This window comes from Nitrospirota bacterium, from assembly GCA_016235245.1.
In the GTDB taxonomy this organism is placed as follows: domain Bacteria; phylum Nitrospirota; class Thermodesulfovibrionia; order Thermodesulfovibrionales; family UBA6898; genus UBA6898.
The window spans coordinates 1-57,671 of the sequence record JACRLO010000007.1; the positions used below are offsets into that span (position 1 = coordinate 1).

Below are 57,671 nucleotides of genomic sequence, written 5' to 3' on the forward strand. Positions count from 1 at the left end.
CCAATGCCAGTCCATACACCAAGCCCCAGCGCTACGATAAGTACAACGAGAACCACTGCAACCATCGCTACAGTCTTATATTCGCGGGCAAGAAACGCATATGCACCTTCCTTTATTGCATTGGAAATCTCCTGCATCTTGGCATTCCCCGCATCCTGCTTTGAAACCCACATTGCGGTCATGACAGCGTATATAACGCCCAATACGCCGCAACCTAAAGCAAATAAAATAGTCGAACTCATCAAATTCCTCCTTTAAATTAGGGTTTAGTAACTGGCGTTTTGAAAATCGTGTTAGTATTTACAATCCGACCGAATAATGCAAATTATAAATATTTATGGTAAAGCAAGAAATTCTTATTAGTATTATTTATCCGGGGTATTTGTCAGATATATAGTCTTTCAGGTAGTGGTTCTCTGCCCTGAGATCTGATACCTGGGCCTTTACCACATCTCTGATGGATAACATGGCAACGATCTTTGTATTTTCGACAATGGGTAAATGCCTTATCCTGTTTTTGATCATGATTGTTGTGACATAGCAGAGGTCATCGTCGATCTCGGATATAATAAGGTTTGTGGTCATGACCTCGCTCACCTTTATATCCTTGAAGAGGACATTGCCCTTTCTTGTCCAGGACTTCAGCACATCCCTTTCGGTAAACATTCCGACCGGCTTATCGTTGTCAACGACTATCAGCGCGCCGACCTCATTTTCGACCAGCTGGTAAATCGCATCTGCAACTGACTTATCCTTGTCAATCGAGATGATGTTTGAGTTAATCGGCCCTAAGATCTCTTTTACCATCATGGCGCATCACCTGCCCTTTCGTTTCGACGTTAAACCCGTTTCATTTCTCTGCCCGAGTATTTTGCGTAGACAAGGGCAGTTGTCCTGTAAACCATGTGAGCCATCTTCGAAAAAGGCGCATAGGCAAAAAGGAAGAAGACTGAAACAAGGTGGATAAAATAAACCGGATAAGCAGCCATCCTGACATGCGTCAGTCTGAGTACTTCTGACAAGATTCCGGTCACCACAATTGACGTGATAACGCTGATAAAGAGCCAGTCATAATAGCTGCCCTGTCCAGCCTTTTCCGCATTTTTTCTTCTATTGGTTATCACCTGAAGTATGCCGGCAAGGAGAACTACCGCGCTGATATTGCCGAGGATCTTCATCGGGTCATAGAGCGGATAGGGGGATTCGCCAAAGTTCAGCCAGAATGTTCTCTGAATTCCAAAAAACTCATGACCATACAGATAGGCAATCGCCCAGGTCGTTGTTATAGCCAGACCAACAAATCCGAAGAAAACAAACATATGGGTTTTGGATCTGTCATTGGTTACTTCGCATTGCTCAAACCGTTTATGGGTCATAAATTCAAAGACCGTCTCAAGGATCATGGCGATCATGGGGCCCTTTACCTTCTTCTGCCAGGGGTTTGAACTCACCTCGATATTCTTTGTGAGATCCTTCCAGTATTTCGTCACTCCCATAAAAAAGCCGAAAACGGCAAAAAGCGCTGCAGCGCTGAAAATAACATCAATATACGGGACTCTCATGAATTTCTCGGCATACACAATCTCGCCTTCAGGAAAGAAGGAGTTGCCCTGAATCATAAGTGCCGCAAAAAAAATAATAATCGGAACTGCGAGAAGACCGAGCAGCGCCTTGGGGCTCGCAACAGCCTTGCCCATGAAGCCAGGTGTTGCATAATGCTCTATGCTCAGCTTTCTGACCGCACCCAGCACTTCGCCTGGTTTTGCGCCTCTTGGACAGTATGCAGTACAGTCGCTGCACTGGTGGCAGAGCCAGACATCCGGATTGCTGATAAGACGGTCCTTAAGCCCCCACTGCGCTGCGATCATCTCTTTTCTCGGAAAGGGATTGTCTTCCGGCGTAACATTGCATACCACGGAGCAGGTTGCACACTGGAAACACTTCTTTACTGATTCGCCGCCTGCAGCGATGATATCGTTTATGAAATTGACATCAGGTTTTATAATCTGCTCTGCCATATATTTCTTCCTCCTGTAAATGCGTTTTTAGAAACCCTTGAACGGATTGGGGCCCACTTCATCGATTCTCTTCATAAAGTCATCGATCATTGCGGGCAGCTTGTCATACTCGGATATGGCCACCTGCATAAGCTGGCACCGGTCTGCCTCAAGCTGGAGTTTGCTGAGCGTCTCCTGGAGCTTTTCGAAGCGATAATTTGCGAGTTCGCTGCCTTTTACAAAATGGCACTGATAATTCTCGCCATATTTGCAGCCAAGCAGGATCAGACCGTCAATACCTCTTGACAGGGCGTCCGTAACCCAGACCAGGTTGGTAGAGCCGAGACACCTGACCGGTATGATCCTGACCGAAGGATGAAGCTTCATCTTCTTTATGGCTGCGCTGTCGAGTGCGGGGTACGCATCGTTTTCGCATGCCAGGACAATGACGCGGTACCCTTCATCAGGGACGTCAATACCCTTTATCATAGATCCAACGATATCAACACTGAAATCCTTGAACGATACAATCCTTTCAGGGCATGCACCCATGCATGTGCCGCAGCGTCTGCAGCGGTTAAGGTTGTATTTCGGGATACCCTTCTCGTCTTCGTCGATAGCGCCGAAAGGACACTCTTCAGTGCAGCGCTTGCAGGCTGTACACTTGATCAGCATTGGATCAGGGAATGTGGTATCCCATGCCCTTGGATGAACTGCCATGCCTTTTGCCACATGCTCAACGCACTGGATTGCCTTCAGCGCGGCACCCGCTGCATCATCAGCAGCGTCAGACATGGTCATCGGCTGCTTAACGCATCCCGCAGTATAAATACCAGTTCTTCTGGTCTCGTATTGGAAGCAGATAAAATTGGAATCTGCAAATCCGTATGCTCCTTCAAGCGTCGGGATCTCTGGCCCCTGGCGATAGGTAAGGTTCAATATAGAATCGGGTTTCGGCGTTTCCTCAAGAAAGGCCTTCTTCGCGTCGTCGCCTTTCTTGCCGACCGCGGTAAGCGCATCATAGTATTCCTGGGTAGCTCTTGTTGCAGGCACAATGCCGGTCGCCAGCACAACAAGGTCAGCTTCGACCTTTATCTTTTCGCCAAGCAGAGTATTTTCGGCCTCCACAAAGAGGTTGCCGTTTCCGGCATCAGTAATCGCCGTTACATCACCCTTGGTCAGGAGCACCCCGGGGTCGTTCTGCATATTTTTATAAAAGAGCTCGGTCTGACCCGGGGTCCTGATATCTTTATAGAAAATCATCGCAACAGCGTCGCTGCTCTTTTCTCTCACATATTTTGCCTGCTTGAGTGACGTGCCGCAGCAAAAGGAAGAACAGTAAGGAAGATGATCAGCGTCTCTGGACCCTGCGCACTGGATAAAGGCCACATTCTTTGCCTCTTTGCCGTCAGAAGGTCTGGTGATCTTGCCCTTCTTTGCAAGCTCTTCCATCTGTACGTTGGTGATAACATTCGGATGGCCGTAGCCGAGATGTCCAAGCTTTGTGGCATCATAGGGCTTCCAGCCTGCTGCCATGACAAAGGCACCGACCTTGATCGTCTGGCTGGTGCTGTTTGTCTTCAGCGTCACATCGAAGAGTCCTGGCTGGCCGTCAGTCTTTTCCACAATGGTTGACTTATATATCGTAATGTCAGGGTGAGCTTCCAGTTCCTTGATCTTATCGAAAATCCTCGGCTCATCAAGTTTATCATAAGGGTAAACCCGCGGCGTTTCCTTATAGAGCTTTGCTGACCAGCCGCCAAGTTCCGCCTCTTTTTCGACGAGAATAACCTTGTATCCGGCATTAGCAGCCTCAAGCGCTGCGGTGATGCCGGTGATGCCGCCGCCGACCACCATAATGGTATTGCTCAGGTCCTCAAGAATATTCGGCGTCGGCACATCGCCCTTCTGCACCTTGATAACGCCCATCTTCATATAGTCTTCGGCTACAGACTGTGTGTCTTCGGTCTGTGGCTCCATGGTCCATGCAATGAACTCTCTGAGACTTACCCGTTCCGTGATCGTGCCGGGGAAATCGAACTCCTCGAACTTTACACGAGGAGAGCAGGCCCCGACAACAATGCAGTTCGTACCCTCTTTGATGTCATTATTTATCATTTCAAGACCGGCCGGGCCGCAGAGTATGTCGTGTTCCTTGACAGCCTCGGCAGGAACCTTTGCGCCGCCGGCTGTGGCCTTTTTCAGTTCATCCACATTGATGGCTTCCCCGATGCCGCAGCCTTTACATATATATACGCCGATTTTCTTTTCCATTCTGAATCCTACCTCCTTGCGCTCTGAATGCTTTTTATTGCGACTCCTGTTGCATCCTGCACTGACCGGGCAACGTCAACAGGACTCTTGAGCGTTCCGACTGCGTACATACCCTTTTTCAGGGAAGCTGCAGCAACAAAACCATCAGGCGTGTATGAGATGTCTCCCGGTATTTTTGCAGTCTTGGTCGAGGGGACCATGCCTGCAGCTAGCACGACCATATCGAACTTCACCTTGATCTTCTTGCCGGCCATGATGTCTTCAACTTCGACAATCAAATCCTTTGTCTCCGGATCTTCCGTAATGCCCGCGACCTTCCCCTTGGTGAAGGAGACATTCGGATCTTCCTTGACCTTCCAGTAAAACTGCTCGTATCGGCCCGGCGTTCTCAGGTCTATGTAGAAGATCCTGGCCTTGGAATCCTTATACTGCTCCCTGAGGTATGTTGCCTGCTTCATGGATGCCATACAGCAGATATAGGAGCAATACGGCAGGTGGTTCTCGTCGCGTGAACCGGCACACTGCACAAATGCTATGTTCTTAGCCGGCTTGTTGTCTGAAGGCCGGAGGATCTTTCCGCCTGTCGGGCCATTGGGCGATGCAAGCCTCTCCATCTGCATATTGGAAATAACATTGGCAAGTTTGCCGCCACCGAGATTATCGAGCTTTGAAATATCATAGATATCCCAGCCGGTTGCCATTACAATCGATCCCACATTTACGTTAAGAGTCTGAGGTTTCATATCAAGCTCTATAGCACCATACTTGCATGCCTCAGCACATTTACCACAGGATGCACCCTTGCAGTTCTTTTCATCGATCGCATAGAGAAATGGAAATGCCTGGTTATGGGTAATGTAGGCCGCCTTCGTCTTATTCAGGCCAAAGTTGAAGTCGTTGGACATTTCTACCGGGCAGGCCTCTGCGCAGGCATTACATCCGACGCACTTGTCATTAACAAACCGCGGGCTCAACTTGATCGTTACATCATAGTTGCCTTCCTGGCCGGAGATCTTCTCGACCTCTGCAAGTGTATAGAATGTTATGTCGCCACTGTTTTTTACTCTCTTATAGTTCATTTCAAGGCCGCAATTGGGGGGGCAGAGCTTCGGGAAATACTTGTTCAGTTGAGTAACTCTTCCGCCAAAGTACGGCGTTTTCTCTACAATGATAACCTCGAAACCGGCCTCAGCAGTCTCAACTGCCGCTGTCAGGCCGCTAAAGCCTCCGCCGATCACCAGGACTTTTTTATGTTCTGTCATGTGTATCCTCCTTGAGGCAGTAATTCTCTGCATATTTCGAAAAAGACATATTGCAACGCACAAAATATTTTTTTGCGCCCTGCAATATATTTTTGACAGTAGAAAAAAAGGGGGAGGGCATTGCCCTCCCCCTTGTAAAATTAATCTACGATCTGAACATAGGGAACTTTCTTCATTTCCCAGGTATTCTTTTCAGCATCATACTTTGAGTTGACAAAGCATTTCCAGTTAGCGTCATCGATCTTATCGAAGTCGCCCCTGTAGTAGTACCCAGGGTATCTGGACTCTTCCCTGAAGAGGATGTGACGGGCATGTGCCTCAACAGAAAGGATTCTGTGGAAGTTCTCCCAGCATCTCATCAGCTCATGCAGGTTTGAAGCTGCCATTTTATTGGCGTCTTCCTTCAGCATTTCGAGGAGCTTGAGACCCTCATCCAGCATGGTCTTTGAGGTCATATACCATGTGGAGATGCCGCCAAAGTACTCGTCAGCGATCTTCTGAAGCCTGGTCTGAAGCATCTTCGGCCTGATGTAGTGAGGATTGACGAAAGGATCTGTTGAAACAGTCTTGTATTTCTCGTAGGTCTCGAACGGGAGATACAGGTCTGCTGCGATCTGATCAGCGGTCTCTTTGATCGCCGGTTTGTAATCGGCATTATCAAGGAGGAACGCCAATGCTGACTTGGCTGCAATCCTGCCCTCTGCGTGTGAGCCTGAGGAGAATTTGTGGCCTGATGCACCGCAGATATCACCAGCCATGAAGAGGCCGGGGACAGTGGACATCCTGTTGTAACCCCAGTGATAGTGGTCAGGTGAACCAAGATCATCAGGTCCGCTGCACCAGAAACCTGCGCAGCCTGCGTGTGAACCGAGGAGATACGGCTCTGTCGGCATGATTTCTGAAGGCTCCTTGTCCGGCTCTACGTTCTTGCATGCCCAGAGGCCTGCCTGTCCGATAGCCATATCGAGAAAGTCTTCCCATGCCTCAGCTTCGAGGTGCTTGACCTTCTTTGCGCCTTCCTTTTCGCCGAGCTTCTCCTTGAAGGTAGCGTTAATAGCTGCCATTGCATCGTCGGTCCTCATAAGGATCGGGCCCTTGCCTGCCTTCATATCCCTCATCATGAGGTGGTTACGAATAGCGGTGCCGAGAGCGTGTGGATTAACATACTTTTCAGTATATTTTGCCTGTGCGTCGGCAAGGCCTTCAGCGTTTGCGCAATAGTCTTCACCAAGGGCGTTGGTTGCCTTTGCCTTGAAGAAGAGGAACCATGCGCCAACCGGGCCGTACCCGTCCTTGAACCGCGCAGGGACGAACCTGTTTTCCATCATGGTCAGCTCAGCACCAGCCTGGAGGCCGAGTGCATAGCCTGAACCTGAGTTCCATACAGGGTACCAGGCTCTGCCCTGGCCTTCCTGAGTGGATCTCGGCCTGAATACGTTAACTGCGCCGCCTGAAGCATTGACCATAACCCTCGCCTTGAAGATATAGATCTTGTTCTCACGGACGCTGAAGCCTGCAGCTGCTGCAACCCTCTTGGGGTCGTTGGCATCGTGATAGAGCTTTACGATAAAGACTCTTTCAAAATGGTTCTGCGCGCCGCCTGTTGCAACCCTGTTGAACTCGAGGGCTCTTTTTGCAGCCTCTGCAACGATAACCTTGTAGGATTCGCCGTTGATCATGATCTGCCACTTGCCTGAACGGACCGGCTTGCCGCCGTCCTTCAGGAGAGCCTTACCTGCATCTCTTGCCTGGAAGCCGTCGAGGGAGAATCCGTCGTCGCCCATCTTCCAGATCGGAAGACCCCATTCCTCGAAGAGCTGGACTGAGTCGTCAACGTGCCTTCCAAGGTCATACACAAGGTCTTCCCTGATGATGCCCATAAGGTCGTTCCTGACCATCTTTACGTAATCGGCAGGATCATTCTCGCCCATATAGGTATTGATAGCCGACAGACCCATTGCAACAGCGCCGCTTCTGTCTGTTGCTGCCTTGTCGACCATGGTGATCTTTATTCCCTTCGGGGTTGCCCAGCGTGCAGCCTCAAATGCTGCGCCGCAACATGCCATTCCGCCGCCGATGAGAAGGATATCGGTCTCGATCTCAACGACTTCCGGCTTTGCACAAAATGAAAAATTACAGGTTTCCTTTTCCATGTATTATCCCTCCTTATTTCTTGACGGTGGGCATTACTTTGCCCGCGCCCTGATGTGTAAAGAAACCTGGCTGCTTAAGCTTAGCCATGTCAGCCTCCGGCCTCCCTGCATACGGATCAATAGAGCCTTCTGCAGTCAGTCTGATCGGGAACTTGAATCTCTTGAGGGACCCGTTCCTGAACTTGATCGTCCACATAATGGAGTCAGTACCTCTCATCGGGATAACATTTCCTCCCAGGGGTGAAAAGTCCTGATAACCTCTGACTTCGATCGCCTGTTGAGGGCAGATCTTTACACAGTTGTAGCACTCCCAGCACTGTTCCGGCTCCTGGTTGTATGCCTTCATGAGATCCCTGTTAAGGGCCATGAGGTCATTAGGGCAGATGTACTGGCATGCTGTCTTGTCCTGCGCTTTGCAACCGTCGCACTTTTCTGTGATAACAAAACTTGGCATTGCTTGAACCTCCTGAAAAAATTTTTGAGACTTATATTAAGCCTGAAAGACAGGCTTTGCAAACCAAACGGATTTACTTGCCGAGACTCTGATAATACTTGATCAGAATTTCTGCCACTTCAGGACGCGAAAATTCTTTGGGCGGCGCAATACCGTTGCCCAACATTTCACGGACCTTTGTGCCTGAAAGCAGAACGAAGTCTTCTTTTTTATGGTCAGGTGCTTCACACATCATAACGACCTTGTCCAGTTTCTTCGAGTATGCGGTATGGTCAGCCTTGAAGATCTCGATCTTCAGTGCACCTGCAGGGACCTCATTGTCAAAGATGGTCTGCGCATCAAATGCACCGTAGTGATCACCTACACCTGCGTGGTCACGACCGACAATGAAGTGGGTTGCGCCCATGTTCTGACGGAAAACAGCATGCAGTACACCTTCACGCGGGCCGGCATAAAGCATATCGAAACCATAACCGGTAACCATTGCACTGTTTTTGGGGAAGTACAGTTCGACCATTTTACGGATCGCAGCATCGCGAACAGGTGCCGGGATATCTCCCGCCTTCAATTTACCGAGCAACATGTGAATAACCAGACCATCACAACCTAAACGCTTCATTGCCATGTGACAAAGTTCTTCGTGGGCCAGATGCATCGGGTTACGGGTCTGGAAAGCGACAACCTTCTTCCAGCCGCGTTCAGCGATTTCGTTACGAATTTCGACTGCGGTACGGAATGTGTCCGGAAACTCATCCTGGAAGTATGAGAAGTTCAGCACTTTGATTGGGCCGGAAATACAGACTTTGCCCTGGGCGTTAAATGCGTCAACACCCGGATGGGCTTCACCAGCCCTGGGACGGTAGACCTTTTCAGATATCAGCGCCATATCTGCATCGCTGAATTCTTCAACTGCTTCTACGTCCATAACGGCCAACACAGGATTCCCTTCAACGTTTGGATCTTTCAGGGCAATACGGTCACCGGCCTTGATCGCGCCGGCATCCTTAACCAGGTTTAAAACCGGTGTAGGCCAGAACAGACCAGATGTTGTTTTCATATTATTGGCAACAGACAGGGCATCTGCCTTATTCATGTAGCCTGTTAACGGGTTGAAGTAACCACCGCCCATCATAACTGCATTGGCTGCAGTAGCTGAGCTCACAACAATCGAAGCCAGACCCTTTGCTTCTTTTTGCAGGGCTTCATTTTTAGCCGTGTCATATACAAATAGTGGATTTAGTTCATCTGAACCATGTGGCTTAATCAAAGACATTGCACTTCCTCCTGTTTAGGTTGTATAGGGTAATGGAAACGTTATTTCAGGTCAAGGGCATTACAGACCTTGACGAAGATCTCATCGATCGTACCTGTGCCGCCGTCAACTGATTTCAGGATATTCTTCTTGCCGTAATAATCGATCAGCGGGGCTGTCTGGGCAGTGTATACATCGAGCCTCTTTTTGATCGTCTCTTCTTTATCGTCGTCCCGCTGGAAGAGTTCGCCGCCGCACTTGTCGCAGACACCCTCTTTTTTCGGCGCGCCGAAAAATACATTGAACATCTGACCGCAGGCCTTGCAGGTCCTCCTGCCGGTAAGCCTCTTCATGAGATTCTCAAGAGGCACATCAACGCTGAGAGCTGCCGTAAGGGACATGCCGAGCTTTGCCAGCATCGCATCAAGGGCTTCAGCCTGCGTTGTATTTCTGGGGAATCCATCAAGGATGTACCCGGCCTTGCAGTCATCCTGCTTAAGCCTCTCCTCAACCATGCCCAGCACAACACTGTCAGGCACAAGCTCTCCCTTATCCATAACAGCCTTGGCCGCATTGCCAAGTTCAGTGCCTGCAGCAACAGCCGCCCTCAACAGATCGCCCGTTGATATCTGCGGTATGGCGTTCTTCTCTATGATCTTCTTTGCCTGCGTCCCCTTACCGGCGCCAGGCGCTCCAAGCAGTACTAACCTCATGCAGCCTCCTCATTAATTGACTGTTATTTGCTTCCAGAAAAACCACAACCGCGTGTAGACATACTACAGACAGCAGGTTGAACCTTTTGAAACCATATAACTATATAGCCCGGCATTTTTTTTAGTCAAATTCATATTTTTGATACGCAGATAAGAATTATTTATTTTCGGGCTTATTTAACAAACAAATGACATTAAAAACAGCACCTGGAGCCGATTAGAGGATTGATTTCAAATACGTATGGAGTTTCTCCATTGCCCTGCCCCTATGGCTCAACTCATCCTTCTCTGAATCAGCCATTTCGGCAAAAGTCCTGTCATGCCCCGTGGGGTAAAAAATAGGGTCATAACCAAACCCATTATAACCTTTCGGTTTCTCCGCGATCCTGCCTCTCACATATCCGGTAAAAGTCCTGCACGTCCCATCAGGAAGGGCAAATACCATACAGCAGACAAACCTGGCCTGCCGCTCCTCATTATTTGTAACCGCTCTCATCTGCCTGAGCATTTTTTTTACATTCTTCGCGTCATCAGCACCTTCCCCGGCATACCGGGCAGAGAAGACCCCGGGGGCATTATTGAGGAATTTCACTTCAAGCCCCGAATCATCCGCAAGGGACGGACAGCCGGTATAGCGCGCTACGGCAAGGGCTTTTTTTTTGGCGTTCGCCCGAAACGTCAGTCCATCTTCCTCGACTTCGGGACATCCGGGAAAGGCATCGAGGGTCTTGAACGTGATTTTATGACCGGGAAACATCCTTTTCATCTCCTCGACCTTTTTTCTGTTCCTTGTTGCCAGCACGATATTCATAAGAAGTCGTCCCCTTTCTTTATTGAGAGAGCATGCTATTGTATGTTAATTATTGAAAAATATTAAAGGGTTTTGTTAGTATTGCAAATGTCCGAGGAACCGAGAAGGGCTGGGCTCCTTCTGAGAACAGCCGCAAAAATCCTTGATCTCATTCTTATTGCAGCAGTAATCGAAGTTATACCGAGGGCCGGTTTTCTTGCCGGTTTGGCCTATCTGCTCCTGGGCGATGGCCTGTTCGACGGCAGAAGCCTTGGGAAAAAGCTGATCCGACTGAAGGCAGTTTCCATAAATGCTCTTCAGCCCTGTACCTTCCGGGAAGCTCTGCTGAGAAACAGCACCCTCGGCCTGGGATATATTCTATGGCTCGTACCATGGATCGGCTGGATCGCCCTCCCGGTGATAGCAGCAGTTGAGTTTATTCTGATCCTCGGAAATAAAGAGGGCAGACGCCTGGGCGATGAGATCGCCGGGACAACCGTAATCGAACGTTAAACCTACTTTGAGGAGTTGACATGTTTTTTCATAACATACTTGGAATGTTTTCAAATGACCTTGCTATCGATTTGGGGACGGCAAACACCCTGGTATACGTAAAAGGAAGGGGCATCGTCTGTGACGAGCCCTCTGTTGTCGTCATCAGAAAAGACAACCGCAAGACCATTGCGGTGGGAGCAGAGGCAAAAAAGATGCTCGGTAAGACGCCGGCGAATATCATGGCGATCAGGCCGATGAAAGACGGTGTCATTGCTGACTTCGACGCCACCGGCGAAATGCTGAAATACTTCATCAAGAAGGTCCATAACAGGCGGAGTTTTGTCTCGCCGAGGGTTATCATCGGTGTTCCGTCAGGCATTACTCAGGTTGAGCAGAGGGCGGTCAAGGACGCGGCAGAGGCCTCAGGGGCCCGTGAAGTTTACCTGATCGAAGAACCGATGGCAGCGGCAATCGGCGTCGGCCTTCCTGTGGGGGAGCCCTCAGGCAACATGATCGTTGATATCGGCGGCGGCACGACTGATGTGGCTGTCATCTCTTTGGACGGCGTCGTCTATAGCAAGGCCGTTCGCGTAGGCGGGGACAAGATGGACGAGGCGATCATGGCCTATATAAAAAGAAGATACAACCTTATGATAGGCGAGACCACAACCGAGCAGATCAAGATAAATATCGGCTCCGCCTTCAGCGCGGGTGGTCCTGATAAGCGCGTCATGGATATCAAGGGCAGGGACCTGATCTCGGGCATCCCAAAGACGATCACCATAAATGAGGATGAGATCCGCGAGGCACTGTCTGAACCGACCAACATTATCCTCGACACGATCAAGGCAGCGCTTGAAAATACACCGCCTGAGCTCGCAGCCGACATTGTTGACCGGGGCATTGTACTTGCCGGAGGCGGAGCACTTCTGCGCGGCCTTGATATGCTTATCAAGCAGGAGACGAATCTGCCGGTCATTGTGGCCGAAAATGCGCTCACCGCTGTTGTACAGGGGGTCGGCAAGATGCTCGACGAGTTGGAGCTGCTCAGAAGAATCGCAATTAACTGATTACCAGAAATGTAATGTTCAGAAAAAAGGCTGCTCTTTTCCTTATCATTGTCATTGTCCTTTTTTCCTTCATGACCTACCAGAGCAGAAAGGGATATTCTCTCATGGATAATCCTGCATCCTTTATCCTTAACGGTGCATCCTCTGCCATCACCTCGGTTGTTGACGCTTTCAAACGCCCCTTCCAGCTTATCGCACTCAGAGATGCAGACAACAGGTCTCTGCAAAAAAAAGCAGATGAGCTCATGGTCGAACGCATGAAATACCAGGAAGCCCTGCTCGAAAATAAGCGTCTGAAGGAACTGCTCAAGCTCAAAGAAAGTCATAAAGACACGATAGCTGCGGCAAAGATCATAGGCAGGGGCACGAGCCACTGGACACATACCTTTATCCTCGATAAAGGGCTGCAGGACGGCATAACAAAAGACTCGACCGCCATTACACCGAAGGGCCTCGCAGGCAAGATATTCAATGTCTCTGATTCGTTTTCGAGCGTCCTGCTCCTGACAGACATAAACTTTTCAGCAGCAGTCAGGCTCCAGGAAAGCCGAAAAGAGGGGATATTGTCCGGTACCGGAACAGGCAAGACCGTCATTAAATACATGCCGCCGGAACATGAAGTCAAAGAGGGAGATATTGTGGTCACCTCAGGGCTTGATCTGCTCTTCCCAGCGGGTATTCCGGCAGGATATGTATCAAAGGTCAACAGGCAGGGCTCCGGCCAGTTCCAATATATCGAGGTCGTTCCATTTGTTGATAACGCAAGCATAGAAGAAGTCCTGATCATTAAATGAACTACCTGCTCTGGGCATCGGCCTTTTTCATCGCTTTTTTGCTGCAGGTAAAGATTTCACTTCTTTCCGTATCGCCTAATATCACGGCGCTCCTGGCCTATTACATCGGCATAAAATACGGCCAGAACAAAGGTGTGATTTGCGGTCTCCTGATCGGGGCGATCGAAGACAGCCTCTCAGCGCCTATTCTCGGCCCTAATATGTTAGGCAAGGGCCTGGTAGGTTTTTCCTCCGCCTTTTTTATTTCCGGCGGGATCTTCGTATGGACGCCGCTGTTAGGCATGCTCGGCCTTGCCCTCCTCACCGTTATCGACAACTCGGTTGTCTTTCTTTCGCTCAGCATTTTTGACAAAACTCCGACCAACCCGGCCTCTGCGCTATTCATCACGATCATGCAGGCGCTTTTAAACTCGGCGGCGGGAATGGTCATAAAACCGGCTCATGCAGACTGAAAAAACAGGCACAGAAAAGATCATTCTCATCAGTTACCTGCTCATTGCAGGGTTCGTGGTCGTCCTGCTCAGGCTTTGGCAGCTCCAGATCCTGCAGGGGAACGAATTAAGAAAGATATCAGAATCGAACAGACTTCGTGTTATCGGCGTGCCGGCGCCCCGGGGCATTATCTTTGACAGAAACAGAGTTCCCCTCGTAAAAAATACCCCCTATTTCTGCGCCTCCGTAATACCCCAGGAATTCAACAAAGGCAATCTCGCGGCCCTGTCTCAACTCCTGAACGTTTCGGAACCTGAGCTGTATGACAGGATCACGCGCAAGGCTGCAAGCCCTTTTACCCCTGTCCGCTTAAAGGAAGGCCTCAGCTTTAGCGAGATCAGCGTCATCGAAGCGAGACGTTCCGATTTCCCGGGCCTTATGATCGAGGTAGAAACGAGCAGGGAATATATGTATGGAAGCGTGGGGTCTCATCTGATCGGGTACCTCGGGAAACTGAATCCGGCCCAGTCGACCGACCCGAGTTTCAGGGATGTTCCTCCTGAGGCGTTCATCGGGCAGTGGGGAGCCGAAAAGCTCTATGATAAAACTCTCCGCGGGACTGCGGGGCAACGGATCATAGAAGTCGATGCAGTGGGCAGAGAGATACGGCTTCTATCCGAGACAGCGCCGGTTAAAGGCTCTGATCTTGACCTGAGCATTGACATTGCGCTTCAGAGAGAAGCTGAAAAGGCATTTGAAGGAAGGGCCGGCGCCCTCGTTGCGCTCAAGACTGATACAGGCGAGGTTCTCGGCCTTGTCAGCTCCCCTTCGTTCGATCCTAACCAGTTCTCCAAAGGCGTAAGCTACGGTGACTGGAAAGCCCTTATGGAAGACAAAAAAATTCCGATGCTCAACAGGGCGATTCAGAGCCAATATCCCCCTGGTTCAACCTTTAAGATCCTGACTGCTATCGCGGCCCTTGAAGAAGGCGCTATCGATACCAGCACAACAGCCGACTGCAGGGGCGGACTGAATTATGGGAAATGGCGTTTCGGCTGCTGGCAAAAGAAAGGCCACGGGACTGTCTCCATTCATCGCGCCCTTGTAGAGTCCTGCGATGTCTTCTTCTATGAGACCGGAAAACGTGTCGGCTTTGACAAGGTCCACGACTATGCCATAAAGCTCGGCCTCGGCGCCGAGACCGGAATAGAGCTCGGCAAGGAGAGAAAAGGCCTGATCCCGAATTCAGAATGGAAGCTCGAACATAAGAAGTCCGCGTGGTTTCTCGGTGAAACGTTTATCAATTCAATTGGACAGGGCTATGTTTCGGTAACTCCGTTACAGCTCGCGGTCATGATGAGCTCAGTTGCAAACGGAGGTTCCGTTTACAAGCCTCTTATCCTCAAAAATGCTGTCCCGGAGCTTATTCGAAAAGTAGAACTCAGACAGGAAACCCTTGATATTGTAAGGGACGCTCTCAAAGGTGTTGTCAATGAGCCGGGAGGGACCGGTGCTGCTGCCAGATCGTCCATGGCAACCGTAGGCGGCAAGACAGGAACGGCACAGGTCGTCGGCCTCAGAAAAGACTCGAAATTTCTCTCGGAGAAATTCCGGGACCATGCATGGTTCGTCTCCTTTGCACCCGTCGAAAAACCGGAGATCGCCATGGCGGTCTTTGTAGAACATGGCGGCCATGGCGGCAGCGCAGCCGCTCCCATCGCAAAAAAAGCTCTCGAAGCCTATCTCCTGTCTCCGGAAAAGAAGAAGGAACTGCTCAATGTTCAGAATTGACCGGAGGTTCCTGCAGAATTTCGACTGGGTGACCTTTTTCACGATCATCGTTATTTCGATCATAGGGATCATGACCATCTTCAGTGCCACGCGGCAGCCGGGTGATGCGCCGCAGGCCTCTTTTTATCTGAAGCAGATCGTATGGCTTCTGATCAGTATCTGCGCGCTCATCGTCATAGTCAGCTTTGATTATATCTGGCTCGGGAGGATTGCCCTGCCCCTCTACATAACCGGCATTTTTCTTTTAGTTATTGTACTTGTTTCCGGCAGGACCGGCATGGGCGCACAACGGTGGCTCAGCCTTGGCTTTTTTTCATTTCAGCCCTCTGAATTTTTCAAGCTCATATTCATCATCATGCTTGCGGGCTATTATAGTCTGTCACGGGATGCGCTGCATGCCATGTCCCTTATGCGGGTTTTCTTCATGATCGTATTTCTGCCGTTTCTGCTGCTCTTCAAACAGCCTGACCTCGGCACGGCCATTGTCGTCCTGCTGATCTTTTCATCCGTTTCCCTCGCAAAGGGGTTCCAGAGAAAACTTCTCGTAACGCTCGTGGTTATAGGGCTCGTCTCGCTTCCTTTTGTCGGCAATATCGCCTGGACAGGGTTGAAGGACTACCAGAAGAACCGTCTAATTGCCTTTATCGATCCACAGGCTGACCCCACAGGTATTGGCTATCACATTAACCAGTCAAAAATCGCTATCGGATCAGGGGAGTTTTCAGGGAAAGGATATCTGAAAGGAACGCAGGGGCCGTTTCGGTTCCTGCCGGAAAAGCATACTGATTTCATCTTTGCCGTATTTGCAGAAGAATGGGGCTTTACAGGTTCGTTCTTTCTTATGATCCTTTACTTAATCCTGCTCTTGCGGGGCCTCGATACGGCACGAAAGGCGAAAGACGACTTTGGGAGACTGCTGGCGCTCGGCATTACATTCATGTTTGGCATCTACTTTTTTGTAAACACCGGCATGACCCTGGGCATTATGCCGGTAGTCGGCATTCCTCTTCCGTTCATGAGCTACGGCGGAACTGCCCTGCTTTCAAACTTCATCTCAGCAGGGGTTCTGATCAGCATCAGGACGCGGCGCTTCAGCCTCTTTTATTAGGCAGGCTAAATCTGGTATAATGCTCTTCTTGATTTGAGACCGGTTTTGGGGTTAGGGATTGGTTTTTCTGATAACTCCTCAGTGGTCACTCATTACGACCTTTTTCGGCGGTGTAGCTCAGGTGGTAGAGCATGCGACTCATATTCGCAGTGTCCGGGGTTCGAATCCCTGCACCGCCACCAACTTTCCCCTTTAGTATTCAGTCCTCTTCTCCAACAATAATCAGGGGCAGACCGCAATCCGGGCATTCTCGGGCATCATGCCCGATAGGTGACCCGCAGGCCGGGCATTTCCCTTTCCCAAGCATCTCTTTTACCATCCGCAGCTCAGGGTCCAGTTCCATAAGGTATTCTTCGATCGTCTGCCGAGACCTTTCGAGATCCTCCGGAGAGACCTTCAGCTGCACCGTATCACCACAGCAACCCTTCCTGCAGCCGGCATCTGAATGGAGGCCGCACGGGATGCCTGCATCCAGGAGTACCGTCCTGAGTTCGCTCATCCAGGTCAGGTCTCCATCCATGACCTTCACCGAGTTATCGACAGCCGTCTCTTCTGTCTGCTTCCGTTGCTCCTGTGCCTTGTTGCATTCTTCAGGCGAAAGCACGATTACGCCGCAGTCCGCGCAGTTCTCGATATGCGGGAGATACTCTGCTCCGCATTCAGGACATATTTTATTTTGGTTCATGGTTTGCAATACTCCTCAATTATTTTCCCAACGAATTAATTGCAGATAGTATATTTCATTGTGCTGGCGTTCGCCAATTAGCAACTACAGGTCAGGGGGATAGAAGAACAGATTCCGCTTTAGCGATATATCACAATCTCACCGGTTTCGGCATCCTGCGCAATCCTATCCCCTCTTCTTTTTTCTCCGGAGTACAAATAATCATCCAGTGAATAGGCGACTGTCGGTCTGAGGCCTCTGCCTGCATATTCCAGTGTCTTGAACAGATACCGGATAAATGAGCCTGAATAGCGGTACCGGCGGATACAGCCCTCAATATGTTTCAGAAGCAGATCGTCAAGTCCTTGCCAGCATGATATCCTTGGGTGCTGTTCGATCCACTGATCGATAGTAAGCCTAACCAGTTTAATAATTTCCTGTTTGGCAGCTACGTTCCCTTTTTGTGCAATTCTAACCAGCGCAATGCTGATGGTATCCCGCACTTCTTTATCCTGTTTATCCGCCGGAGAGAGAAAGGTATAAAGTTTGTCCTGATATTTTTTCAGGATGATCTCAACTGCCCTTTTATCTCTGAAACATCGTGGACGCCTGCCCCTGCGTGATGACTGCCATCTTCTCTGTAATTTACGGTCCAGGGCCCTGGTAATTCTGTCCCAATCTACGCTGCCTGTTTCTGTTCTGATATTTTTCTGCGCGAAACGATAAACCTGCGGGGCATTGTGCAGTATCCAGGAACTATTAAATGTTGAGGGTTGTATCGTTTCCAGAAGACTGTTTATGGTCTTAACAGCAGCGGAAAAGTTCATGTGGCAACGAACGCCTTATCTCTGCGCCGCTCCACCATAAACACTTCTGCCTTCGCCGTAGTAGCTCTCATAAACATGCTCAAACAGGGTTGTGCATTTTAACTGATATAACGCTTTCGAATAGGCACGAGGCAGGCCATCATCAAGAACATCTTCGATCTGAATACGCACCTGTGCACGGGTTGATGATCTCGTGCGCCAGTCCAGAACAAGCAGGGCCTTCAGCCTCTCCAGCAACAACCGGGCGACCTTTCTGACCTCCTCGCGCTCTTCAATTGCCAGCTCCGGCCCCGGCCTGGTAAGTATATCGAAGATAGTCAGTTCCTCATCAGTCAGGTGCTCGCGTACATGCCGCGTCTGCTCTTCACTGAGAATCTGTGACATTGCGAGCAGTTCGCGGAAGATCTCTTCGATGTTTCGACTGCCATTGTTGTAACTCTCGATGAGTTCCTGAAACTTCGTCAGATAGTCTGTTCTGGTGCGGTTCAGCCGTACCATCCTCTCAAGCTGGGCACGTACTGCTGCCTTGAGCCGTTGAACATCTGTATTGGTCGGCTGCGTTTTTTCAAAGCGTTTCCGAAGGGCCTCAAAGTCTATAAGGGAAAGATTGACAGCCCCCATATAGGGCTCTGATTCTTCGCTAATGCGGAATGGATCAGATGCGATGGATTCATCAAGAAGCGCCTTAATACCCAGCATAACCGCTGAGATGTCCGGCGGCTCAGTCGTGCCGCGGACAACCTCGGCAATTGCACGCAGGCATGCGCTTTGTGATGCAAATTCAAAAGCAACAGGGTCAGGCTTTACCGCACGATACAATCCATTTACCAGCCCCTCCTTTGCAAGCAGCTCCCTGCGCAGATTCTCCGGCGCCATGAAACAATCTGCTGCTTGAGCAATGGCCCCTGCCCGCTCGAAATTTGCGGCCGGTATCGCTTCAATCTCTGACAGGTTTACGCCTTGGCGCAAACAAAATTCAGAAGCCTCTTTCAGCGCAGTCCGGAGTTCTGCAACCAACTCTTTCTTGTCTCGCACCGGCATTGCTCCGCCCTGACCTTTTCCGTAGATCGCCAGCGCCTTTTCGAGGGAAGCAAACACATTGGCATAGTCAACGATCATGCCGCTCTTCTTTTCGGGAAAGACCCTGTTTGCACGGGCAATCGCCTGCATCAGGGAATGGTTGCGCATGGGCTTATCGAGATAGATGGTAGAACAGCTCGGCGCATCAAAGCCGGTCAGCCACATGGCGCAGACAAATACCAGACTCAAGGGATCAGCCGGGTCTTTGAACTTTTCATCAAGCGGCTCGTCATTCATGCGCTTCCGGTGCGGTACGATATCGAGGCTGAGCTCTTTCATCTGCTCGATCTCATTCTGTCCCGGAGAAACGATCAAGGCCATGTCTGCAGTTGTCAGCACCTTCAGCCGCGCATCCAGTTCCTGTCGCCTCTCATCCGGCAGTCCTGCCGCATCCAGTTCCTTCTCGATCCGCGCTCGATCTTCCTGCCAATATTTCCTGACCTTGTCATACATACGCAATGCCGTGGCCTTATCAATTGAAACGACCATGGCTTTGCCCTGAAAGCCCCTGCCAAGAAAATGCTGCACTATGTCCTTTGCAATCACCTCAAGCCGCTCGTCCCGGGTAATAAGGTGATACTGCCTGCCGAGTTCCTGCTCCAGCCTCTTTTCAGCCTCTTCGCTCAGTTCCGCAGCTTCGACAAGTTCGTATATATCATCGTTAAGGTTTGGGTTATCCCGATGCAGTTCCGGCGTCCGCTTCTCATAAAAGAGCGGAACCGTAGCCCCATCCTCGACAGACTGCTGAAAGTCATAGATCGATACATAATCGCCGAAGACCTCGCGCGTCCGCTCTTCTCCTGCAATAAGCGGTGTGCCGGTAAAGGCGAGGAAAAGGGCATTCGGCAGTGCAGTGCGCATATTGAGCGCCAGCGTGTCGTACTGGCTCCGGTGTGCCTCGTCGGTCAGCACGATCACATCGCGTCTGTCGCAGAGGACTTCTGGCGTCTGGAACTTGTGAATGAGCGTGAAGATGTACCGATGATTTTCGGCCAATAACTGCCGAAGGTGCGCACCGCTTTCTGCATGGCAGACCTTGCTTTCTGTCTCGCTCACTGCACCGCAGGCCTTAAAGGTCCTTGCGATCTGGTCATCCAGCTCTGTGCGGTCGGTTATCACAACAAAGGTCCAGTTTCCCGGCACCTTGCGCATGATCTTCTGCGCAAAGAAGACCATCGAAAAGCTTTTGCCAGCACCCTGCGTCTGCCAAAATACTCCGCCCCTGCCATGACCTGCCTGCCTTGCATTGAGCGCTGCGATTATGGCGTTGTTCACGCCAAGCACCTGATGGTTCTGTGCCAGCACCTTTACCAGCCCGGCCTTATGCTCGGAAAAAAGTGTGAAGTTCTCGATAATATCTATCAGGCGTGCAGGTTCACAGGTCCCCCGGATCATGACGTCAAGCGATACCCGGCGCGGCTCGTCTTCCCGCTCAATCCGCTTCCACTCAAAGAAACGGTTCCAGTCAGCAGTGAGCGATCCGACGCGGCTGTCAGTTCCATTCGAGGCGATCAGGAAGGCGTTATACCAAAAGAGCGCCGGGACACCGTTCTGAAGATGCTTGTAGCTCGTGAGGTTATCGTCAAACGCCTGCTTTGCCGGAACACCCGGCTTTTTCAGCTCAATCACAACAAGAGGCAGGCCATTCACATATCCGATCAGATCGGGCCTGCAGGTATAGAGCGGCCCGGTGATAGTCATCTGGCTTACGAGCAGAAAGTCGTTCTCTTTCGGGCTGTCCCAGTTCATAACCTGTACGCGCTCGATCTTCTGCCCGCCGTGCTGGCGGTCAGGTACCGAGACTTTTAATCCGTCTTTTAGCAGTTCCCAAACCTCACGGCTCGCTGCCACAGGGCTCATGGCTGAGCGGTCACGGGACATCTCATCAATTGCCGAAGAAATAGCCTCAGGCGGAAGTGTGGGGTTCAGCTTTTCGAGTGCTAACAACAGGCGGGAAAGAAGAATTACTTCGCTTTTTGTTTCACGCCCGAGTGTACCTACCGCGCCCAGAACCTCTTCCATCGCTGACACTGTCTGCCAGCCAAGCTCAGCAAAGAGCTGGATCGCGGGTTGTTCGACAAGGTTGTTTTCAGTATAAGAATGGGTCATGGGCTTTACAATAACGCCAACTGCTTTTCATATGGGATAGGAAACACGCCGATGACCACCCACGGATTCGGAGAAAAACCATGAAATTCTCGCAGCGTTCCGAGAAAAAAGTGCAGATCTGTCTTAAGAAAGGCATCGAGATATTTTGCTTTCATCTTGGCAAGAGCAGTTGCCTCATCTCTCTTTGCTGCTTTCAGGCAGTTCCAGTAAAGCTGACCGCACTCCCAATCCAGCACCTGAAGTTCACTCTTCCTTCCTGATGCGTCCAGGAACCGGTACGAAAACTCATAGGGAAGCTTCGGGATTAATTGAAAGGTCTTGTTCCATTCATCAACAGGAAAAAGCGAGCTCTGTGCTGCCCTGCTGCGCATAGCATCGAGCTTCTTCTGCTTCCATTCACGATCACATGGCTTCCAGACAAAATCCAGAACCTTCGCAGGTTTAAATGTTGCGAGGGACAGCTTGTTTGTCTTTGCCCCATCCATAAGCGGTTTCAATTGCGAATAAACATTGCCGGACTGAAGCAACAGTCGCCGCCTCTCTTGCCATTTATGCTCTGTGCCGACGTGGCAAACCGTCTGAATATCATTCGGATCGGTTATGCGGTATGTCTCTGGTCTGTGGTCAGAACGGCTCTTAATAATTACAGTCTCTATCCAATCAAACTTGTCATACCGATCTTCAGGATGCATTTGCCTAAACGGCACAGGATAGAGCCGAATCCAGGAACCATCCGCTCGTATTCCGGCAGTGCAGACCAATTCGCCATATTTTTGTGAAAGTGTTGGGTAGGTTTTGACGGTTATGAGGATGCGTTCTTTCGGCATGCGCCGATTACAAATGCCTGGCGGCAAGCGTGAAACTGTCCAGCCGCTCCAGCGCGTTCGCAACAAGCTGCCGATGGCACATTGAAGGTTGCCCCTCATAGCAGGTCAGAGCTACACGATACCCCTCATGCTCAATCCAGTTCCTGATTTTCTGAAGCGCCGCAGCCTGATGCGGCAGGCAGGCCTGCTCATAGCGTTCAAACAATGCATCGTAGTCAGCCTGGGTTTCGAGCTTGCCCCGCTCAGAAGATGCAATGCCGAGCTCAGGCAGATGCTCGTAACGTATACCCACGCCCTCGCATGCCTTGCTGAGCGAACCCTTTGAGAAACCATATTTCCGGCTAAGCGGATTTCTGCGCACGTCACACAGCAAAGTAACGGACGCCTTAAGCAACTGATTCAGGTACTGCTCCAGCGTCTTGCCCTCATATCCAATGGTCAGCAAACCGGGTTCAAGTTGCGCAGGGCGCGCAACATCAATCTGAGTGCGGTCAGCCGGATTCGGCAATACTCTATCAACAATCGTGCTGCGTGTCGCATAGTAGGGATAGCGGCGATAGACCTCTGCGATAAGTGCATCACCGCGCAGTGCGGAATAGTGGCTGCAGAACTCTGTTACTGCTTTCTGATCAACAGGTTTTTGGCGTGCTTCCAACTGGCCTGCTTCTGTCAGCGTCCAGCTATCTTCGTCAACAAGCAGACCTGCTTCGATCATCTTGCGCTTGTCTGCATAGGAAGTGAACGAAAAAGCACCGAAGCGGTACGGCACAAACTCATAGCTCGGTGTTTCTTCATGCTCCATGGTGTAAAGGAAAAGCAGTTTCTGGAAATCTGTACTGCTCACCTTCTGCCCAAAGGCATCCAGCAGTGTCAACAATAGTCTTCGACGGTTAAATAGCATGATTAATAATACCTTACGATCAAGTGCATGGCAAACAGGCTGGGCTGCAAAATTGCGTCCTGCACAGCAGGGGGGGGTCAGAGAAGTTGTGGTCTAAGAAACAAAAATCATGCGGCAGCATAATTTTCAAGTTCGCTAATCCACCAAGCAAAGTGATTGCATTCTCGCCGTATAGTGGCCAGTCCGATTCTGCTTGCTACCATAGGGCCGTGTACCGTCTTTCGATAAGCAGGGAATAAAGCCTTAATACGCTTTGAAGGTGCATGCTCGGGCCGTTCATTTATGTCTTCAGGAGATGCAAATTCCGCAAGAACAGCTGCCATTTCTCTTCCTTTTTCAGGTTGAGTCATTGCGCGAGGCAATACATCGGTTGATGCAAAGAGCCAAGCTTCAAATTCATGCAACGTAAAAAAAGGCAAGAAATTCGTTGCGTGCCCAAAATGAGCTTGAACAGCCGCTTCAACATGTTGCACCCGTTGAATAGCAGGGCCATTTGGTCGCGTACCCATGCCGGGGAAATCAGCAGGCAACCCATAGTAGTCGATAAGCGTCGTAACCATCGCGCCTGCCGCACCAATCAGGAGACGCTCCACATCATTTTCAAACTTGGCGAAATTTGTGACACCACCCTTAAAATTTGGCCCATCTTTAACACGTTTAGTCACTAGTAGTGTTGATGAAAAGAAAAGATCGCTTTCCCAAAAAGCAGGGGACAGCACATCTTTAACAAACCGCTCCTCCGTCTGCCCCTCGACAAGAATCAGAGCACGCTTGCTCATGGTCTAGCGCCTAAGATGTTTTTTTCCCACATTTCACCGAGTCCGTAATGATCCAGCCAAGCGCTCATATCAGTGTCGCTGAGATGACGAAAAACACTTTGATTGTCGGCTCGATCTACCGTCCAGACCTGTTTCGGCTCGAAATGATTCACGAGCGTAACCGACTGAGTCGCCACCAAGACCTGAGTCCGTGTGGCAGCCGAAGAAAGAAGATCAGCCAGTAGCGTCACAGCTGCTGGGTGAAGGCCGAGTTCCGGCTCGTCCAGTAATACTACAGCAGGAAGTTCTGGCTGAAACAATAGCGTGACAAGGCAGATAAAGCGCAACGTTCCATCAGACAGTGATGAAGCGCTGAAATAAGCATCGCTGCCTTTCTCCTTCCACTCAATCTGTATCTTTGCCTCGTTGAGTCTTGATGGTGCAAGGCGGAAGCCATCAAAGAAGGGTGCAATCTGACGTACTGTATCTTCAATATTTGCGAGATAATCAGGCTTCTTCTCCTGAAGCCAGTAAAGAAACGCGGCAAGATTGTCGGCTTGTGGTCTTAGAAATCGGTTATCTTCTACATCACAGGTTCCTTTAACTGCTGCTGTATCACTTGTATCGTGAAAATGGTAAACACGATAACTTTCGAGATCACGCAGCACTTGGCGAGCAGAGATGTGATTTGCATGCCGCAACTGTGACTCCTTCTCTGCAGAGCCAATGTGTTTATCGTATGGCTTCGGATAACGTTTCTTTTCATGATAGTAGGCAGTTTCTTCCCACACAATAAGGCTGTCTTGATCGGTCCCACGAAGTTTTACCCTATACGCATTAGAAGTATCTCCCTCTCCAAATTCAAGGAACAGCTCCATCTCAGGCGACGTTTTTCGGCCAAAATAAAGCAGGTTATCGGCACCGCCTTTAATTGCAGTATAACCGGCAAGATTTTGTGTCACAAGCTCGCGCAGGAATCTAAAAACCTCTATGAGGTTTGACTTGCCGGCACCATTACTGCCAATGAATACGTTTAGCCCATTAAGCGCAAGTGTTTGTTCTCGGATAGATTTAAAGTTCTTAATTGTTATTTTTTCAAGTGCTCGCATGGGCCTCATCCTTCATAATTATGCCTTAAATATAGCATGTTCCATGCCTCCATTTCCCGACAACAGCCGAGGCAGCAGTAGGTCGCGCGTGCGACAAAGGTTTTGGGCTTCGCATTGTAAGACTTGGCACTCGTGGATCATTGGCGCCACTAATCTGTCAAAATCAGCGTGTAACTCATTTGGGGCACAGAAGAACTGTATCCGGTTCATATTCTCCTGCGTAATTTTCGGCTGAGCGGCTCCGGTGATGTATGGCGATATGTCAACGAGAGAAAGACCAAGATAGAGAAAATGCGTCGAGATTGGGGACTTACCTCGCAAAACGTGTGTGTGGTTATTCGGCCAGAACTTCTCATTTACCAACTGAAGAACTGGCGCGCGATCAGTCGTAATAACAGAACCGTCTTCAGCCATAAGCAGGTATTCTCCATCGAATATGAAATCATTAACATAGTCGAATACCTTGGCAGCCCCGTAATACGGATATTTCCCCTGTATAGCGGCCCGCTTCATTTTTGAAAGCGGTTTGCGAAGACGGTCGAAGTTCTCAGCAACCTCGTCAAGCCGTTTAACCTCCCACCCCTTCGGAATCTTGCCAAGAGGCGAGTCGACGAGAGGGATTTTTTCATGGCCAGGGAAACGGAAAAGGACGAACCACTCGCGGTAAAGGCTGCGGGCCATCGTCTCCAAAATTCGAATGCGCCGTTGACTGTTCTCTATCAGTTCGTCATAGGCCGACAGGATGTCAGCGATTCGACGTTGCACAGGAAGTGCGGGAACATCGAGCTCAAGCTCCTTTTGAGCTGTAATACCAATGTAGGGACGAGTTGATTGAGCTGAAAACGAATTTAGCTGGTCTCGAAAGAATGGCGTTTGGAACGCATACTTCAGATAACTGCTCATCAGCTTGGCTGGGTTGGTCCGGTAGTAAGTGACCTGAGGCGTCAGCATCACGTAGTCTGGCACTTCTGGCACAATCGCCACCAAACCAATGGTTCCTTTATGTGTCAGCAGCACGTCACCTGTGCGCGCAAAGCCGATTCGCAAGGAGTCTCCGAGCGACTTCGGGATTTTGCATGCGCTGCGTAAGTCCACTTGTCCATTTTGAAAATCCCTCGCCATCAAGAATGGAACGCCGTCATCGATGTAGTCCGCGGCGGTCGGATGCTTCTCTCCGTGATTTCCGTCTTGAACCTCCAAGATGGCGTTGTCGGCAATGAGGTCTTTGATTTTCCGCCGCGTCATCCTCACCCCTCCAAAATCTCCGCCACATTCCGGGCAATCGTCTCTTCCAGTTCCCGCGCCTGTGCGTTGAGAACTTCAAGTTCTTCATTCAGCGTCTCCAGCTTCTCCTTGAAATCCTCATCACTCACTTCCTCGCCAGGCGCAACGCCGACGTAGCGGCCGGGGTTCAAAGACCATCCCTGTGCTTCGATCTCTTTTAGCGTGGCAACCTTGCAGAGGCCGGGGATATCTTTATAAAAAATCCCCCCGCCTTTGGCGGCCCCCTTTTTCAAAGTGGGCGAACCAAACACTTCTTCGAGCTTTGCCTTTGCCTCATCGCCTCCAAGAGTGAAATCCAACTCTTCTCCGCGATAGAGTCGGACAATGTTGGCAAGGAATCCGATCTGAGTGTCTGCCCAGTCCCGATGGGCACGGTCTATCTGGCGGTAGATATGTCTGGCATCTATGAAGAGCACAGTGTCGCTACCCCTCACCCCAGCCCTCTCCCCCAAGGGGCGAGGGGGCAATTTGGACTTGCCACGGTCGAGGAACCAAAGAGTGCAGGGGAGTGTGACGGTATAGAACAGATTCGGTCCGACAGCGACCATCACATCAATTGCGTTGTCCTCAAGAAGCTTGCGTCTCAAATCCTGTTCAGAAGAGCGGGCGTCCGAGGCTGAGTTGGCCATAACAAAACCCGCCCGGCCCTTTTCGTTCAGCGCAGAATAGAAGAGCTGAATCCAGAGATAGTTCGCGTTATCTGTCCGGGGCAGACCAAAGGGATACCTGCGGCCTTTGCCGACCTCTGCCTCAAGCCTCTCCTTGTCCACTGCATTAACATTGAACGGAGGATTGGCAAGGACAAAATCAAAGCGGCCTGTGGACTGGTGCAGGTCGTCATAATAGGTGATCGCCTCGCGGATATCGCCCTCAAGCCCGTGCATGGCAAGGTTCATCCGGCAGAGCGCAATCGTTGCAGCAACCTTTTCCTGCCCGTGTATGGACAGTTCAGACGAAGGGTTCTTCTTATGCTCGGCAACAAAGCGGGCACTCTGGACAAACATGCCGCCCGAGCCACAGGCAGGGTCGAGTATGCGGCCGTGATAGGGCTCTATGATCTCGACAAGAAGCCGGACAATGCTTGCGGGCGTGTAGAACTCGCCGCCCTTCTGTCCCTCTGTGCGCGCGAATTCGCCCAGAAAATATTCATAGATTCTGCCAAAGGCGTCGTAATCAATGGTCGCCGGAATTTCCGAGACCTTTTTGAGCAGTTCCTTGAGCAGTGTCCCTGAAAATATCTCATACGTCTTCGGCAGCACGCCTGCAAGCTGGGGATTGTGCTTTTCGATATCCCGCATAGCCTCGTTGATCGTCTTGCCGATATTGCCGCCTTCAGGCAGAGACAAAAGGGAGTCGAAGCGAGCGTTCGGCGTGAGATAGATCACACCTTCTGCATGATAGGCTGCCGGCTCGTCAATGCGTGAGGTGGACCGCCGCGAGGATTGGCCTGCCTTTTCGAGTTTGCTGCGCAGGGCATTAAAACGGACCTCGGCAAAACGCAGAAAGATCAGCCCTAAAACAGGCGCTGAGTATTGGGCAGAGGTGAGGCCGGAATTGGCCCTGAACTGATCCGCCGCATCCCAGAGCTTTTTTTCGAGTGTGTCTGTGGCAGTATCTTTTTCAGACGGTGCGACCCACTGCATCTATGTACATCTCCACTGATTGGGAAAGAAAATCAGATCGTTCTTCAACGCGCCTATAACCCCCGTTAATAAATTAAACAAATAAGGGACACAGCTTCTTATGTAATGCTGCTGGCAGTTCATTAACAGTCATATTACCCCTCCCTTATTGCCCATAGATACGAAAATTTACAAACTCACGTATTCTCACAAAATCTTTTTCATTTTTTGTAAGAACAAACGCCCCGATTCGCCGGGCAGAGCAGGCGACAAGAATGTCATTTTGCAGACGGGAAAGATATGTTGAGTCATACCCGTATTTCTTTCTGCTCTTCGCGATGATGCCGCCCGTTTGACGCCAGTCCTCGTCGTTGGGAACTATCAGTCTTCCGACATTCTGAAAGGTCTGATGCAGCTTATCGAGAAGTTTAATGGACTGGCTGTCATGTGCTCCGGCAAAAAGCTCAGAGACGACAACCGAACTCATATATAGGAGCGGGTTGATAAAGTCCTCGGGAAATTTCGGATGTATAATTCCATCCCTGAGGAAGGGTATATACACAGAGGTATCAAGGATAGCTTTAATCTGATAATCTGCCGAAGACATCTTCGATCTTACATTTGCCTTTGACCGACATAAGGGTTTTATGAATTTCTGCATTGGCAATCACCATATCAAGGGCTTTGTTGACTGCCTCAGTGTCGGTAACGGCATGGGTAATCCGCCTGACCATCTCAATTTTGCCGGGTTCAAGAAGGAACTGTTTTCTTACTTTTGCTGCTGTCTGCATAATGCATCACCTCCATGATGTGTATATTATACAATATCATACACATAAATCAGCAGCTATTGATAAAAGCCTGGCTACCGCATAAGAACATTCAATCAGAAGAGATCAGTTCCCGGAAATCATGGATCGCGGGGAAATGGGGGGAATGGCCTTTCTCTGCCTTTGAACTGGCATAAGCCTTATAAAGGATGTATTTGATGCCGTACTGTTTTGCCGTCTTCAGGACCGCCTCGGTATCATCAATAAAAAGGGTCTTTTCTTTATCAAACTTGAGCCGCTTCTGGACCTTTTCCCAGAACCCAATCTCCTCCTTGGCATACCCCATCTCAAACGAGGTGACCGCTGCATCGAAATACTTGCCGAGCTCTGTCTTTTTCAGCTTGATCTCAAGCACCTTGTAATGGGCATTGGTCACCAGAAATATCTTTTTCTTCCGCTGCCTCAGCATCTGGAGAAATTCCTCTACATGGGGATGCACCTCGATCAGATGGCGCATCTGCTCCTTCAGCGCCGGAATGTCTACATCCACCTCCCTGGACCAAAAATCGATGTCAGTCCAGTTCAGGGTGCCTTCATGCAGTTTGTATCTGGCGAGGAGTTCTTCCTTTGCCATGCCAAAGGAGATCTTCTTTTTCTCTGCATATCGTTCCGGCAGGAGGTGCTCCCAGAAATAGTCGTCGAAGTACTTGTCCAGGAGTGTGCCGTCCATATCCAGAAGGACGTATTTGATTTCGTGAAGCGGGATAAGGGTCTTCAATGCCTGCCTTCTTTTTTTGGTATCAGGATGATGAAAACAGCGTCAGATTAATTTTGCGAGCTTTTCTTCGACCGATTTTCTTACTCCCAGAAAGCCTGTTCTGCGCAGACGCGCTAAAGCACTTCCTGAGGCAAGGTCCTTCAGGAAATGTGACCGTTTCTTCTTATCGCTGATCCCGGCGAGCGCCTTCTTTCTTATATCTGCCACAAAATTGAGATACCTGCCGATCTCCGGGCCATAGATCTTTTCCAGTTCCTGCCGCATGGTCTTCGAAAAAGCAGGGCTGACGCCTCCCGTTGAAATCGCTATCGTCAGCGGACCCCGTTTAATCACCGATGGCACAACAAAGGAACACTCTGTTGGAACATCAACGACATTTACCAGTGCCGGAGCATCAGCGGCAACCTGCCTGTTTACCGAAGGATCATCGGTCGCAGCAACAACAAGAATACTTCCCCTGAGATCACCTTTTCGATAGCAGCGAGTGATATGCGTTATGCTCTTTTTTGTTTTTTCGTTGTTGAGCCGGGGAGTAAGGACTGGACTGACCACGGTGACTGCAGCGCCGGCCTTCAGAAGCGAGAGGGTCTTTCTTTCCGCTATGGCGCCGCCCCCAACAACAACCGCCTTCTTCCCGTTGAGATTGAGAAACGCAGGATAGTAGTTCACAAAAGGCAGTTGACGGCTACTTCTTTTTCTCATCTTTTGAGAGAGAGACGAGTTCTTTTTTGGCTTCCTTTGACAAAGGGCTGTTCGGATATTTCTCGAGGAGGCGGTTCAGGGATGATTCTGCTTTTTCTTTCTGGCCGGCGCCTCTGTATGCGATACCGAGCTTGAGCAGCACGTTATCCTCTTTTTTGTACTCAGGGAATTTCTTCATCAGGGTCTCAAAACGGTCAATAGCAGCGCTATACGATTTCTTGCCCAGATAAAAATCTCCTACCAGATATTCATAGTCAGCCATTACGGTCCTGCATTTCTCGATCCGGAGATCGATCAGGTCCTTGTACTGATTCCGCGGAAAATCCTTTTTCAGCTTCTCGAATTCAGCAAGGGCCTTTGCTGCACCGCCATACCCTCTTTCAGGGCCTTCGATCCATCTGCTATTCTGAGCTGTGCAAGGGGTGCGTATTTTTTGGTGAGGTCCCTGTTTTTTATCTCGAGCAGCAGCGTCCTGGCCTCATCGTAGTCCTTCGTATCAATAAGCTTATTCGCCTTATCAAACGATCGTTCGGCATTAAATTCCTCATTGGCAACAGGCTTCACCGCAGACTTTGAGCATGCAAACAGAAGCAGAAGCAGCGACAGAGCTGAAAGTATTCTTGTTATTTTCATGAAGTTATTAAAACTGTACCCATAAAGTGAAGTCAAGGCGGAGGGGAATCCGTTGCCTTGCCAAAGCCGCCGTGCGAGTGCTATCGTTATGGGTGAATCTTTTGCATTTTCTAAAACCGGGCAGGTATATAAACAGCGAATATAACGCTGTCCACAAAAAAGCCCCTCTGTCCGTTGCCCTGGCATTTCCGGATATCTATGATGTGGGCATGTCCCACCTTGGGCTCAAGATCCTCTATGCAATCATCAATGAGCTTCCCTATGCGTCTGCTGAACGCGTCTTTTCTCCCTGGCCCGATCTTGAAGCAGCCATGAGACAGCAGAACGAGCCGCTCGCTTCCCTGGAGTCAGGCAAGCCTCTGCATGCCTTTGATATCGTCGGCTTCAGCCTTCAGTATGAACTTGCCTTTACCACGGTCCTCAACATGCTCAATCTTGGCAGCATGCCCCTCAGGACTGAGGAGCGCATAACACGCAGGGACCTGCCTCTTATCATTGCAGGCGGCCCCTGCACGGTAAATCCCTATCCCATGTCTCCGTTTATCGACGCCTTTCTTATCGGCGACGGCGAAGAAGCGGTCAAAGAAATCCTCTCGGTTTATTACCAGTGGAAGACCGGCGGCTCAGGCGAAAAACTCAGCCTGCTGAAAGCCCTTGCAGACATAGAAGGCGTCTTTGTGCCTCTTTTTGGCAGAGACAAAATAGTGAGGCGGCGGTATATTGATTCTCTGGATACGGCCCCGTTCCCGACCGAGCCTGTTGTGCCTTATACAAACATCGTCCATGACAGGATTAATATCGAAATCTCCCGCGGCTGCACCATGGGCTGCAGGTTCTGCCAGGCAGGCATGATCTACCGGCCTGTACGTGAGCGCTCCCCCGAAAAGGTGCTCGCGATCGCTGAACAGTCACTGAAGTCAACGGGATATGACACGGCCTCCTTTACTTCTCTGAGTTCGGGCGATTACTCATGCCTCGGCCCGCTTATGAAGGAATTCAACAGGCGGTTTTCCTGCCAGCGTGTTTCCCTTTCCCTGCCGTCACTCCGTGTCGGGTCGGTAAATGACGGGATGCTGAGGGAACTCAAGGCGGTCCGCAAGTCCGGCTTTACGATTGCTCCTGAGGCAGGCACAGACAGGCTTCGGGCCGTCGTCAACAAGGATTTCACGAGTGAAACCTATGCACAGGCACTCGAAAAACTCTTCAGGGCAGGATGGCAGAACCTCAAGCTCTATTTTATGATAGGGCTCCCGACTGAGACTGATGACGACATCACCGCCATCCCTGAAATGGTCTGGCAGGCGATCAATACCTCAAAGAGGCTGACCGGAAGACGCGCAACGCTCAGTGTCGGCGTCTCTCCCTTTGTGCCGAAGCCGCATACGCCGTTTCAATGGTATGGACAGAACAACCTGGAGCTTATCATCGAAAAAAACCGTTTTCTCAAGGGAGCTCTTCTTCGGAAAGGGGTGCAGTTCAGAGGACATGATCCTGAGATGTCCGTGCTTGAGGCGGCCTTTGCGCGCGGAGACGAAAGCCTTTCAGTCCTCATCGAGGAAGCCTGGCGGCTCGGATGCAGGCTTGATGCCTGGACAGAATACTTCGATATGGCAAAGTGGAAACAGGCGATGGAAACAACAGGCATTCATGCGGCTCAATACGCTGAACGCACATTTGGCGGGGATGCCTCACTTCCCTGGGACAATATCGATATTGGTGTCACCAGGAAATTCCTCTGGAAAGAATATCAGACGGCCTTGGCGGCCGAATTCACCTCTGACTGCAGAAAGGTCTGCCATGCCTGCGGCCTCAAATGCAGGCCTGAGGATATGGCGCAGCAGGATGCTCCTGACCTGTCGGCTGCGACGGATCAACCGGCAAGAAAGCCGTTCCCCGTTGAGGGTGTATCCATACGAGTGAGGCTCCAGTATGCCAAGACCGGAAGGCTGCGCTATCTTTCCCATCTTGAGACGACCACAGCCCTGATCCGCGGCATGAGACGGGCCGGGTTTCCTTTCAAATATACCGAGGGGTTCCATCCCGGACCAAAGACTTCTTTTGGTCCTGCCCTCAGCGTCGGGACAGCAGGGCTGAAAGAATATCTCGATATGGAACTGATCCCGCCTTTCGATATCGCATCAGGGCTTGCCCTGCTGCAGGGGAATCTTCCCAATGGCCTTCAGGCCATAACCATGAAAGTAGTCGAAAAGGCTGAAAAATCCCTTACAGGGTTTGTAGTAAGATACACCTATGAAATCGTCAGCAATAAGGGGCTTTCTCTTGATGCCTTCCACGAAAACAGGGATATGCCCGTGCAGAGGAAGCAGAACACGTACCTCTTGTCCGACATGGTCGGGGAAGCGGTGATGACCGGGCAGACGTCTTGCCGCATCACGGTAAAGGATCTTGGAGATATTAAAGTGCGGCTTGATGAGCTCCTCCCTCTGGTCTTCGCCCAACCTGCTGATGACCTTGAGATAACCAGGCTCGCCATGTATGGCTGGGACAATGGCTGGAAAGAACCTCTGGAGGATTAGATCGTGGGCAATGAAATTCTGATCAATATAACACACGGCGAGACACGGGTCGCCCTATTGGAGAGCGGTCAGGTGATCGAGTTCTATGTCGAGCGCAGGCGCGATACGAGCTTTGTCGGCAATATCTATAAGGGAAAAGTTGTCAAGATCCTCCCCGGCATGCAGTCAGCTTTCGTTGACATCGGTCTTGAAAAGGCCGCTTTTCTTTATGTGGCTGATATCCAGACAGAGGCAGACGAATATGCCCCCATGTTTGAGGAGAAGGATTCCTCAATAGATCTTTTTCCCAGAAGGTCCCGTGCCGAGACGCCGATTGATGAAGTGCTCCAGGACGGCCAGGAGCTTCTGGTCCAGGTTTCGAAAGACCCGATCGGAAGCAAAGGTGCGCGGGCAACATCCTATATAACGCTGCCCGGAAGATATCTGGTGCTGATGCCGAATGTTGAACATGTCGGCATCTCCCGAAGGATCATGAGCGAAGAAGAACGTGCCAGGCTCAATGCGATCGTTGATCGTATTAAGCCTGAAGGCTACGGCCTTATCATCCGCACCGCAAGCGAGGGCTCCCCGGAGGAAGACCTGAAAAAAGACCTCGAATTCCTCGTGCTGCTCTGGGAAAACCTCCAGCGGAAAAAGGATCGCGTTCCTGCCCGCGGACTGCTCTATAGCGACCTTGATCTGGTGATCAGGTCGATCCGTGACCTCATGAGCCAGGAAGTTGAACGCCTTATCATAGATTCCCGTGAGGAATATACCCGGGTGATCGAGTTTGTAAAGACCTATTTCCCCAAATTGCTCAACAAGATTGAACTCTATGAAGAAGCAGAGCCGATCTTTGATGCCTTCGGGATTGAACTGGATATCTCGCGTGCCCTTGGGCGCAGGGTCTGGCTGAAATCAGGCGGCTATATTGTGGTTGACCAGACAGAAGCAATGACCGTCATCGATGTTAACACCGGCAAATTCGTCGGCAAGGAAGGACTCGAAGATACGATCCTGAAGACGAATCTCGAGGCGGTGAAAGAGATCGCTTATCAGATCAGGCTCAGGAACCTTGGCGGCATCATCATTATAGACTTTATTGACATGGACAATATCGAAAACAGGGATAAGCTCTTCAATGCCTTCTCTGAAGCGATGAAAAAGGACCGCGCAAAAAATACGATCCTGCATGTTTCGGAGCTCGGCCTGATCCAGATGACCAGGAAGCGTGTGAGGGAAAGCCTGGGACGGACGCTCTGCGCCACCTGCCCTTACTGCGAAGGCAAGGGGTTCATAAAATCTCCCGATACACTCTCCTACGAGATCCTGCGCACCATAAAAAAAATGGCACGCCACGGCAGCACCAAGATCATCATTACAGCCCATCCGCTCGTAGCTGAACTGCTCTCTGATGAAGAGATGCTCGGCATCGAGGAGGTCGAAAAACAGTACGGGGCAAAGGTGATCATCAGGCCTGACAGCAAGATGCACCAGGAAAACTACGAGGTCAGCTCACTGTGAGTCCCGAGGATTCTGAAATCCTCGACCAAAAATTAGGGCACCTCATTTCCAGATTGAAAGATGCACCGTCTGCGCTGCTCGCTTTTTCAGGAGGCGTTGACAGTTCCTTTCTGCTCAGGGCATTGAAGATCTCAGGCATCCCGTTTCTTGCAATAACCGGAAAATCGGAAACAGTCCCTGAAAAGGATCTGGAGCAGGCTCTCTCCTTTGCACTGCAGGAAGGTGTTCAGCACCGGATAATCATGACCGGAGAGCTGCAGAACGAATCCTTTCTGAATAACCCGCCAGACCGCTGCTTCTACTGTAAGCAGGACCTCTTTCAAAGAATGAGACAGATTGCAGAAGAAGAACGCTATGCTGCTGTTTTCGATGGAAGTAATGCAGAGGACCTGAAGGATTTCAGGCCGGGAAGAAAAGCTGCTCAGCTGTATGGTGTGCAGAGCCCGCTTGCAGAGGCAGGACTTTCGAAAGACGAGATAAGGCTGCTTTCAAGAAAATTGGGGATCAATGTCTGGAACAGACCTTCTTCTCCCTGCCTCTCTTCGCGTTTCCCCTATGGGCAGCGGATAACCCTGCCCCTCCTTCGCCGGGTTGAGCAGGCAGAAGATTTCCTGAAATCAATTGGCCTCGAAATCGTACGCGTAAGAATCCATCATGATGTCGCCCGCATCGAACTGCCTGAGCATGAAATGGCCCTTTTACTCGATAACCGGCAGGCTGTGGCCATGAAGCTCAGGTCTTTTGGGTTTAACTATGTTTCCCTTGATCTTGAGGGCTTCCGAAGCGGAAGCCTGAACCGCGTTCTGCCGCAGTATACCGGGAAAGACTGAGGGAGTTCGCAGCAGCCCTGCTGTCCGGCCCCCAGGTAATTGTTTATAATATCCCATGAGTAAAGAAGACTTTCCTGACCTTTCGCGATGCACCCTCTGCGGAAACTGCAAGGCCTCCTGTCCGACCTATGAAGACGGCCTGACAGAGGGCATGAGTGCGCGTGGACGACTCAAGCTGGTAAAGGGCCTTATGAGCGGAGAACTGGAACCATCGCATCTTCTGAGTGAGCGCCTGTACAGCTGTATCCTCTGCGGTGCATGTTCGAGCGTCTGCCCTCTTGGCATCAATATACCGGAATTGATCCATCACGGCCGGCTCCTGCTCAAAAAAGACGACAAACGAAGAAGAATCCTGCGATATCTGCTGAAAGTTTCGACAACGTGGCCGGATCTGACGTTCAAGGTCATCTCCACAGTCCAGGACTTTATTATGCCTTTTCTCTCAAGACGGAAGATCATACCCTTCAGCCCCGAGATCCCTGCGCAACCTTTTCATGCCATAGAGCAGGTCCATAAAAAAAAAAAAAAAAAGGGCCGTGTAGCGATTTTCACCGGATGCAGTGTCAATTATCTTTTCCCCCATCTCGGCGAATCTCTTATCAATGTCCTGCAATCTCTGGGGTATGAGGTGGTGCTGCCAAAAGACGAGGTATGCTGCGGTGCACCTCTTCGAGCGCTCGGCATGGAGCAGGAGGCTTCGGAGCTCGCGCGGAAAAATCACCGCGTCTTCAGCAGGCTCAAAGTAGATGCGATCCTGAGCCTCTGCCCAACCTGCACGTTGACGCTGAAACATGAATATGTCTCTCTGATCGGCAAGGGCCTTGATAAAGCAACTGACATCTCTGTCTTTCTGCAGGACAAACTCGAGCGGGTTGAAGCTATCGACCGAACCGTAACATATCATGATCCCTGCCATCTGCAGCACGGCCTCGGGGTAAGAAAAGAACCCCGTGATATCATTACCCGGGCCGGTCTCGGCCTTATTGAGCCCGCCGCTCAGGGCTGCTGCGGCTTTGGAGGGACGTTCTGTCTCTCTTACCGGAAGATGTCCGAAAACCTGCTTTACCGGCAGTCGGCAAATATTATGGCGACAAAGGCCGCAACTGTCGTCACGTCATGCCCGGGCTGCATGCTCCAGCTTGGCAGGACGATTACCGACCGGCCGGTTATTCATCTCATAGAGCTGATCGAAGAAGCATATTGTTTACGGATGCTGTACCAGGAACCGGTGCTGGCAAGGAAGTCATAGATTGAGTCAGGGTGAGGTGGAAACGAATGAATAATCGGGCTGACGATGCTCAGACAACTCCGAAGCTTATGCGCGAGATAAGGATCAATCCGGTCGTGCCGACTGAATCGGTGCTGGTGGCCACTGCCCGAAGCATGAGGCCAAAAAAAGATGAGCCCCCTGCACCGCATGACAGCCGCCCGCATGTCGATGCCTGTCCTTTCTGCACAGGCAATGAGGGGATGACGCCTCCGCCTGTTGCCCGGATCCCGGAAGATGGGCCTTGGCAGCTACGCATTGTCGAAAACAAGTATCCGATTCTCGGCGATGATCATGAAAACCCTGATTTTGGTTTTGGTCTGCAGCAGGCAATAGACGGCTACGGCAGACATGAGGTCGTTATCGATCATGCTTTCCACGGCATCCGGATCCATGAAATGGATGAAGACCATCTTGTGCTTCTCTTTTCGACATACCGCCAAAGGATGGAGCAGCTGTATCATTCTGATGACCGATTGCAGTATGTGCTTATATTTAAAAATTTCGGTCCGGCCGCAGGTGCGAGCATTGCGCATTCGCATAGCCAGATCATTGCGATGCCTGTTGTTCCTGACAACGTGCAGGCTGAAGTCACCCATAGCCGGAATTTTTATCAGACATCCCACCGATGCATATTCTGCAGTCTCATTGATGAGGCACTAACGTTCGAGGCGACCATTTACGACAGGGAGTCAGGGCAGATACGGCGCAAAATTAATCTGGGCCAGTTCGTGATCGACCGGAGTGAGAGATTTATTGCGATAAAACCCTTTGCCAGCCGGTATGAGTGGGAGGTGCATATCCTTCCGCTTCGGCATGGCGCAGACTTTATTGATATGGGGCCTGAGGATTGTGCTGATCTTGCCAGGCTGTTTAAAAAGACCATGGCCAGACTCAATGCAGTGCTGGGCGGCGTTCAGTATAACTTCTTCATCCATTCCCTGCCGCACGGCAAGGCATTTGCAGACAGCATCCCTTCGTTTCACTGGCATATCGAAATATGTCCGCGCACCAGTATCCCGACCGGGTTTGAACTGGGCTCAGGGCTCTTTGTCAATACCCTCTGCCCTGAAGATGCGGCCGAGCGGCTGCGAAATGTAGATCTGGGAAATATATAGAGAGCTTACGGTTTGTTATCCTTTAGAATGCGTGCAATAAAGTCCTCTGCATATGAAGACAGCGTTTTCCCCTTTCTTGAAACCACGGCAAGATAGTCAGTCCCGAAATAGGCAGTCAGGGGCAGAAACCTGATTTTTCTGCCTTGAAGCGGGTTCAGGCCGCTCACAATACTGGCAAAGGATATTCCGATACCTGCCTCAACATAGCGGGAGCTCAGTTCAACATTTCCTGACTCCATAATTACCCGGTACTCGATGCCTTCCTTTTCGAAGAGTTGCTCAATGAATCTTCGGCTTTCGATGCTTCTGGGCGGCAGGATAAGGGGATGTCTGGCAATATCTGCAAGGGTTACTCCTTTAACTTTCAGCAGAGGATGCTTATCAGGAACTACCAGCACGATATCCACCTGTCTCCATCTTTTTTTGTCCAGCCCCGTTGGCACCTGAGATTCCAGAGCAATGGCAATATCAATATCTCCTGTTTTTACCATCTCAAGCGCCTCAGTCTGGGTCCTGTCCAAAATGGTGAGCTCTACAAACGGATATGTTTGCAAAAATGACTTGAACTGTTCGGGGAAGAGGTGATAAAGCGTGGTAAAGGGGGCTGCCATTATCAGTTTGCCGCGAGGCAGTCCCCTGATTGCCGAGATATCGTCAGAGAGCCTGGAATGTTCGCCTATTACCGTTACGGCAAATTTATAAACCCTCTCGCCGGCCGGCGTCAGGGTGAATTTCTTCCTGCTGATGCGGTTTATCAGCTGGCATTTGAACTCGTCCTCAAGCTTCCTGATCTGCTGACTCAGGGCTGATTGGGTTCTGAATGAGGCGTCAGCCGCCCGCGTGAAACTTCCCTGTTTCACCAATTGATAAAAGCCTATGATCTGCTGCCATTCCATCATCAATATCGCTAATGATAATTATTATAACAATTAATTTTTCTTATTTACACTGAGTCGCCATAATGGTATCAAATCCGGGAAACGAGGTGACAGAAATGCAGGAAACATTAAAAGAGGGACTTGTCTTTGAGTTTAGGTATGCGGTCCCTGATAACAAGACCGTGCCGGATCTCTATCCGGAATCAGAGGAGTTTCAGCTTATGCCAAAGGTCTTTGCTACAGGCTTTATGGTCGGGCTCTTCGAATGGGCCTGTATCAGGGCCATCAAACCGTATATGGACTATCCGCATGAGCAGACAGTCGGGATCCATGTCAATTTCAGCCATATCGCAGCCACGCCTCCGGGGCTGCCAATTACGGTCAAGGGAAGATTGGATAAGGTTGAAGGCCGCAAGTTGTCCTTCAGCATCGAAGCCCATGATGGGACAGAAAAAATATCAGAGGGGACCCACGACAGGTTTATTATTGTTACCGAGAAATTCAACAGGAAGGTCCAGGAGAAAAAAGGGAAGTAACGAACAAGGTTCTGGCGGGAGCGTGTGGGAATCGAACCCACCCTGCCCGCTTTTGGCAGGCAACACTGGATTTGAAGTCCAGGAGGGACACCAGAACCCTATGCACTCCCGTGCTTGATATTAAAGGATTTTTCACCAATTAAGCAACCCTGTTTTTACCGGGCCAAATTGCTTGTCACTGAATTTTCAGATAAGGTATACTAACAGGCCTAAAGACAGTAGTTTGCATTCATCTCTATTAACTAATACAAAAACATGCGCGTCGAAAAAATCGAACTCATAGGCTTCAAATCCTTTGCGGACAAAACCGTGTTCAGCCTGCACCCGGGCATAACCTGTATTGTCGGCCCCAATGGCTGCGGCAAGAGCAACATTGTCGACGCCTTTCGTTGGGTACTGGGCGAACAGAGCGCAAAAAGCCTCAGGGGCGAGAAGATGGAAGAGGTCATCTTCAACGGTTCTTCTTCAAAAAAGCAGAAGGGTATGTCAGAGGTGACGCTGATTGTGTCCGGCCTCAGCGCAGCGACTCCTTCAGGCAACGGAGATAATGGACAGTCGTCTTCTGATCTGGTCTCCGTCTCCCGCAGACTCTACCGCTCAGGTGAGAGCGAATACCTGATCAACAAGCAGCCCTGCAGGTTGAAAGACCTCAAGGATGTCTTCCTCGACACCGGCCTTGACTTCAGGAGTTACTCCATTTTGGAACAGGGAAGGATCAACGCAATCCTGAACTCCAAGCCGCTTGAAAGAAGGTTCATCATCGAGGAAGTTGCCGGGGTCATGAAATACAAGGTGAGGAAGGCAGAGGCGCTTTCGAAGCTCGAATCCTCCCGCCTGAATCTTGCCAGGATCAGCGACATCATCACAGAGGTGAAGAAGCAGATCAATATCCTCGACCGGCTTGCAAAAAAGGCTGAGAGGTACAAGAAACTCAGGGCAGAACTCAATGCGATCGAACTGAAGATCGCCCGCAGAGAATACCAGCAGATAACCGACTCCCTGTTTGCAATAAACGAGGAATACGGCACGCTTAAAGAGAAGGAAGCAGTTCTGGGTGCCGGTATAACAGAGATAGAGAACAGGACACAGACAAGGCGGATCAACCTTGTCGAAAAAGAGAAGGCCCTTGACCTTGTCCAGCAGGACTTTCAGACAGTTCAGAAAGATATTGCAGAGATCACCCGGCTCATCTCGGTGAGCGGGCAGGACATTATCAATTATGAGGAGTTCCATACAAAGTTTCTCCAGCAGGCAGAAGAGATTGTACAGAGGATAGCAGGATTGACCGCCCGGTACAGTGAGCTTGAGGCCAACGGTTCACGGATCTCTGAGGAGATCGAGGCTGCCACGGCAATGCTCAGGGAAAAGACCGACGCCTTCAAAACGATAGAACAGGAACTCTCTGAAAAAGAAGAAGCAATAGAGGAAAAGAGACGCCAGATTTTCGCTATAGCAGAGAAGATCAGCAGGACCAGAAACGAGAAAGCCCGGCATCAGATCTCTTTTGATTCTCTTGAAAAGAAAGAGACTCTGGCGATCACTGACTCGGAAGAGTCCCGCAAGGTGCTTGCCGAGGTGGAATCGGCGATCGCTGCGGCAGAAGCAGAGATCCTCGGCAGAAACAACGAGGCAATGCTGCTGAAAGAAAAGAGAGAAATTGTCGGTCAGGAACTCTCCTCGCAGAAGGCAAAGCTCGAGAACTTCACCAGAACGCTTGGCGAAGCACGGGAAGAGTTTGCCTCTTTCTCCTCGAGGCTGGATTCGCTCAAGGAGATCGTGCTCGATAAACCGACGAGAGAACTGCTTGCCTTAAGCGGCAATGTGCGGCTCCTCGCTTCTGTCTCTGATGTCTTCGAGGTCCAGGCCGAATATGAGAAGGCAATCGAAAGCGCCCTGTCTGAAAAGGCCGATTCATTCGTTGTTGAGGCCTCTGAAGACATTGAACATGCGATCGATGACCTGAAGGGAAAATCTCTTGACAAGGCATCCTTTATCACTGTGGCGCCGCCGCCTTTTACCCTGCCGTCACAGATCCCATCCGGCATTGTCGGCAAGGCGCTGGACTTTGTCCGCATTAAGGAGGGTTACGCCAAAGTCGCCGAAAACCTGCTCGGCAACATTATGGTCATGCGCGATGTGAAGGCTGCGCTTGAGCTCCGGCAGAGCACTGACCAATTCCTCCTGGTGACGATCTCCGGCGAGGTGATAGAACCCTCAGGTGCGGTTATCGTCGGGGGAGAAAGAGGCATCTTCCGCAGAAAACGCGAGATCCGGGAATTGGAACAGCTGATAGAAGAAAAGAGAGCTGCCATCGAGGCGATGAACCATGAGATGCGGCTTGTCCAGGAGTCTATACAACAGAAAGAAGAAGAGATAAAATCTGTTGAGAACGCCCTTCATCGCTTTGAAAAAGAGCTCTCGCTTGCGCGCATGACGGTTGAGACCTATTTTACCGATAAAGAGCGGATCGGCAAAAAGCTTTCCTATCTTACGATTGAATTAGAGCAGATCATCCGAGAAAAGGAATCCCTGAAGGGGCTCATGGCCCGTGCCGAGGAAGAGGCTGCGGCCCAGGAAGCAGAGAAGGCCGGCATGGAGCAGCAGATGCAGGGGCTTCAGGAAGGCATATCGCAGAAGAAAGAGGAAATAGAGCTGTTCAGGGCAGAGGTCACGGAACTGCGGATGCAGACCGCAACAAACCGTGAAAAGCTTGAAGCTGTCAGAAACGAGATGGAGTCATCCATCAGGACCCGGGAAGAACTCGGCAGAAAAAAAGACGAGGTCGGAAACGAGATCGAGTCAAATCAGACGAGGATATCCCAGAGAAGGGCCGAGATCAGGGATCATGAGGAACGACTGAAGACACGGGTCACTGAAGCAGACGGCCTTAGCCGGGAGATCGCCGGGCGGAAAGAGGAGATTGCCCTTGAAAATGAAGAGCTCTTTGCTGTTGACCAGGAACTCAAATCTCTGAGGCAGAATGCTTCCGCAACCACGGCCAGAATTGCTGAACTGGATGTTGCCCGTGCAGAGCACAAAATGCGCATAGAGAACATTGCCAAAAATATTATGACGAATTATGAGGCAGAGATCAGCCAGATCGAACTCATGGACGTGACCCCGGAAGAAGAGGAGAAGGCTGTTGAACTGAGCAGCAAGATCCAGGAGATCGGGCCGGTGAATCTGGGGACCCTTGATGAGTATGAGGAGCTTCGCACGCGCTATGAGTTCATGACAAAACAGCAGGACGACCTGAACAAATCCATTGCCGAGCTTGAAGAGGCAATAACAAAAATTAACGGCACCACGCGGAAGAAGCTGAGAGAAGCTTTTGATGCGCTCAGAACAAAATTCGCCGAAGTCTTTACAACGCTTTTCGGCGGCGGACGGGCAGAGCTTGTTCTTACGGATGAGAGCAATATCCTCGAGACCGGTATTGACATCATAGCCCAGCCTCCGGGAAAGAAAGTGCAGAACATTCACCTTCTTTCAGGCGGGGAACAGGCCCTCACTGCACTGTCGCTGCAGTTCGCAAGCTTCCTTATCAAGCCAACGCCTCTTTGCATACTGGACGAAGCAGACGCGCCTCTTGATGAGTCGAACACCGAGCGGTATGCAAAGATGCTTCAGGGCCTTTCATCGGGAACACAGTTCATTGTTGTTACGCACAACCGGACCACCATGAGTGTTGCCCAGCATCTTTATGGTATAACCATGGAGGAAGCAGGAGTTTCAAAGGTAATCTCAATGCAATTTGCCGAGGTCTGAAATGGATAATAGAAGTGCGCTCCGCGTCGAGGTTAACGGGCAGATCTGCGGAAAGATGATCCTCGTGGAGAGCCTCGAAATTCTGGACATCAGCATGACCGGGATCAGGTTCAATTGTATGAGGCGGGTGGACATGAACAGTCCGCACAGGATCAAGATAGAAAAGAACGACGTGTCCGTAAATCTCAGGGGAACCATTGTGAGGGCAGCCTTTAAAGGGCTGCAGCAGACAGAAGAAAAGAGCCTGCCGGTTTACGAAGTTGCAATGCACTTCGACCAGTTGACCGACCTCGACAAGAAAGGCCTCGAACAGCTTATCAGTATTCTCTGCCATGAATGACCTTTCAGGACTCCTTCCCGGAAAAACATCCACAGAACCTGAGGACCTCCTCTGCTACGGCTTTGATGCCTCGGGCCTTGAAGCATCTCCTGGCGCTGTTGTCTGGGCGGAGGACGTGCTTGATGTCGTCAAAGTCATGCATTATGCCCAGGAGCGAAACATAGCGGTCAGCCCCCGGGGAGCCGGCTCAGGCATGACCGGAGGATCGATCCCCAGCCAGGGAGCTGTTGTACTGAGCACCGAGCGGCTGAACAGGATCCTTGAGATAGACAGGGAAAACCTTACGGTCCTTGTTGAGCCGGGGGTGATCAACGGTAAGCTGCAGCGGGAACTTGAGCGCCATCGTCTTTTTTTCCCTCCTGACCCCTCAAGCATGAACTTCTGCACGATCGGCGGCAATGTCGCTGAAAATGCAGGCGGAGCGCGCGCACTGAAATACGGCGTTACCAGGGATTATGTCATCGGCCTTGAGGCAGTGCTCCCGGATGGAAGGATCATCAACACAGGTGTCAAGACCGCAAAGGGGGTTGTCGGTTATGATCTGACCCGCCTCCTTGTCGGCTCAGAAGGGACACTCGCTTTTATAACCAAGATCAGGCTCAAAGTGCTCCCTCTGCCTGAGGATGTCATAACCCTTCTTGCTCTTTTCCCCGACCTTGAACCTGCCGGAAATGCCGTGCAGCAGATCATCGCAGAAGGTATTGTGCCGAGGACCCTCGAATTTCTGGATGCCGAGACCATCCGGGCAGTTGAGAACTACAAGACCATAGGCCTTCCTCAGGGGACCGAGGCGATGCTCCTGATCGAACTCGATGGTGCGCCACCGGTTATCACGCGCGATGCGGAAAAGATCACCGCGCTCTGCAGGAAACTCCATGGGGAGATCATCATGGCAGAAAATGAGCTTGCACGCCTGAAGCTTTGGGAGGCTCGCAGGGCGATCTCTCCGGCGCTTTTTCATATCAGCCCCACAAAGATCAATGAGGATATTGTGGTGCCAAGGAGCAGGCTCTCAGAAATGCTGAAAAGACTGAAGATGCTTTCTGAAAGCACAGGGATAAAGATTGTGAATTTCGGCCATGCAGGAGACGGCAATATTCACGTAAATCTCATGGTGGACAAGGCAAACAAGGAAGAGTATGAAAAGGCGCAGAAACTCGTCCAGGAGATATTCAGGATAACCCTTGAACTGGGCGGCACGATTTCGGGCGAGCATGGCGTGGGACTGACCAAGCAAAATTACATTGCCATGGAGATCCACCCGGCAGAACTCGAGCTTATGCAGAAGATCAAGCAGGCCTTTGACCCCAATAACCTGCTGAACCCCGGCAAGATCTTCCCATAAGACAACGGCAGTTATGGACAACATCCTCCTCGCCCTGGCCATCGTCTCAGCAGCGTTCTATGTCTTTGGCTATTATCGCGTACCCTTCCTCTTTGCCGGTCTTATTCTTCAGATCTCCTATCTCTTTGTCCGGGGAATCTCGCTTGACCGCATGCCGCTGGTAGGGCCGCATGATACGCTTTTCTTCCTGTCTGCCTCTATCGTACTTTTCGCCCTGCCTGTTGCCTGGAGGATGAAAGAACGGGAAAAAGTGCTCCATGCCTCAGTCGGCATGGCCGTTGTCTTCATGGCCGTCTCATTTTTATATAAGCCGCATAACAGTCCGCTGCCGCCGGTGCTCCAGACATTCTGGTTCGAAACCCATGTGGCGTTTTCATTTTTTTCGTACGCGCTGTTTGGCATTGCCGCAATATTGGGCGTCATGTTTATGATAAACAGGGACCGCGAGTTCGATCTGGTCCAGTACAAAATTAACCTGGTCGGGTACTGCCTCTTTTCTGCAGCCATGATCTTCGGCGGCATCTGGGCATATCTGGCATGGGGCACCTACTGGCTCTGGACTCCCAAGGAACTCTGGACCGTCATCCTCTGGCTCTATTACAGCCTGTACCTGCATGCACGTTTGCGGCCATGGTGGTCAGGAAGGCCTCTGTCTGCCATGTCGGTTGCCGGTTTTCTTATTGTTTTATTTACGTATCTTGGGGTGAGTCTCTTAATGAAAAGCTCACACTCGTTTTAGGCATGAAGCAAAGAGCAGAAGGCACAGCGTAACCATGAAAATACTGAAAACAATACTGGGCTTCTTCATCTCTCTCAGGACAGCCATTTGGCTCCTGATAGGGCTTATCTGTCTTCTCCTCTTCGGGTCGCTCGTCATGCCAAACCATGAGGAATTTCTTGCCCTTCATACGGTTGCGCTCTTTGACTGGATGCAGGAGATGCCGATGAGCATCGCCTGGTGGCTATGGGCCTGTCTCGCAGTTCTGTCCCTGCTCACTGCCAATACGCTGGTATGCAGTGTCGAGTCGCTCGCAAGAAAACGTGAATCACGGCAATGGCTTCTGATCATATCCCCCCAGGTTATGCATATCGGATTTCTTTTCATCCTGCTTGCCCATCTGCTGAGCTCATATGGCAGCTTTAAGGGAATTACCTATGCATACCAGGGGTCAGTCTTCCAGCTGCCGAACAATCTTGAGGTGAGGTTCAACAAGGTGAATGCTGATGTTGATGCAGCAGGCTATGTAAAGGATTGGTCAGCAGATATCGAATATTTTAAGGACGGCAAAACGCTTTCTCACGACAGGATCCTTCCCAACAGCCCGTCATTCAAAGAAGGCCTTGGCATCTATATCAAGACGATGAAGGTAGCTCCCTTTCCCGTTGCCATGATCGAGGTGAGCAGAGAGCCGGGGGCCCCCTGGGCCCTTGTCGGCGGCATCTTCTTCATGGCTGGCATGGTAACGCTTCTCTTCCTGAAGATCAGGCAGGAGGACCCGATGAATCCTGATTCGAAGGATTGACAAACTTTCACTGTACTACCTATAATCTTAACCATTATGGACGAGCATCTGCAGGAACTCTACGATCTGGGCAAAAAGCTCTTCGAAGAAGGGAAATACAGCGAAGCTGAGCCCCTTCTCCGTGACGTTATCAGGATAAATCCGCGCTATGCTGATGTGCAGAACAAACTCGGCGTCATCAGCAACCTCAATGGAGACCTGAAGGCTGCAGCAGGCCATTTTGAGAAGGCCCTTGAACTTAATCCGCGTTATACCGAAGCATCTCTTAACCTCGCCGTAACCTATAATGACCTCGGTGAATTCAAACGGGCCCAGGAGGTCTTTACCGTTGCAGCGCAGATCGCACATCCTGACCCGGACATGATAGACCCATATATTGCAGGAAAGCTTGCAAACGAACATTTCAAGGTCGGCAATATGTATCTCGAATTCAACATGAACGACGAGGCAATAGAAGAATATCAGAAGGCGGTCAAGCTCCACCCGAAACTTGCAGATGTTCAGACAAAGCTCGGCATCGCGCTCAGGAATAAAGGCAACGTAGAAGAGGCGATCGTGCATTTCGTAAAGGCAAAGTTGATCAATCAGAATTACGGCCCTGCCTGGGTGCAGTTAGGTCTGAGCTATTATATGGAAGGCCTCACCGGTCTTGCCTTTGAGGAGTGGCAGAAAGCCCTTGAGAACAACCCAAACCTGAAGGAAGCAGAGAACTATCTCAAGCTCTTGAAAAAAGAGGAAAAATAACCTGCCGTGTCCCTGCTCGGTGTTAGGGATCTCAATATCTTTTTCCGCTCTGCCTCAGAACCCGTAAACGTCGTATCAAGCCTCAATTTCGATATTAAAGAATCTGAGATATTCGGCCTGGCCGGCGAAAGCGGCTGCGGCAAGAGTATTACCGCACTTTCTGTTTTAGGGATTCTGCCTGCATCCGCCCATGCTGAGGGAGAAATATCCTTCAAGGGCAGGAACCTCCTTACGCTTGACAGGGAATCGGTAAGACGGATACGCGGCAATGAAATATCCATGATCTTCCAGGAGCCGATGACCTCACTGAACCCTGTGCTTACCATAGGATATCAGATAGCAGAGGTGCTGATGACCCATAAGGCCATGAACAAGAAAGATTCCATGGACAAGGCAATCGAACTCCTCAGGTCAGTCAGAATCCCCTCGCCAGAGTTACGGGCGGGAGAATATCCTCACCAGATGTCAGGCGGCATGAGGCAGCGCGTCATGATCGCCATGGCAATCGCCTGCAGTCCCGCGCTGCTCATAGCAGACGAGCCGACAACAGCGCTTGATGTAACGATACAGGCGCAGATCCTTGAGCTCATTCAGGGGCTCAGGGAGGAAAAGAAGATGTCGATCCTTTTCATTACCCATGACCTTGCGATCATCTCTGAAAATGCTTCCAGGGTCGCGATTATGTATGCGGGAAGGATCATGGAGCTTGCCGGGACAGCAGACATATTCAGCAATCCGCGCCATCCCTATACCATGGGCCTGCTTGATTCCCTGCCCCAGCAGAAGGGCAAGGCCCTGAAGCCGATACCCGGGTTTGTGCCAAGGCCTGAGGCCCTTCCTCCCGGCTGCAAATTCTCTGACCGATGCAGCCATGTGCGCAACTATTGCAGGCAGCAGGAACCGCAGCTGTCTGAGATCGCATTGAACCACTTTTCGCGGTGTATCAGGGCAAAAGAGATATCATGGAGCTTCTGAACGTCAGGGGTCTGACAAAGCATTTTGCAATGTCCAGCAGCTTTGGCAAAGCCAAACAGGTTCTCAGGGCAGTTGACGGCGTCAGCTTTTCGATCAACGAAGACAGCGTTGTAGCGATCGTCGGCGAGAGCGGCTGCGGGAAATCAACGGTTGCCCGTCTTGTGCTCAGACTGATCACCCCGACATCCGGCAGCGTTCTTTTTAAGGGAAAAGATCTTTTCAGCTTTGATCGCAAAGAACTCAAGATGTTCAGAAAGTCTGCGCAGATCATCTTCCAGGACCCCTTTGCATCGCTGAACCCAAGAAGGACTGTATATGATACCGTCTCAGAACCCCTCGTGATTCATAAACTTGCTGAACACGCTGAAATGAGGGACAGAGTAGCCGGGATTCTGAACACGGTCGGTATGGGGCCTGAGACCATGAACCGCTATCCCCATGAGTTCAGCGGCGGCCAAAGACAACGGATATGCATAGCACGCGCTCTTGCTGTTTCTCCTGAGCTGATCATTGCAGACGAACCCCTTTCTGCTTTGGATGTCTCGATACAGGCCCAGATATTGAACCTGCTGCACGATCTTAAGCATACGTCAAAGATCGCGTTTCTTTTTATCAGTCACGATCTGAGGGTCGTCCGGTATTTCAGCGATGAAGTCAACGTCATGTATCTTGGGAAGATCGTAGAGCACGCAAAAACAGAAGAACTTTTTGATAAGCCCTATCATCCCTATACCGAGGTACTGCTGGCATCTGCACCGAAGATAATAAACCGTGACGGGTTACGAGTGCTGCGTAATGAGTCTAAAGAATTTTCCTGGTTGGCAGGAGATACACAGGTCACGCAGCACACAGCACGCATTACGGATTTAGGCGATCTGCCAAGCCCTGTCAACATCCCTTCAGGTTGTCCGTTTCATCCGCGCTGCCCAAAACGCTTTGGGCCCTGCGACAGGATTATTCCTGAGCTGAAAGAAAAAAACGGAAGGCTTGTTGCCTGCCATTTATGGCATACGGTCTGATTTCAAAAAGAAATCGTATCAATGGGCTCTTCAATGCGCTGCCCCGTTGTTCATATGCTGCCTCAATACTGCAACTGCCTTTGAGATCTTCTCTGTTTGAGGGAGGCTCGAGATGATCCTCTCGATATGGCCGCACTCTGAGGCAAGCCTGAATGAAACCGGGAAATTGAGGTCATAAATCCAGGTGAGCTGCATTATGCCAAAGTCAATCAGTGTTCTAAGATCGGAGAGCCTGGAAAGCCGTCGTTCCGCAAGACATGCCAGGACGTTATCCGAACATTCCGGCCTGTCAGGCAGACCGAGACCTGCCGCTGACTCCCGCTCTGACGGATCTTTTTTATAATATTCGGCAAATACGCGCCAGATATCGAGTTTGTCAGCATCACGTATCATCTTGAGAAAGAATTTTTTCTCGGGATCGAGCCCCTCAGGGATGGCATAGGCATTATGAAATCTGACCGCATCAACGATAAGTTCCTGTTCATGGGGCGGCAGTGAAGCCAGCACGTTCCTTTCCCTGATCACCTCGGCACCGAGCCTTCCGTGATTCACGGATTTGCTGTCCCTGAAGGTCCGGTATTGAGCATACTGAGGGAACCTGCCGACGTCGTGCAACAGGCCGACTGCCTCGGCAATGAACACCTTATTTCTGTCCTGAAGTATCGCCCGGGCAATCGAAACCATATTTGCAGAGACATTCAGGGTATGCAGCTCTTTGAGAGTGAAATTTTTTCGTTCTTCCTCATTCTCAGAAGAGAATGACTTGCAGTACCGGGGGAACCACAGTCTGAGGTTCAGAAGGTCAACAAGCTCCACGAAATGGCCGCCTGCTTCCTGCTGATTAAAGCGATCCTTTCGTCGAGGGAACGCCCTTGACCCTTGGATCGATCGCAACTGCCTGCTTTAATGCCCGGCCTAATGCCTTGAAGATCGCCTCTATGATGTGGTGAGTGTTCCTGCCATATAATACATTGACATGAAGGGTGATGCCTGCACTGCCTGCAAAGGCCTGAAGAAAGTCCTCGATAAGATCAGGATCGAATTCCCTCAGCTTGCTCTTCTTCGGAAAGGCGACGTTATACACAAGATACTGCCTGCCGCTGATATCAAGGCTCACCTGGGCCAATGCCTCGTCCATCGGGACCGATGCCTGGCCGTAGCGATTAATACCTTTCATGTCGCCGAGGGCCTCCTTAAGGACCTTGCCAAGAACAATGCCGGTGTCTTCGACGGTATGGTGGTCATCAATCTCAACGTCGCCCTTTGCCACGAGCTTCATATCAAAAAGGCCGTGCTTGCACATGAGGGTCAGCATATGATCAAAAAAGGGTATGGGCGTCTTTATCGTATAGGTGCCGGTACCATCAAGCTTCATCTCGGCCGCTATCTGTGTCTCTTTTGTCTTTCTCTCGATCCTGGCTTTTCTCATATCTCTCCCCTGTCCTCTGTTATACGACTTTTTCGAGTGCCCTGAGGAACAGGACATTCTCTTTTGGCGTGCCGACGGTCACCCTGAGACAGCCGGCGACAGCATCGCTGATATTCCTGACAAGTATTCCGTCTTCAAGGAGCCGGCCATATATCTTAAGAGGCTCCTTTACCCTGAAGAGGATGAAGTTCGCCTCTGAAGGAAAAGGCGTCACTCCCCTGATACTCTCCATTGCAGTGATCATCCTGTCACGCTCGGCAGCTATCCCCCGTATCGCTGCTTTCAGCGCCTTCTTTTTTTTGAGCGCTTCGACCGCAACAGCCTGGGAAAGGGCATTCACATTAAAGGGCAGCCTCACCTTGTTCACCTCATCGATGATCTCCTCATCAGCGACGATAAAGCCGAACCTGAGGGCTGCAAGACCGATCTTCGACAGCGTCCTCATAATCACAAGATTCTTGTAGTCGCGCAGCAAGGGAACAAAACCCTTATCACTTGCAAACGGCTGGTACGCCTCATCAACAACAACGAGGCCCTTTGATTCATCGATAATCTTCAGGATCTTTTCAGAAGAAAAGCAGTTGCCTGTCGGATTATTGGGACTGCTCAGAAAAACAATCTTCGGCTTCTCTTTTCTGAGGGCAGCCACCATGCGGTCAAGGTCAATATCAAAATCCTGATCAAGGGGGATCTCTTTTTTCTTCTCGCCAAGGGCCTGGCCGATAATCCCGTACATAGAGAAGGTAGGAACAGGATAGAGGACCGGCCCTCCAAAGGTGGCAATAAGGTAATAGATGAGCTCATCAGAGCCGTTGCCCTGAAGCAGGTTCTGTGGCCTTACCCCGAGATCCTTTGCAAGGACCGCTTTCAGCGCTTTTGCCTCAGGATCAGGATAGCGGTTCGTCAATATCGTTCCGACAGCCTTCAGTGCGCCCTCAAAACCATACGGGCTTTCATTGGCATCGAGCTTTATCCTGCAGGGGATCTCCTTTGCCTGATATGCCCTGAGAGATGCGACCTCTTTTTTAACGAGCTTTCGTATGTTCATGATTGGTGGATTATATCACAAAAGCAGGGAGTCGAAACAGGAGCGTAATGGGGAAAAGATACCTAAAGAACTTACCGGACTCTTCTGCGGTCCATGATGTAGATGCTCTTGGCAAATGACTTTGCATACTGTTTGAGCTCCGCTACCTTCTGGGATATCTCCATCGGATCCCTGACAAGGGTGCGGTCCGTATTGACCACCGCCAGAGAGACGGTCATGATGCCGAACATGGCAGGTTTGTCATTTCGGTCAATCGATATGATAAAGCCCTTTTTGGCGTCTTCGGGGTCGTAATGAGCGATAATCCCTTTATCGAACTCCTCGATAATCTGGGTGCATATTTTCTGGATCCTGTCAGGCGAACAGATGATCACAAAATCATCGCCGCCGATATGGCCGAGAAAGTCATCAGGCGCACCATATTCCTTTTTGATGGCAGTCAGCATTTCAGCCATCCATTTGATCAGTTCGCTGCCCCGGGCATAGCTGTACCGGTCATTGTATGCCTTGAAATTGTCCAGATCAATAAGACAGAAAGAGAAACTCTGCGTCTCGTTCAGTCTCGTGAGAAGTTCCTTTTCTATCGCCAGGTTCCCTGGCAGTTTTGTCAGGGGATTGGCATCAAGGTTTATTACCTCAAGTTCCTTGAGGCGTGATGACATCTCTCTGAATGATATGGCAAGATCGGCAAGCTCATCCGCTCCCTTAATCTCGGGCATGCTGTCAAAGTCTCCGCTCCTGATCGAGTTTGTCGCCTCTTTCAGCCGCTCGATCGCAGCATTAAGGTGGTTTGTCAGGAGTGTGGCAAAAAGGAGGCCGAAGACAAAGGATGTTGCACTCAGTACGATCATGATGAGCAGGGCACGTTCACTCAGGGAATTCGATTGATTGACATGAATGTTCTGCTGGGCCTTGATCTTCAGGTCTATATCTTTCAGTGCAAGGAGAATTTTATTGAAATGCAATTTCAGGTCATGGCCGGATATCTCCTGCGCATCCTGGTTTTTATGGTCCTTAATAAGCTGGATTTCACGGGTAAAAAGCGCATTGTATTTTTCGTGCAGGGAAATGAGCGCATCGATGTTGGCGCTGACGTAATTCTCGGTTTTGCTGATCTCCCCCAGAAGGTTCCTGAAGTCCCTGCTCCTTACCCAGAACAGGTTTTCGGCATCCTGCTGCTGGAGAAGGAGAGACCTTTTTTCATACAGGTCCTGAGCCAGAATGCTGTCGTTCAACCTCGTCAGTTTTTCATTGATCGCGACGGAATTAAAGACAATGGTCCTCGTAATGGCATTGAGTTCCTTAAGGCTGAAAATGGCATACATGCCAACAAGCAGCGTAAAGGATATCATCACGATATATCCGAGAAAGATCTTCTGCCGTAGGGAAAAATTCATATCGTTTCTTTTTTACGTTAACCGGGAATGCTCAAAGAGCATTACCCTGTTCCTGCCTGATTCCTTGGATTTATACAAAGCCGCATCTGCCAGCTTTATCGCTGTTTCTATTGTATCACCATCCGCAGGAAAAGTTGCGACACCACCGCTGATCGACACAAAACCAAGGGGCTGCTTTTCCCGGTGCTTAAAGAGCGTGGTCTCTATCATATTCCTGATCTTTTCGGCATAGATTGCCGCACCCTGCTTGTCCGTGTTGGGGAGCATGACAATAAATTCCTCTCCGCCGTACCGCGCAACGACATCGCGGCTCCGTGTATGCTTCTTCAGGAGTCTGCCAAGCTCCCTCAGGAGATAATCCCCTTCGGCATGACCGTTCTGGTCGTTGTATTTCTTAAAATGGTCAATATCGAACATGAAGATCGATATGGGGAAGTTATAGCTGAGGGCCTTCTGTGCTTCATCAATAGAACGCTCCGCAAAATATTTTCTGTTGTAAAGTTTTGTCAGGGCGTCGGTATTCGCCTCCTCCTGAGCCGTCGAAATCCTCTCGCAGTTCTGCAGGGATACTGCAGCAAGGTCTGTCACCATCGCAATGAGCCGTTTCTCATCGCCCGTAGGGTTGATAAGCCTGCCAAGACCGAGTACGCCAACCAGACGTCCCCTGAAGATCATCGGCGCTGCGTGCATGATCTGACTATCGGCTGTCCTTGAGCCCGGCGGACTGTTTTCCTGGGAAAGCATCACCTTCAGCTCCGCTGCCCTGCCGATATAACCTTCACCGACAGCCATGGAAACCGCCTCTTTCCTTTTCGACCCATAGGCGGCCTCAAGCGTAAGCACCCCCTTCGCTTCGTTATAGATATAGACTTCAATGCATTCAGTATTGACAAGATCTTTCGTTACCCTGATAACCGATGATATGGTCTCGTCAAAGGTGAGGCTTGAGTTCAGATGTTTTACCGTCTCCGGTATGCGGACAACAAAGTAGATATATTTTTCATTCTGTTTTTTCAGTTCATCGATCTGCCGCCGCATATCATTCTTCCCGGATTCCGAAAGAGAAAGCCTCTTTTCAAATTCTTTCTGGTCGTTCAAAAGTCTCTTTCTCTCGAAGATGCCGCCGGAAGCCTTACCGATGAAGAAGAAGACAAACGCGGTCAGACTTGCAATGACAAGAGCATAGGCTGTTTGTGGGTCAGACAGCAGTTCTATCATGGGCGTCCATATCCTTTAGCCGCAGGAGAGCCGGAGAATAATTCAGCATCCTGGCCCTTACGCCATCCCGCTTATTTGAGGTTGCCGCAGGTCGGGCATTGAGGGTCCTTGAACCCCTTGAAAGTCCTGAAGCTCATATCATTGCCTGACCAGACCAACAGCCTGCCCTTTAAGGGTTTGCCGATATTTGCAAGATATTTGATCGCCTCCATGGCCTGCATGGTGCCGATCACGCCAGGGGTTGCACCGAGCACCGGGAAGACCTCTTTGGGAGGGGATTCAGGGAAATAACATCTCAGGCAGGGTGTCTCCGGCGACTGTATGAACGTAAGCCTGCCGTCGAGCCCCCAGATGCTCCCATGGACCAGAGGGATATTCTTCCGGATCGCAGATTCGTTGAGAAGATACCGGGTCGGGAAATTATCCATGCAGTCAAGGATGAGGTCAGCATTCCCGACCAGTTCGTCCACATTCTCTGCAACGATCTTGTCAGTAATTGCGGTAACCGTGATGTGGGGGTTCAGCTCTTCAAGCGTCTGCTTTGCTGAAATTGCCTTGTTTGTGCCGATCCGGTTATGGTTATGGAGTATCTGGCGGTTAAGGTTCGACTGGTCAGGAGAGTCAAAATCACAGATGCGGATATTGCCGACTCCTGCAACTGCAAGGTAGATCGAGACCGGGGAACCGAGCCCTCCGGCCCCGGCAATAAAGATCGTTGAGTTCTTGATCTTTGCCTGGGTCTCTTCTCCCCATCCTTCCATCATCATCTGGCGGGTGTATCTGCTGATCTCTTCCGGTGTGAATGCCATAGTATTCCTCCCCTTCTGCCTCGTGGTGCGACAAACATGCTAGTATAGCTATAGTAAAGATGCCGCAGTTTTAAAAAAGTATAGCAGATGATCGAACGAACCTTCAATAAAGCTCAGGGACTATGGCAGAAACCATAATCGACCTTTTCCGCAAGGCAGTTTCTGCCTATCCTGATAATACTGCCTTTCATTACTCCAATGATGGCTGGCAGACCATTACATACCGAGAGCTTGCCGGCAGAGTACGTAGACTTGCATCGTATCTGATTACCGCAGGGGTCAAGAGGAATGACCGTATTGCCGTCTTCTCGGAAAATCGTCCTGAGTGGTCTGTTGCTTATCTCGCGATCCTCTCTTGCGGCTGCATAGCCGTACCGCTCGATGCCCAGCTTGGTCCGGAAGAGGTAAAGACCCTGCTGCTTGATGCAGGTACCGGTATTGTCCTGCAAAGCGATAAGACCGCAGGTCAGCTTACGGTTTTTGCGGAGCATTTCCGGAAATCTGCCGGCAAAGACCCCCAGTTTATTGATTTTGACAGCAGCGCATACCGGGCAATAGAAGAGAGCCCTTCAACAGGACCTCTGCCCGCATGCGATCAGGACGATATCGCATCAATAATATATACGTCAGGTACAACAGGAAATCCGAAGGGCGTTGTTCTTACCCATCGGAACTTCTGCTCTGATGCCAGAGCGCTCATTGACGCAGGCATAGTTTCGCATGAAGACAATGTCCTTTCCATTCTTCCTCTGCATCATACCTATGCTTTTATGTGTACCTTCCTCGTCCCGCTGTTTCTTGGAGCTTCCATAACCTATCCCCTGAGCATGAAAGGCCCTGACATGATTGCAGCCATACAGGGGAGGGGCGTTAGCGTGCTGATCGGTGTACCACAGCTGCTTAGCATGATCAGAAACGGTATTATGAACAGGATCGATGCGCTGACCTGGCCGCTGCCCTTTCTTCTGGCAAAGTGTATCGCTCTTTCCAGAACGCTCAGAAGAAGGCTCAGCTTCAATCTTGGCAGGTTTATCTTTAGATCAGTTCACAGGAGCTTCGGAACCCGCTTCCGGTTCTTTGCCAGTGGCGGCGCAAAGCTCGATCCTGCAGTCATGGAAGGCCTTGAGGCTCTTGGATTTACTGTCCTTGAAGGCTATGGACTCACCGAGACCTCTCCTGTCGTAACCTTCAACCCTCTTGACAAACGGAAACCCGGCTCTGCAGGGAAACCTCTTCCTTCTGTTTCGATCAGGATTGCCGATCCCTCTGAGACCGGTGAGGGAGAGGTAGAGATAAAGGGACCCATGGTCATGAATGGCTATTATAACAAGCCTTCCGCAACTGCCGAGGTGATGCATGACGGATGGTTCAGGACCGGCGATATCGGCAGACTGGACGCTGACGGTTATCTCTATATCACCGGCAGGTCAAAAGAGGTCATTGTCCTGAGTTCAGGCAAGAACATCTATCCTGAAGATGTTGAAAAGATGTATCTGTCATCGAAACTGATCAAAGAGCTCTGCGTTATCGGCATAGAGCATCAAGGGATAACAGACTCTCTCCATGCGGTGATCGTCCCTGATTTTGATTACGCAAAACAGGCTGCCCTTTCCAATCTGCAGGATGCGGTCAAGTGGGAGATCAATGCACTCTCCGGAAGCCTTCCCTCATACATGAGAATACAGGGGTTCACGCTCCGGAAAGACCCCCTGCCCCGGACACCGCTCGGCAAATTGCGTCGCTTTATGATCAGGGCCGGTCAGCAGCAGCCGGCACCGGTAAAGCATGATATTCCTTCTGCTGATCAGACATTGTTTGCAGATGAGGTTGGCAGCAAGGTGCTGAAGGTTATCAGTGATTTATCGAAGAAAGAAAATGAGATACAGGCAGATGATAATCTTGAACTCGACCTGGGCCTGGATTCGCTCTCCAGGATCGAACTCGTTGTGGCACTTGAAAAAGCGCTTTTCCTGAAGCTCCCCGAGGATTTCATGTCTGATATCCATACCATCAGGGAACTCATCGAAAAAACCAGAGCATCGTTACAGGGGCCCAGAGCAGTGCAGGCTGAGAAGACCGGCTGGAAAGAGATCATATCCGCAGAGCCCCAAGAGCAGATCATGCTTGAGAGACCTGAATTGATAATGCTGCCGTCGAGGGTGGTGTATGCTGCTCTGAGGCTGTTCATGAAGCTCCTTTTTCGCCTCGAAACACAGGGGCTTGAGAATGTTCCTGTCCCCGGGAATTTCATCATTACCCCAAATCATGCCAGCTATCTCGATGGGTTTGTTGTCGTGCTTTCATTGCCCTTCTCTGTATTCAGAAACCTGTATCTGCTGGGTATCAGCGATTTTTTCATCGGCTCCCTGAAGGGATGGATTGCAAAGAAGACCCATGTGATCCCCATTGACTCCTCCGCATACCTCAGCAGGGCGCTCCAGACTTCTGCGTACGTGCTGCGGCATGGCCGCTCTCTCTGCGTCTTCCCTGAAGGTGGACGGTCGCCTGACAATGCGCTCCTTGAGTTCAAAAAAGGTGTCGGCATCCTTGCCGTAGAAATGGGAATACCTGTTGTCCCTGTTTATATTAAAGGGGCGTTTGAGGCCCTGCCGAGAGAGGCAGCATGGCCAAAGTTCACCAGGATCTCAGTCATCTTCGGAACGCCGCTTTCTGCAAAGGAGACAGATTTTTCCAAAAAACCTGCGGAGATGGATGATTACCAATATTTTGCGTCTCTG

Annotated in this window: 53 protein-coding genes and 2 tRNA genes (1 of these 55 running past the window's edge); 22 read left to right on the forward strand and 33 right to left on the reverse strand. The window is 50.6% G+C overall.

What is annotated here, in order from left to right:
• From HZB31_03580 to HZB31_03625, 10 genes are all read right to left on the reverse strand, one after another.
• Nucleotides 1-242: sodium/proton-translocating pyrophosphatase (locus HZB31_03580; GenBank protein MBI5847019.1), on the reverse strand; the 242-nt coding region annotated here is incomplete at its 3' end.
• Nucleotides 243-369: 127 nt separating this feature from the next.
• Nucleotides 370-810, reverse strand: coding sequence for a CBS domain-containing protein (locus HZB31_03585; GenBank protein ID MBI5847020.1), 441 nt, complete (start codon nucleotides 808-810; stop codon nucleotides 370-372).
• 29 nt (nucleotides 811-839) lie between these two features.
• On the reverse strand, nucleotides 840-2,018 hold the full coding sequence (qmoC, locus tag HZB31_03590; GenBank protein MBI5847021.1) for a quinone-interacting membrane-bound oxidoreductase complex subunit QmoC: 1,179 nt from the start codon (nucleotides 2,016-2,018) through the stop codon (nucleotides 840-842).
• 27 nt (nucleotides 2,019-2,045) lie between these two features.
• The gene (locus HZB31_03595) at nucleotides 2,046-4,271 is read right to left on the reverse strand and encodes an FAD-dependent oxidoreductase (GenBank protein MBI5847022.1); all 2,226 of its coding nucleotides are present in this window, start codon (nucleotides 4,269-4,271) and stop codon (nucleotides 2,046-2,048) included.
• An 8-nt stretch (nucleotides 4,272-4,279) separates the two neighbouring features.
• Entirely contained in the window at nucleotides 4,280-5,533 is a 1,254-nt protein-coding gene (locus HZB31_03600; GenBank protein ID MBI5847023.1) for a CoB--CoM heterodisulfide reductase iron-sulfur subunit A family protein, read from the reverse strand.
• 140 nt (nucleotides 5,534-5,673) lie between these two features.
• Nucleotides 5,674-7,686 (reverse strand): adenylyl-sulfate reductase subunit alpha, encoded by a 2,013-nt coding sequence (locus HZB31_03605; protein ID MBI5847024.1) that lies wholly within the window; start codon nucleotides 7,684-7,686, stop codon nucleotides 5,674-5,676.
• A gap of 13 nt (nucleotides 7,687-7,699) precedes the next feature.
• On the reverse strand, nucleotides 7,700-8,140 hold the full coding sequence (aprB, locus tag HZB31_03610; GenBank protein ID MBI5847025.1) for an adenylyl-sulfate reductase subunit beta: 441 nt from the start codon (nucleotides 8,138-8,140) through the stop codon (nucleotides 7,700-7,702).
• 73 nt (nucleotides 8,141-8,213) lie between these two features.
• Nucleotides 8,214-9,407 (reverse strand): sulfate adenylyltransferase, encoded by a 1,194-nt coding sequence (gene sat / locus HZB31_03615; protein ID MBI5847026.1) that lies wholly within the window; start codon nucleotides 9,405-9,407, stop codon nucleotides 8,214-8,216.
• Nucleotides 9,408-9,454: 47 nt separating this feature from the next.
• Nucleotides 9,455-10,105: an adenylate kinase gene (locus HZB31_03620; GenBank protein MBI5847027.1), complete on the reverse strand. Its 651-nt coding sequence runs from the start codon at nucleotides 10,103-10,105 to the stop codon at nucleotides 9,455-9,457.
• A 217-nt stretch (nucleotides 10,106-10,322) separates the two neighbouring features.
• Nucleotides 10,323-10,916 (reverse strand): XTP/dITP diphosphatase, encoded by a 594-nt coding sequence (locus HZB31_03625; protein MBI5847028.1) that lies wholly within the window; start codon nucleotides 10,914-10,916, stop codon nucleotides 10,323-10,325.
• An 87-nt stretch (nucleotides 10,917-11,003) separates the two neighbouring features.
• On the opposite strand from HZB31_03625, the gene HZB31_03630 reads away from it, so the two are divergent.
• From HZB31_03630 to HZB31_03660, 7 genes are all read left to right on the forward strand, one after another.
• Entirely contained in the window at nucleotides 11,004-11,408 is a 405-nt protein-coding gene (locus HZB31_03630) for an RDD family protein (protein ID MBI5847029.1), read from the forward strand.
• Nucleotides 11,409-11,452: 44 nt separating this feature from the next.
• Complete coding sequence (locus HZB31_03635; protein MBI5847030.1) at nucleotides 11,453-12,460, forward strand: rod shape-determining protein; 1,008 nt, start codon at nucleotides 11,453-11,455, stop codon at nucleotides 12,458-12,460.
• Between the two features lie 14 nt (nucleotides 12,461-12,474).
• Entirely contained in the window at nucleotides 12,475-13,254 is a 780-nt protein-coding gene (gene mreC / locus HZB31_03640) for a rod shape-determining protein MreC (protein ID MBI5847031.1), read from the forward strand.
• On the forward strand, nucleotides 13,251-13,706 hold the full coding sequence (mreD, locus tag HZB31_03645) for a rod shape-determining protein MreD (GenBank protein MBI5847032.1): 456 nt from the start codon (nucleotides 13,251-13,253) through the stop codon (nucleotides 13,704-13,706). The genes mreC and mreD overlap by 4 nt, the downstream gene beginning before the upstream one ends.
• Complete coding sequence (gene mrdA, locus HZB31_03650) at nucleotides 13,696-15,477, forward strand: penicillin-binding protein 2 (protein MBI5847033.1); 1,782 nt, start codon at nucleotides 13,696-13,698, stop codon at nucleotides 15,475-15,477. The genes mreD and mrdA overlap by 11 nt, the downstream gene beginning before the upstream one ends.
• Complete coding sequence (gene rodA, locus HZB31_03655; GenBank protein ID MBI5847034.1) at nucleotides 15,464-16,585, forward strand: rod shape-determining protein RodA; 1,122 nt, start codon at nucleotides 15,464-15,466, stop codon at nucleotides 16,583-16,585. The genes mrdA and rodA overlap by 14 nt, the downstream gene beginning before the upstream one ends.
• Before the next feature lie 106 nt (nucleotides 16,586-16,691).
• Nucleotides 16,692-16,767 (forward strand) — tRNA-Met (locus tag HZB31_03660).
• A 17-nt stretch (nucleotides 16,768-16,784) separates the two neighbouring features.
• Here HZB31_03660 and HZB31_03665 read toward each other — a convergent pair.
• From HZB31_03665 to HZB31_03735, 15 genes are all read right to left on the reverse strand, one after another.
• On the reverse strand, nucleotides 16,785-17,270 hold the full coding sequence (locus tag HZB31_03665) for a hypothetical protein (GenBank protein MBI5847035.1): 486 nt from the start codon (nucleotides 17,268-17,270) through the stop codon (nucleotides 16,785-16,787).
• A 119-nt stretch (nucleotides 17,271-17,389) separates the two neighbouring features.
• Nucleotides 17,390-18,076, reverse strand: coding sequence for a hypothetical protein (locus tag HZB31_03670; protein ID MBI5847036.1), 687 nt, complete (start codon nucleotides 18,074-18,076; stop codon nucleotides 17,390-17,392).
• A gap of 15 nt (nucleotides 18,077-18,091) precedes the next feature.
• Entirely contained in the window at nucleotides 18,092-21,265 is a 3,174-nt protein-coding gene (locus HZB31_03675) for a type I restriction endonuclease subunit R (protein MBI5847037.1), read from the reverse strand.
• A gap of 5 nt (nucleotides 21,266-21,270) precedes the next feature.
• Nucleotides 21,271-22,092: a hypothetical protein gene (locus tag HZB31_03680; GenBank protein MBI5847038.1), complete on the reverse strand. Its 822-nt coding sequence runs from the start codon at nucleotides 22,090-22,092 to the stop codon at nucleotides 21,271-21,273.
• A gap of 7 nt (nucleotides 22,093-22,099) precedes the next feature.
• Complete coding sequence (locus HZB31_03685) at nucleotides 22,100-22,993, reverse strand: DUF488 domain-containing protein (protein ID MBI5847039.1); 894 nt, start codon at nucleotides 22,991-22,993, stop codon at nucleotides 22,100-22,102.
• Nucleotides 22,994-23,100: 107 nt separating this feature from the next.
• The gene (locus HZB31_03690) at nucleotides 23,101-23,772 is read right to left on the reverse strand and encodes a DUF4276 family protein (GenBank protein MBI5847040.1); all 672 of its coding nucleotides are present in this window, start codon (nucleotides 23,770-23,772) and stop codon (nucleotides 23,101-23,103) included.
• A complete protein-coding gene (locus HZB31_03695; protein MBI5847041.1) occupies nucleotides 23,769-24,860 on the reverse strand; it encodes an AAA family ATPase in 1,092 nt (363 codons plus the stop codon). Before HZB31_03695 ends, HZB31_03690 begins: the two co-directional genes overlap by 4 nt.
• 18 nt (nucleotides 24,861-24,878) lie before the next feature.
• Entirely contained in the window at nucleotides 24,879-26,105 is a 1,227-nt protein-coding gene (locus tag HZB31_03700) for a restriction endonuclease subunit S (GenBank protein ID MBI5847042.1), read from the reverse strand.
• A gap of 2 nt (nucleotides 26,106-26,107) precedes the next feature.
• Complete coding sequence (locus HZB31_03705) at nucleotides 26,108-27,787, reverse strand: SAM-dependent DNA methyltransferase (protein MBI5847043.1); 1,680 nt, start codon at nucleotides 27,785-27,787, stop codon at nucleotides 26,108-26,110.
• Between the two features lie 145 nt (nucleotides 27,788-27,932).
• Nucleotides 27,933-28,373 carry a type II toxin-antitoxin system VapC family toxin gene (locus HZB31_03710; GenBank protein MBI5847044.1) on the reverse strand — a complete coding sequence of 147 codons (441 nt, stop codon included), beginning with the start codon at nucleotides 28,371-28,373 and terminating at the stop codon, nucleotides 27,933-27,935.
• On the reverse strand, nucleotides 28,348-28,557 hold the full coding sequence (locus HZB31_03715; protein ID MBI5847045.1) for a hypothetical protein: 210 nt from the start codon (nucleotides 28,555-28,557) through the stop codon (nucleotides 28,348-28,350). Before HZB31_03715 ends, HZB31_03710 begins: the two co-directional genes overlap by 26 nt.
• A 91-nt stretch (nucleotides 28,558-28,648) precedes the next feature.
• Nucleotides 28,649-29,266: an HAD-IA family hydrolase gene (locus HZB31_03720; GenBank protein ID MBI5847046.1), complete on the reverse strand. Its 618-nt coding sequence runs from the start codon at nucleotides 29,264-29,266 to the stop codon at nucleotides 28,649-28,651.
• A 90-nt stretch (nucleotides 29,267-29,356) separates the two neighbouring features.
• Entirely contained in the window at nucleotides 29,357-30,016 is a 660-nt protein-coding gene (locus HZB31_03725) for a bifunctional precorrin-2 dehydrogenase/sirohydrochlorin ferrochelatase (GenBank protein ID MBI5847047.1), read from the reverse strand.
• Nucleotides 30,000-30,446 (reverse strand): outer membrane protein assembly factor BamD, encoded by a 447-nt coding sequence (bamD, locus tag HZB31_03730; protein ID MBI5847048.1) that lies wholly within the window; start codon nucleotides 30,444-30,446, stop codon nucleotides 30,000-30,002. The genes HZB31_03725 and bamD overlap by 17 nt, the downstream gene beginning before the upstream one ends.
• Nucleotides 30,347-30,649, reverse strand: a complete 303-nt coding sequence (locus HZB31_03735; GenBank protein MBI5847049.1) for a hypothetical protein — start codon at nucleotides 30,647-30,649, stop codon at nucleotides 30,347-30,349. Before HZB31_03735 ends, bamD begins: the two co-directional genes overlap by 100 nt.
• A gap of 101 nt (nucleotides 30,650-30,750) precedes the next feature.
• On the opposite strand from HZB31_03735, the gene HZB31_03740 reads away from it, so the two are divergent.
• The 5 genes from HZB31_03740 to HZB31_03760 are packed head-to-tail and all read left to right on the forward strand — an operon-like array spanning nucleotide 30,751 to nucleotide 37,904.
• Nucleotides 30,751-33,186, forward strand: coding sequence for a TIGR03960 family B12-binding radical SAM protein (locus HZB31_03740; GenBank protein MBI5847050.1), 2,436 nt, complete (start codon nucleotides 30,751-30,753; stop codon nucleotides 33,184-33,186).
• 3 nt (nucleotides 33,187-33,189) lie between these two features.
• Nucleotides 33,190-34,689 carry an Rne/Rng family ribonuclease gene (locus tag HZB31_03745; GenBank protein MBI5847051.1) on the forward strand — a complete coding sequence of 500 codons (1,500 nt, stop codon included), beginning with the start codon at nucleotides 33,190-33,192 and terminating at the stop codon, nucleotides 34,687-34,689.
• Nucleotides 34,690-34,706: 17 nt separating this feature from the next.
• Nucleotides 34,707-35,519: an ATP-dependent sacrificial sulfur transferase LarE gene (larE, locus tag HZB31_03750; GenBank protein MBI5847052.1), complete on the forward strand. Its 813-nt coding sequence runs from the start codon at nucleotides 34,707-34,709 to the stop codon at nucleotides 35,517-35,519.
• A gap of 55 nt (nucleotides 35,520-35,574) precedes the next feature.
• Nucleotides 35,575-36,768: a (Fe-S)-binding protein gene (locus HZB31_03755; protein MBI5847053.1), complete on the forward strand. Its 1,194-nt coding sequence runs from the start codon at nucleotides 35,575-35,577 to the stop codon at nucleotides 36,766-36,768.
• A 26-nt stretch (nucleotides 36,769-36,794) separates the two neighbouring features.
• Nucleotides 36,795-37,904 (forward strand): DUF4931 domain-containing protein, encoded by a 1,110-nt coding sequence (locus tag HZB31_03760; protein MBI5847054.1) that lies wholly within the window; start codon nucleotides 36,795-36,797, stop codon nucleotides 37,902-37,904.
• 5 nt (nucleotides 37,905-37,909) lie between these two features.
• Here HZB31_03760 and HZB31_03765 read toward each other — a convergent pair whose 3' ends face one another.
• Nucleotides 37,910-38,800 carry a LysR family transcriptional regulator gene (locus HZB31_03765; GenBank protein ID MBI5847055.1) on the reverse strand — a complete coding sequence of 297 codons (891 nt, stop codon included), beginning with the start codon at nucleotides 38,798-38,800 and terminating at the stop codon, nucleotides 37,910-37,912.
• 98 nt (nucleotides 38,801-38,898) lie between these two features.
• Here HZB31_03765 and HZB31_03770 point away from each other — a divergent pair, with 98 nt between their 5' ends.
• Nucleotides 38,899-39,318, forward strand: coding sequence for a thioesterase family protein (locus tag HZB31_03770; protein ID MBI5847056.1), 420 nt, complete (start codon nucleotides 38,899-38,901; stop codon nucleotides 39,316-39,318).
• Nucleotides 39,319-39,330: 12 nt separating this feature from the next.
• Here HZB31_03770 and HZB31_03775 read toward each other — a convergent pair.
• A tRNA-Sec gene (locus tag HZB31_03775) sits at nucleotides 39,331-39,428 on the reverse strand.
• A 145-nt stretch (nucleotides 39,429-39,573) separates the two neighbouring features.
• Between HZB31_03775 and smc the strand changes: the two genes are divergently transcribed.
• From smc to HZB31_03815, 8 genes are read left to right on the forward strand one after another with little or no spacing between them, the layout of a single operon-like run.
• The gene (smc, locus tag HZB31_03780) at nucleotides 39,574-43,086 is read left to right on the forward strand and encodes a chromosome segregation protein SMC (GenBank protein MBI5847057.1); all 3,513 of its coding nucleotides are present in this window, start codon (nucleotides 39,574-39,576) and stop codon (nucleotides 43,084-43,086) included.
• Nucleotide 43,087: 1 nt separating this feature from the next.
• Nucleotides 43,088-43,426, forward strand: coding sequence for a PilZ domain-containing protein (locus tag HZB31_03785; GenBank protein MBI5847058.1), 339 nt, complete (start codon nucleotides 43,088-43,090; stop codon nucleotides 43,424-43,426).
• Nucleotides 43,419-44,771 carry an FAD-binding protein gene (locus tag HZB31_03790; GenBank protein MBI5847059.1) on the forward strand — a complete coding sequence of 451 codons (1,353 nt, stop codon included), beginning with the start codon at nucleotides 43,419-43,421 and terminating at the stop codon, nucleotides 44,769-44,771. Before HZB31_03785 ends, HZB31_03790 begins: the two co-directional genes overlap by 8 nt.
• A gap of 13 nt (nucleotides 44,772-44,784) precedes the next feature.
• On the forward strand, nucleotides 44,785-45,510 hold the full coding sequence (ccsA, locus tag HZB31_03795; GenBank protein ID MBI5847060.1) for a cytochrome c biogenesis protein CcsA: 726 nt from the start codon (nucleotides 44,785-44,787) through the stop codon (nucleotides 45,508-45,510).
• Nucleotides 45,511-45,544: 34 nt separating this feature from the next.
• On the forward strand, nucleotides 45,545-46,294 hold the full coding sequence (locus HZB31_03800; GenBank protein MBI5847061.1) for a cytochrome c biogenesis protein ResB: 750 nt from the start codon (nucleotides 45,545-45,547) through the stop codon (nucleotides 46,292-46,294).
• Nucleotides 46,295-46,330: 36 nt separating this feature from the next.
• The gene (locus tag HZB31_03805; protein MBI5847062.1) at nucleotides 46,331-47,038 is read left to right on the forward strand and encodes a tetratricopeptide repeat protein; all 708 of its coding nucleotides are present in this window, start codon (nucleotides 46,331-46,333) and stop codon (nucleotides 47,036-47,038) included.
• Nucleotides 47,039-47,044: 6 nt separating this feature from the next.
• The gene (locus tag HZB31_03810; protein MBI5847063.1) at nucleotides 47,045-48,013 is read left to right on the forward strand and encodes an ABC transporter ATP-binding protein; all 969 of its coding nucleotides are present in this window, start codon (nucleotides 47,045-47,047) and stop codon (nucleotides 48,011-48,013) included.
• On the forward strand, nucleotides 48,001-49,032 hold the full coding sequence (locus tag HZB31_03815; protein ID MBI5847064.1) for an ATP-binding cassette domain-containing protein: 1,032 nt from the start codon (nucleotides 48,001-48,003) through the stop codon (nucleotides 49,030-49,032). Before HZB31_03810 ends, HZB31_03815 begins: the two co-directional genes overlap by 13 nt.
• A gap of 30 nt (nucleotides 49,033-49,062) precedes the next feature.
• On the opposite strand, the gene HZB31_03820 is transcribed toward HZB31_03815, so the two are convergent.
• The 6 genes from HZB31_03820 to HZB31_03845 form a co-directional block, all read right to left on the reverse strand.
• Nucleotides 49,063-49,848 (reverse strand): HD domain-containing protein, encoded by a 786-nt coding sequence (locus tag HZB31_03820; GenBank protein ID MBI5847065.1) that lies wholly within the window; start codon nucleotides 49,846-49,848, stop codon nucleotides 49,063-49,065.
• Between the two features lie 25 nt (nucleotides 49,849-49,873).
• A complete protein-coding gene (gene hisB / locus HZB31_03825; GenBank protein ID MBI5847066.1) occupies nucleotides 49,874-50,461 on the reverse strand; it encodes an imidazoleglycerol-phosphate dehydratase HisB in 588 nt (195 codons plus the stop codon).
• 19 nt (nucleotides 50,462-50,480) lie between these two features.
• Nucleotides 50,481-51,509, reverse strand: a complete 1,029-nt coding sequence (gene hisC, locus HZB31_03830) for a histidinol-phosphate transaminase (protein MBI5847067.1) — start codon at nucleotides 51,507-51,509, stop codon at nucleotides 50,481-50,483.
• 71 nt (nucleotides 51,510-51,580) lie between these two features.
• The gene (locus HZB31_03835) at nucleotides 51,581-52,906 is read right to left on the reverse strand and encodes a diguanylate cyclase (protein MBI5847068.1); all 1,326 of its coding nucleotides are present in this window, start codon (nucleotides 52,904-52,906) and stop codon (nucleotides 51,581-51,583) included.
• Nucleotides 52,907-52,918: 12 nt separating this feature from the next.
• Nucleotides 52,919-54,124 carry a sensor domain-containing diguanylate cyclase gene (locus HZB31_03840; GenBank protein ID MBI5847069.1) on the reverse strand — a complete coding sequence of 402 codons (1,206 nt, stop codon included), beginning with the start codon at nucleotides 54,122-54,124 and terminating at the stop codon, nucleotides 52,919-52,921.
• 71 nt (nucleotides 54,125-54,195) lie between these two features.
• Nucleotides 54,196-54,933 carry a HesA/MoeB/ThiF family protein gene (locus tag HZB31_03845; protein ID MBI5847070.1) on the reverse strand — a complete coding sequence of 246 codons (738 nt, stop codon included), beginning with the start codon at nucleotides 54,931-54,933 and terminating at the stop codon, nucleotides 54,196-54,198.
• Between the two features lie 122 nt (nucleotides 54,934-55,055).
• On the opposite strand from HZB31_03845, the gene HZB31_03850 reads away from it, so the two are divergent.
• Nucleotides 55,056-57,671, forward strand: partial view of an AMP-binding protein gene (locus HZB31_03850; GenBank protein MBI5847071.1) — the 5' portion only. The gene runs 39 nt beyond the window's last position; the window shows 2,616 of its 2,655 coding nt (coding positions 1-2,616); it begins with the start codon at nucleotides 55,056-55,058; its stop codon lies beyond the right edge, outside the window.

Coding starts and splice junctions, on each gene's coding strand:
- mreC (MBI5847031.1), top strand. CDS start 12,475: ATGTTCAGAAAAAAGGCTGCTCTTTTCCTTATCATTGTCATTGTCCTT.
- qmoC (MBI5847021.1), bottom strand. CDS start 2,018: ATGGCAGAGCAGATTATAAAACCTGATGTCAATTTCATAAACGATATC.
- HZB31_03630 (MBI5847029.1), top strand. CDS start 11,004: ATGTCCGAGGAACCGAGAAGGGCTGGGCTCCTTCTGAGAACAGCCGCA.
- HZB31_03760 (MBI5847054.1), top strand. CDS start 36,795: ATGAATAATCGGGCTGACGATGCTCAGACAACTCCGAAGCTTATGCGC.
- HZB31_03765 (MBI5847055.1), bottom strand. CDS start 38,800: ATGGAATGGCAGCAGATCATAGGCTTTTATCAATTGGTGAAACAGGGA.
- HZB31_03680 (MBI5847038.1), bottom strand. CDS start 22,092: ATGCCGAAAGAACGCATCCTCATAACCGTCAAAACCTACCCAACACTT.
- HZB31_03670 (MBI5847036.1), bottom strand. CDS start 18,076: ATGAACTTTTCCGCTGCTGTTAAGACCATAAACAGTCTTCTGGAAACG.
- mreD (MBI5847032.1), top strand. CDS start 13,251: ATGAACTACCTGCTCTGGGCATCGGCCTTTTTCATCGCTTTTTTGCTG.
- HZB31_03735 (MBI5847049.1), bottom strand. CDS start 30,649: ATGAAAATAACAAGAATACTTTCAGCTCTGTCGCTGCTTCTGCTTCTG.
- HZB31_03625 (MBI5847028.1), bottom strand. CDS start 10,916: ATGAATATCGTGCTGGCAACAAGGAACAGAAAAAAGGTCGAGGAGATG.
- mrdA (MBI5847033.1), top strand. CDS start 13,696: ATGCAGACTGAAAAAACAGGCACAGAAAAGATCATTCTCATCAGTTAC.
- HZB31_03770 (MBI5847056.1), top strand. CDS start 38,899: ATGCAGGAAACATTAAAAGAGGGACTTGTCTTTGAGTTTAGGTATGCG.
- HZB31_03605 (MBI5847024.1), bottom strand. CDS start 7,686: ATGGAAAAGGAAACCTGTAATTTTTCATTTTGTGCAAAGCCGGAAGTC.
- HZB31_03755 (MBI5847053.1), top strand. CDS start 35,575: ATGAGTAAAGAAGACTTTCCTGACCTTTCGCGATGCACCCTCTGCGGA.
- HZB31_03790 (MBI5847059.1), top strand. CDS start 43,419: ATGAATGACCTTTCAGGACTCCTTCCCGGAAAAACATCCACAGAACCT.
- HZB31_03805 (MBI5847062.1), top strand. CDS start 46,331: ATGGACGAGCATCTGCAGGAACTCTACGATCTGGGCAAAAAGCTCTTC.
- HZB31_03665 (MBI5847035.1), bottom strand. CDS start 17,270: ATGAACCAAAATAAAATATGTCCTGAATGCGGAGCAGAGTATCTCCCG.
- HZB31_03800 (MBI5847061.1), top strand. CDS start 45,545: ATGAAAATACTGAAAACAATACTGGGCTTCTTCATCTCTCTCAGGACA.
- HZB31_03675 (MBI5847037.1), bottom strand. CDS start 21,265: ATGACCCATTCTTATACTGAAAACAACCTTGTCGAACAACCCGCGATC.
- ccsA (MBI5847060.1), top strand. CDS start 44,785: ATGGACAACATCCTCCTCGCCCTGGCCATCGTCTCAGCAGCGTTCTAT.
- HZB31_03835 (MBI5847068.1), bottom strand. CDS start 52,906: ATGAATTTTTCCCTACGGCAGAAGATCTTTCTCGGATATATCGTGATG.
- aprB (MBI5847025.1), bottom strand. CDS start 8,140: ATGCCAAGTTTTGTTATCACAGAAAAGTGCGACGGTTGCAAAGCGCAG.
- HZB31_03845 (MBI5847070.1), bottom strand. CDS start 54,933: ATGGCATTCACACCGGAAGAGATCAGCAGATACACCCGCCAGATGATG.
- HZB31_03695 (MBI5847041.1), bottom strand. CDS start 24,860: ATGCGAGCACTTGAAAAAATAACAATTAAGAACTTTAAATCTATCCGA.
- HZB31_03700 (MBI5847042.1), bottom strand. CDS start 26,105: ATGACGCGGCGGAAAATCAAAGACCTCATTGCCGACAACGCCATCTTG.
- HZB31_03705 (MBI5847043.1), bottom strand. CDS start 27,787: ATGCAGTGGGTCGCACCGTCTGAAAAAGATACTGCCACAGACACACTC.
- HZB31_03815 (MBI5847064.1), top strand. CDS start 48,001: ATGGAGCTTCTGAACGTCAGGGGTCTGACAAAGCATTTTGCAATGTCC.
- HZB31_03725 (MBI5847047.1), bottom strand. CDS start 30,016: ATGAGAAAAAGAAGTAGCCGTCAACTGCCTTTTGTGAACTACTATCCT.
- hisC (MBI5847067.1), bottom strand. CDS start 51,509: ATGAACATACGAAAGCTCGTTAAAAAAGAGGTCGCATCTCTCAGGGCA.
- rodA (MBI5847034.1), top strand. CDS start 15,464: ATGTTCAGAATTGACCGGAGGTTCCTGCAGAATTTCGACTGGGTGACC.
- HZB31_03685 (MBI5847039.1), bottom strand. CDS start 22,993: ATGCTATTTAACCGTCGAAGACTATTGTTGACACTGCTGGATGCCTTT.
- HZB31_03785 (MBI5847058.1), top strand. CDS start 43,088: ATGGATAATAGAAGTGCGCTCCGCGTCGAGGTTAACGGGCAGATCTGC.
- HZB31_03600 (MBI5847023.1), bottom strand. CDS start 5,533: ATGACAGAACATAAAAAAGTCCTGGTGATCGGCGGAGGCTTTAGCGGC.
- HZB31_03595 (MBI5847022.1), bottom strand. CDS start 4,271: ATGGAAAAGAAAATCGGCGTATATATATGTAAAGGCTGCGGCATCGGG.
- HZB31_03620 (MBI5847027.1), bottom strand. CDS start 10,105: ATGAGGTTAGTACTGCTTGGAGCGCCTGGCGCCGGTAAGGGGACGCAG.
- HZB31_03720 (MBI5847046.1), bottom strand. CDS start 29,266: ATGGACGGCACACTCCTGGACAAGTACTTCGACGACTATTTCTGGGAG.
- HZB31_03585 (MBI5847020.1), bottom strand. CDS start 810: ATGATGGTAAAAGAGATCTTAGGGCCGATTAACTCAAACATCATCTCG.
- HZB31_03840 (MBI5847069.1), bottom strand. CDS start 54,124: ATGATAGAACTGCTGTCTGACCCACAAACAGCCTATGCTCTTGTCATT.
- HZB31_03635 (MBI5847030.1), top strand. CDS start 11,453: ATGTTTTCAAATGACCTTGCTATCGATTTGGGGACGGCAAACACCCTG.
- HZB31_03690 (MBI5847040.1), bottom strand. CDS start 23,772: ATGAGCAAGCGTGCTCTGATTCTTGTCGAGGGGCAGACGGAGGAGCGG.
- hisB (MBI5847066.1), bottom strand. CDS start 50,461: ATGAGAAAAGCCAGGATCGAGAGAAAGACAAAAGAGACACAGATAGCG.
- HZB31_03715 (MBI5847045.1), bottom strand. CDS start 28,557: ATGCAGACAGCAGCAAAAGTAAGAAAACAGTTCCTTCTTGAACCCGGC.
- HZB31_03710 (MBI5847044.1), bottom strand. CDS start 28,373: ATGTCTTCGGCAGATTATCAGATTAAAGCTATCCTTGATACCTCTGTG.
- smc (MBI5847057.1), top strand. CDS start 39,574: ATGCGCGTCGAAAAAATCGAACTCATAGGCTTCAAATCCTTTGCGGAC.